Here is a 54878-nt window from a genome sequence, read left to right on the forward strand (position 1 = left end):
CGGGCTCGAAACGCCGAGCTCGGGCAGCATCCATTTCGCCGGCCGCGACATCACGTGGCTGCCGGCCAACCGGCGCGACTTCGGCATGGTGTTCCAGTCGCTCGCGCTGTTTCCGCACATGACGGTCGCGCAGAACGTCGCGTATCCGCTGAAGCTGCGCAAGGTCGCAAGAGAGAAGCAAACGCGCCGTGTCGCCGAACTGCTCGACCTGATCCAACTGCCGCACATGGCGAACCGGCCGGTCACGCAGTTGTCGGGCGGACAGCGTCAGCGCGTCGCGATCGCGCGCGCGATCGCTTCGGAGCCTCAACTGCTGCTGCTCGACGAACCGCTGTCCGCGCTCGACGCCAAGCTGCGCGAAGCGATGCAGGTCGAAATCCGCTTGCTGCAGCAACGCCTCGGCATCACGACGATCATGGTCACGCACGACCAGCGCGAAGCGATGACGATGGCCGACGAGATCGTCGTGATGGAGAAAGGCCGCATCGCGCAGGTCGGCAAGCCGCTCGACATCTACCGCGATCCCGTCAGCGAGTTCGTCGCCGACTTCATCGGGCTCGGCAATATCCTGCCGGTGCGGTACGACGGCGCGGGCGTCGTGAGCCTGCCGGGCGGACGGCGCATCGCGGTGACGCCGAACCCGGGCGCGCCGCTCGCCGATGCGCGGCAGCCGGTTGCGAGCGGCGACGCGATCCGCCTGTTGATCCGCCCCGAGGACATCTGCGTGAAGGCGGCCACGGAGACACCGGACGCGAACCGGCTGCCCGGCACCGTCACATTCATTCGCGACGTCGGCGCCTCGCTCGAAGCGACGATCGATTGCGCGGGCTTCACGCTGACCGCCGCGACCACGCCGCGCGAAACGCCCGGGCTCGCGCTCGGCATGCCGGTGCTCGCCGAGCTGCCGCCGCACGCCTGTAAGCTGATCGCAGCGCGCACCGCCTGATTCCCGAACCCATCCCACACGCTTCGCTTTGATAAAACCGCATGACGACAGAGGACCAGATGATGAACCAGCGCCCCGCTCTCCAATCGACCCGCCGCGTGTTCGCGACCCTCGCCGCGACGCTCGCAATCACCGCGCTCGGCGCGCTGCCATCGGCCGCGCATGCCGACGCGCTCGACGACATCGCGAAGTCCGGCACCGTGCGCATCGGCGTGTTCGAGGACTATCCGCCGTTCGGCTCGATCGGTGCGGACATGAAGCCGGTCGGCTACGACATCGACGTCGCCAATCTGATCGGCAAGGCGCTCAACGCGAAGGTCGAACTGGTACCGGTGACCGGCGACAACCGCATGGCCTTCCTCGCCGATCGCAAGGCCGACATGCTGCTGTCGGTCGGCCAGACGCCGGAGCGCGAAAAGGTGATCGATTTCTCGCAACCGTACGCGCCGTACTACCTCGCGGTGTTCGGCCCGAAGTCGCTGCCGGTGAAGAACGCCGCCGATCTCGGCGGCAAGTCGATCTCGGTCGCGCGCGGCACGCTCGAAGACCTGAGCGTCACGAAGATCGCGCCGCCGTCGGCGAACATCAAACGTTTCGACGATCCGAACGGCGCAATTTCGGCGTTTCTTTCTGGTCAGGTACAGTTGATGGTGGTCGGCAACGACGTCGGCGCGACGATTCTCGCGCGGCATCCGGCAAACGATCCGGAGCAGAAGTTCGCGCTGTTCAGCTCGCCCGATCACGTCGGTCTGAACAAGAACGAGCCGCGCCTGAAGGCGAAGGTCGACGAAACGATTGCCAAGGCCCGCAAGGACGGCACGATGAACGCGATCTCGCAGAAGTGGCTGCGCGCGCCGCTGCCAGCCGATCTCTGAACCCGTGGCGCGGTGCTGTGAAGTCCGCGCCGCAAACTGATCCTACGATGGGCACGAGGCCATGACTTACGCATTCGATTTCAGCGGCTTCGGCCTCTATGCGGGGATGCTCGCGCGCGGCGCCGCCGTGACGCTCGGTCTCACGGCCGTGTCGACCCTGGCGGGCGGGCTCGTCGGGATTGCCGGCGCGAGCATCGCGGCGGCCGGGCCGAAGTGGGCGCGCTGGCTGGTCGCGAGCTACGTCGAACTGATCCGCAACACGCCGTTTCTCGTGCAGTTGTTCTTCGTGTTCTTCGGCCTGCCGAGCCTTGGCATTCATATCGACGAGATCCAGGCCGCGATTCTGGCGATGAGCGTCAATCTCGGCGCGTACGCAACCGAGATCGTGCGCGCCGGCATCGATTCGATTTCGCGCGGCCAGGTGCAGGCCGCCGAGGCGCTCGGCCTGCATGGACGCCAGGTGTTTCGTTACGTCGTGCTGCCGCAGGCGCTCGCCAACGTGTTTCCCGCGCTGCTCGGCCAGGTGCTGATCGTGATGCTCGGCTCGGCCGTCGTGTCGCAGATCTCGGTGCCCGACCTGACCTATGCGGCGAACTTCATCCAGTCGCGCAACTTCCGTTCGTTCGAGAGCTACGTGATCATCACGGCGACCTATCTGCTGATGTCGATCGTGTTGCGGCAGTTGTTGAACCGCTTCGGCCGCGGGCTGTTCGCGGGCCGCGCCGCGCGTGGCGCCAACAGCAGCAGCAGCGGCAACGACGGCTCGCCGCGCAACTGGCGCGGCCGCCTGATGTGGCGCGGCGCGCGTACCCTGCCGACGGAGCGCTGATCATGGTCGAATTCACGCTGTGGGATATCGCCCGCAATCTGCTGCTCGCCGCGCGCTGGACGGTGCTGCTGTCGCTGATCGCGTTCGTCGGCGGCGGGGTCGTCGGGCTCGTGCTGCTCGCGATGCGCGTGTCACCGATCGCATGGCTGCGCCGCAGCGTCGTGCTGTACGTCGAGGTGTTTCAAGGCACGCCGCTCTTGATGCAGCTCTTTCTCGCGTTCTTCGGCTTGCCGCTCATCGGCATCGACGTGTCGCCGTGGGCCGCCGCGGCCGTCACGTTGACGCTCTATACGAGCGCTTATCTGGTCGACATCTGGCGCGGATGCGTCGAAGCGGTGCCGCGCGGTCAGTGGGCGGCGGGCGCGAGCCTCGGCATGACGTTCGGCCAGCAGTTGCGCTATATCGTGTGGCCGCAGGCACTGAAGATCGCGGTCGCGCCGACCGTCGGTTTTCTCGTGCAGGTGGTGAAGAGCACCGCGCTTGCGTCGATCATCGGCTTCATCGAACTGACGAAGACCGGCACGATGATCACGAATGCCGCGTTCCGGCCGTTTCCGATTTACGGCATGGTCGCGATGATTTACTTCGCGATGTGTTTTCCGCTGACCTGGTATGCGCGCGTGCTGGAGAAGCGGCAGAAGGTCGGGCAGCATCGGTGAGGTGAACGACTAGCCGCCGAAGGCCAAGGGTTGCCGCCACGCTCGTTACGCTGAATTCGCTGCTCGTGTGAGTTCAAAGCGAATCCTGTGGTTGGTGCGTTCCACGGTCAATTCGCGGTGCGCTCGGAGCGGCCCGTCAAACGCCTCGAACAGATTGTTGCCGCAGACGTCCTCAAGGTACGGCGCGACGCGAATGGCTGGCCGCGTCGCCGTCCAGGGCGAATCCGGCGTAAAGGTCCAGCGTCTTTCGCCCTTTTCGATCGCCACGCGCCCTGCTACCGGAAGTCCGTCGTCGCCCACGACCATAATCGCGCGCCGCAGCAACGCCCAATCCAGCGGCCTGGGAAACACCATCTCCAGAGGTTGATAACTCTGCGCCGCAGGAGGTAGAAGCGTCCAATCCGCGAGCGCAACGGGCTCCCGGACCGCCTGAGCGACAACGAAATGCTTGTAGAAATTCTGCCGAAGCGGACGACCGGATGAGTCGACCATTGCCGAGCCGATGGCCAACGCGTAGCGTTGCCCCAACCTCAGCGGCGGACCCAGTTCCCGATTGGGACCTACCCAGCGTTTCAGCCTGCCCGGATCCAGCAGAACCGTCAGGCATCGCATGCTCCTGTCCCAGAGCTCCACCGCAGGCCGATAGAGCACGTCGCGCGCAGGCCGTCCATCGGGGCCGATGAGACTGATCTGCGCCTCGGCACCGCCACGCCGCATCGGGCTGGAAAAGCAAACGTAGAAGCGAAGCAGGTTTTCCGGCAGCACATCGGCGGATGGAAAGACACCCGTCACCGAAGCCGGGTCGACCCCCAATGGGTTCGGTAGCGAGAATTCGAGTGTCAGCACGTCCGCATACCCGACCCGGCCGAGCGGCCGCGGATCGAAGCTTGCCCGATAGCGAACGCCCGGTTCGAACGGAAATCGCGGAACGAATCGCACCCCGGCCTCCAGAAGCTGATAGCGGCCGGCCACATCGGGAAGTTCGTCGCCGCCGCGCATGGCAGCATCGATGACGTTCACACGCAGCACGGATTGCAGCTGGCGGGCCGTTCCCTGGCGTTCGACGAGAAACTCAATGAGATCCGCATCGAGGTTGTACACGCCGACGCAAGCCGCCCCGCTCCGCTGTGTCTCGTGGTCGACCCGCAGTGTTGGCTGAAGTGTCATTGGCATCCTTACCCAGTCTCGTTGCGTGATCTGCCCACCGCTACGCGTGGTCGATCTCGTTGCGATGTTCGCGGTAGTGGAACGGATCGGGGCCATTCGGCCAGTTCATTTCCGCCATTCCCAATCTGCGGTCGAAGAAGTACGGAACCATCAGCGTGCCGATGTCCAGTCGCCAGGACGTCTTCGGATGCCGCCAGATGACGACTGCCCACCGTGGATCGAGAATCGCGATATGTTCCGCCCGGATTGGCAGATCGCGCTGCGTGCGCCCGAGGCCGCCCGGCCCAAAGTCGATGGGACCACCGGTCGGCCCGGGTTTCGCGGTCGTCAACTCCGCAGCCTCGATACGCGACGCGCTGCGTACATCGATGGTGACCAGCAAGTAATCCTTATGGTCTGTCGGATCCGTATAAGTCAGCATATCCAGCGGATTCGACCCATAGCCCAGCTCGCCGATCGTGTCCCCCCGCACATGGGCGCCATCCTTCAACTCTTCCAGTTGGAAGCGAACGAGCGGCGTGCAACCATACACGGCAAACAGGTATGGTTTTCCATCCATCTCCCGGATCAGTTGCCGCACGATCGGGGCGCGCGTTTCGAACTCCCCGTGCGTCGGGTGCCAGATTTCTACGGTGCTCGTCGACAGGCGGGAACTGAACGGGTACGGGATGCGATAGAGCGTCGATGCAAAGCGCTGATTCGAGATCCCTGTGACGAAAACCTCGCCGTTGTAGTACTTGACGTCCGTGATCGCATAGACCTGCTGGGGCTCGAACTCCAGCATCGCCCTCTGGTCCGGCTCGTTTGGAATTGCCATTTTCGAGTGCGCAATACCGTCCAGTTCGAGCAACTCGAGCTTGCCGTGATTGACCTTCACAATCGCAGCCATGGCACCTGGTCCGCTGCCGCGCTCGACCGACATGAAGATCTGTCGCGACGGCTGATGGATCGCCATATCGTTGATGACAATATTTCCGACCGTCGTGCCGAAGAGCGCAGCGAGCTTCTGATCTACGCCCAAAACCAGATCGCGGCCTTCGAAGTTGTGAAAATTTCCCATCTCCACGTCGAGCTGTGAGGTCACGTCCGAATCCTTCAGTGCGAACGCATGGACGGCCGCACCCGTGATATCGCCGACGAAGAGGACATTGTCGGGCCCGAACTCGAGGGCTCCCGCAGACCGAAGCGGTCCGCCCGGCCGCGGCAAGCCGCCCCTCTCCACGTCGGCCCTGGCCTTTTCGCCCCCGGCCAGCGCCGGGCGGGACAAGGCAAGCATGAGTGCCGAGGTCGAGCCCGCACGCAGAAATTCGCGCCGCGCACGAGCCTCTTCCGCCATACCGGATTTTGTCGTGTGGTCCATTGCGTTCCCTGGTTGTCGTTCGATGCTAGATGGTGGCGAATCCGCCACCGGCAGCCGTCAATCCACCGCTGACCTCAAGCGCATCGATCGCGCCATGCAGTTCCAGCGGATTGACGCCTTCGCCATGCGTGATCAGGCCGCCGGCGATTGCGATCTTGCGCGCCGATCCTCCGGGCTTGATGCTGAGCGCCGTCGCTGCAAGCCGGACAACGACGCCTTTGACCAGTGAGTCGCCCGTACCCCCCCACGTCTCGATGCCCCGGCGGACGGTGATTTCGCCGACAGGCTGGCTGATCTGAATGCCCACTGCGCCATCAGCATGCGTGACGACGCGCTCGAATTGCGCCGACCGCACGGTGCCCGTGTAGACATTGAAGCCGCGCGATCCCTGCCCGAACGTCTCGATCAACGCGTTGACTTCGAGCCGCTCGAGGGAGCCGAAATTGACGAAGCCGATGCCGCTCGGCCCGTGGGACGTGACCTTCCCGTCGACGATCCAGCGATCGACGGTTCCCCAGTTGTCGAGCACCATGTCATTCGAACCGTAGGTCGTCACCGGGCCGTGATTGTGCACACTGGCAACGAATGCGCCCGACACGACGAACACGCCGCCGGTGATGCGATCCGGCGTCCCGGGCGCGATGCCGCCATCGCTGTGGACGGCGCCTGTCTCCAGGCGATTCGCCACGACACGCCCGCCCGTCTCTCCGGCGCCACCAACGAAGATGCCGCTGCCGCGGACCGGCGCACCGGCACGGCCCGCCGAAAGCCCGGTGAGGTCCGCCGTGATGACCACGCCGCGGTCTTCGCTCTGATTCCAGAGCGTGAAGACGCCAGGAACGACTTCGACGCCGTATCCCTTCGGGCGCTCTTCATAGCCACGGGCGTCCGCGGCCCAAATGTCGATATCGTGTGCTTCGACATGGCCGCCAGCCACGCTGTCGCGGGCCAGCAGTTGCACGACGCCCGCAACACTCAAATGGCGCAGCACGAGCCGACCGAATCCGTCGACACGCGTGTCGTTGAAAATGGCGCGCCGATCGGGGTCCGTGGCAACCCGCAAGCCTTCGACCCGATTGTCGGCCGAAAGCTGGAGCCCGTCGCTGCCGGGCGCGAAGCGCAGGGCGGCATGTGCGTCGATGCCGGTCAGAGCCAGACCGGGCCGCAGGCGAAGGGCTGCGACCCCATCGATCTGCGCTGAAACGACGATATACAGAACCTGGTCGTCGTCGACTGCCGTCTGCAATTCGGCGAGCGTGGAGACGGTGCGCGTTTCGGTGTTCATGGTGAGTCGTTCCTCCATGATCTGATGCACGGTGCGCAGGCCGCTTAGACGAGCGCTACGGCCTCTTTGGCGCTGACCAGCTTGCCAAGCTTTCCATACTCGTGCAGATCGCCGCCAACCTCGATCCGGATCGACTGGTCGATGTCGCCCACGCGCACGGGTGAAAAACCGCTGACCGTAATGAGTCTTGCCACGACGTCGCCGGCTTGCGCATCGTCCGCGGCATAGAACAGCACGGCACGCTCCGGCGACCGATTTGCGCCGGCTTCCAGCGATTCGGCGCCCAGCGTGCCGAACGCCTTGACGAGACGCGCCCGATCCGGGAGCAGCCCGGAAATCAACACGCCAGAAGATTGCTCGTCAGGAATGATCTTCCTGTATCCGCCCTTACCGTCCGGGGCGATCGGGTTTGACGGGTCCACGATGATCTTCCCCGCCAGCGCCTCACGATGGGTGACGAGAAATTGCCTGATTGCGTCGAACTGGATCGCCAGCACAATGACGTCCGCCTTGGCAATTGCATCCTCGACTCTCGACGCTTCGGCATGGCGGCCGAGGTCCCGGGCCACCTCCTCTGCCTTATCCGGCGTCCTTGCCGCGACGATGATCGTCTCGCCGCCAGTTACCAGATTCTTCGCCAGCCGGGAACCTATGTTTCCAAGGCCGATAATTGCCGTGCTCATGACAGTTGCGCTCCTTTCTGTTTCCCGCCTGCGTAACCGCAACGGTGCATCGCGGCGGATGATGTAGTCAGTGACGCTTTGCATTCGTCTTCGCTGTCGAAAGCCTGTACGACGAGGACCGACCCGAACACTTCCGTCTGTGCGATCGACAGGGAATGGTCGTTGATCTCCAGAAGTGCCGAACGATAGAAGGCGCCCCGCGCGAGCGGCCCATCGTTGACGACGCCCGCAGGCAGACTAGCGACTTCGCAGAACACCTCGCACATTCGCGTGTTCGTCTGCGCGGTGAAGCCAGGCCGACCTCGCAAATTGAAAGCCATATCACACTCCCGTCCGGTTTCCCGTTTCGTTAAGAGCTACTGCTCAAACACTCGTGACACGCAATGTGTTCTGGATGGTAGCCAACCGTTCGGCTGACCGCTAACGGACATCGCGGAAATCGGATTTCCATTTCTGGAAAGCTCACGCGAGAGGCCGCGTGTGTATGCTCGAACTTGTGCCCCTGATGGGGACGAAGAAGCCCATGCTCGCGCCAACCGAAGTGCTGTCCTCGATACTCGAGAAGCCAACCGATATCGAGCGCGTCCGTGCGCTCGTCACACCTGACGTGACCTATGTTTCGCTCAACTACGAGAATCCCGTTCTGAAACGGATCATGCCGTGGACCGGTACGTATCGCGGTCCCGAGAGCATCGTGAAGACCTTTGTGGATGTCGGCCGTTACTGGGAGATTCAATCTTTCGAGCCGGAGGCGCTGTTCGGCACCGACGAATACGCCGCCATGTTCGGCCGTTTCACGTACCGATCGAGGGTATTCTCAAAGATCGTGACAACGCCGTTCGCAGTATTCGCCAAGGTCGAACATGGCCGCTGCACGTATCTCCAGTTCATGGAGGACACGTTCGCGACAGGCGGGTCGTTCCATAGCGGAGGAAGCTGGAGTTTTCAAGGCGATCCGAACGGCGAGCGAGTCGTGCTGCAGTCGCCACGGGCGGACGGCTGCCTTGCTGCCGCCCGGTTGCGGCGGTAATCTGCGTCAGACGATTGAGGCCGCAGATCGTCAGCAAGGTGCGGGGCGGACGGAGCGTAACGGTAATGAAAGATCTGAATACGCTGCTGATTTTTGCGAAGGTTGTCGAGGCGAGCAGTTTCTCGGAGGGCGCGAGGCGGCTGAAGATGCCCATTTCCTCAGTGAGCCGCCGTATTGCCGAACTCGAAAATCAGCTGGGTGTTCGTTTGCTCGATCGATCCACGCATCACCTGAGGCTCACAGACTTCGGCACCGAAGTATTCGAGCTCGCGAGACAGGCCACCGAGGTCAGCGAAGCCGTCGACAATGTCATTTCGAACCGCCTGCCCGAGGTGTCCGGCGCCGTACGGCTCTGTGCGCCGCCAAACCTCTCCGATTCGCTGATCGTACCTGTCGTCGGAGCCTTTCATCAGTCTTACCCGAACGTGGAGGTCAAGGCATTCATTACCGAACGCATCGTCGACCAGATAGCCGAGGACGTCGATATCGCGTTCAAGGTCGGAACCTGCACCGACGCGACGCTCGCAGCGCGCACGCTTCTGACCTACCGGCATCAGCTCGTTGCAAGTCCAAAGTACCTCGCCAGATGCCCGCCTCCGGAATCGCCGCTGGACCTTCCCGCGCACAGGCTTTTCGCGTTCTCTTTCTGGAAGCCGGACTATTGCTGGAGCTTCGTTCATGTCAACGGCCGGGATACCGAAACGGTTTCCTTCCAGCCGACAATTGCCATGAACGATTACTCCGGGCTCATTGTGGCGCTGCTCGAGGGCTGCGGCATTGGGGAACTGCCGCCCATCGTCCAGCCAGACCTCGTGCGCAGCGGGCAGCTCGTCGAGGTCTTGCCGGACTGGCATCTGCCGGTGTTCGATCTGACCATCGCCAACCTGCGCGACCGCTATCTGCCCCGGCAGGTCCGCATCTTCAGGGACTTTGCGTCGAAGATGGTGCCTGGGCTCTTTGGCACCTTACCGTCCTGAAAAGGCGAAAACAGGCGATACCACCGAACCCCGTTTCAACCATTCGAAGTCCGTCCGTCAGGAGCTCGAATGTTCCGCGCTTTACTCCGGAAAATCCGGAAACAACAGGGGTGCCATTTCAATCGCGAATTCCTTGAAGAGCCTGCACGGTTTCGAAATGTGCCGGTTGCCCAAGTACACGAGTGAGAGGTCGTATGTCGGGAGTCGCCACTGCGGCATCACCTCCACCAGCTTGCCCTCGCGGACAAGATCGGGCCGGACTACAGGGGGCAGTTCACCGATGCCGGCACCCGCCAGCAACATGGAAGCGAGGCCGGCAAAATCGTTCATCGCGAATAACGGCTGGAACGTGAGCGTCTGCTTTTCCCTTCCATTCTCGTGCACGAAGCACCAGCTGCAATCCGCCTTCCAGTGCGAAAACGCAAGGAGGCGATGCTCAAGCAGATCCTGCGGCTTTCGGATCGCCCCGCAGCGCTTAAGGCAGGCGGGCGTTGCCACGATGCGATGCCGATAGGCCAGAAGGCGCCGCGCGACCAGCGACGAATCGCGCAATGCACCAACCCGGAACACAAGGTCGACGCCGTCCGCGATATGTTCGACATAGCGCTCGGTAACGAGAATCTGAAAACGCACGTTCGGATAGCGCTTCTGGAATTCCAAGACGAGCGGCGTCAGCAAGGTGTCCGAAACGCTCGGCGGCGCCGAAAGGCGCAAGAGCCCTGACACGTCCGAGAGATGGCTGGAAGCGACTCTGTCGATGGCCTCACCCAGCTCGGCGCCTCGCACGGCTTGCTCATACACCTCCTTGCCGAGGTCGGTGAGGAAGAGATTACGCGTGGAGCGCTCCAGGAGCCGAACGCCCAGTGCCTTCTCGAACTCTGCGATGTGCCGGCTGACCGTAGAGACCGGCATGCCAAGCCGGCGTGCCGCCCCGGAAAAGCTGCCCGATTCGACCACCTTTGCGAATATCACCAGCGAGCTGAGGTTCGCCATCGCTTTTCCATCATTGGAAAACCATTGTGCGCCAATCGTCAGCGGCGTCGCAAGAACGGGCGCCAACCCAGAGTACGAGCGCGCACGTGACATGTCATGGCACGACGACCTTCCCGGAGCTGGAAAACAATTTTCTGCTTTTCCGTCTACCGGAAAATCGCGGCTCGTCTATGGTTTCGAATAGACACTCGCGAGCCGCAAAGGAGGCGTCGATGACGACCATGAAAGCAGCAGTGATCCACGAGCCGGGTGGTCCTGAGGTGCTCAGACTCGAACAACGTCCCATACCGACGCCGCAGCGCGGCGAGGTGCTGATCCGCGTGAAGGCGTTCGGACTCAACCGGTCCGAAATGTTTACGCGCCAGGGATTTTCCCAGAGCGTGAAGTTTCCGCGCGTGCTGGGAATCGAGGCGGTCGGCATCGTGGAAGACGCACCGGGAATGGAGTTCGCCAAGGGCGATACGGTTGCCACCGCGATGGGAGGCTTGGGGCGTGAGTTCGACGGCAGCTATGCGGAGTACACCTGCGTACCTGCCCGGCAGGTGCAAAAACTGGTCACTGGCTTGGCCTAGGAAACGCTCGGCGCAATGCCGGAAATGCTTCAGACCGCGTGGGGCTCGCTGTTCAAGGCCCTCGCGCTGCAAGAGCGGGACCGGCTGCTGATTCGGGGCGGAACGACATCGGTTGGACTTGCCGCCGCGGCAATTGCCAAAGCGCACGGTGCGTTTGTGATTTCGACGACCCGCAATCCGCAGAAAGGTGACGCGCTGCGTGCGAACGGCGCCGACCGTGTCGTAATAGACTCGGGCGCAATCGCGCAGGAGATCGGCGAAGTGTCGCCCGGCGGCGTGGATAAAGTGCTGGAACTCATCGGAACCACGACGCTGAAGGACTCGTTGCGCTGTGCAAAACAAGGCGGCGTGGTGTGCATGACTGGCATTGTTGGCAACCAGTGGTCGTTCGATACCTTCAGTCCGATGGAAGTGATACCGAGCACGGTGAGACTCACCATTTACGACGGCGGAGTCAATGAATTCATGGCGACGCCGTATGACGAATTATTGGCGCAGGTGAAGGCCGGAACACTTCGCGTCCCCGTTGGGAAGGTTTTCCGGCTCGACGAAATCGTGGAAGCACACCGGTGCATGGAAGAGAACAAGGCTGGAGGGAAGATCGTCGTGCTGCCATGAAGGCGGCCTCCAGGCGATTGCACCGACCGATGGAAGCCCCCATCTCACGTTTCGCGATGCACACCGACAATAGCTGGCCAGAAGGAAACCGCGCCCGCGGTGGCCTCCGAAGCACCTTCACTAATGGCCACGCGGCCGACCTGGCCCAGAGTGCAACGCGCCGCACAATTCCCTAATTTCCTTGTGCGGTGTGTCGACATGAAACGCCGCTATTTTTTGGCGGCTAGATGAACGTCGAGCTGGCCGCAACCCGGCTAGCCGGAGTCGTCACGGCGACCGCAAAGCGGAATTTCCGAAATGAACCCGAAGGGCCGTTGCACCCGGAAGCTGCCGTTGATTTTGTGCATGCTTGAAGGGCAGTTCCGGGTCGTCCTGAGCCACATATACATGCCCTCGCCCACTGCTTTCCGACGCCCTGCCGTCTCCCCTGCGCAACGAAACTCATCCGGCATCGGCAACCCACTGCCACGCCGATGATCTCCATTGGAAGTTTCGAGGTCAACTGACAGCCGTTTCGCTTTGTCTTGATAGAGTTACGCCTTCTAAAAGAACGACGGAGCAGTGTGTGAGCGTCGATGAATATTACAGACGGCTGAACCTGCCGTGCAATGCGTCACCGTCAGACATCAAGCGCGCATACCGGCGGCTAAGAGCTCAGTACCATCCGGACCGCAACAAGGGGCGCGAATCGATGGTCGAGCCGGTGTTCAAGCGCATTCAGGAAGCATTTGAAATCCTGACCGGTGAGCGCAGCTCGCCCGTGCGAAGCTCGATGGGGACGTCGGCTCAGGATCACGACAAGGAAGCTCGCTCTCGCGCGCGCCATAAGGCGCCGCCGATGCGTGGCGCGAACTGCCTGATCGAACTCTTCGTGCCGCTCGAAGCCGCTATCTATGGCGGCGAGATCGAAGCGAGCTACCCTGTGAAGGGTCCGTGTCAGCAATGTCAGGAAAGGGGCTCTCCGTGCATGAGCTGCCACGGCAGCGGCCTGTCGGCCGCCAGCTCGCGCTGCCCCGACTGCGACGGCACCGGGCGCCCGCCAAGCAGTGAGACGTGCCCGACATGTCTCGGCATGGGTAGCAGGACCTACCGGAAATCCGAGGTGGTGAAGGTTCCGCAGGGCGCCTGGGATGGCCAGCGTCTTGTCGTTGAAGGCAGTGGCCATCCCGGGACGAATGGTGGTCCGCCGGGCGACGCCATCTTCTCGGTCGTGATCGTGTGCGATACGGCCTTCCGTCGCAACGGGCTGAATCTCGCGTGCGATATCCATGTTGATTTCGTGACGGCCACGCTCGGCGGCAACTTCGCCGCACAGATCCTCGGCCACACCCTCCAGCTGGAGATTCCACCGAATGCGAACGCGGGCACCAAGATCCGCTTGCCTGGGCATGGACTCACGAACCATAGCGGCTCGCGCGGGGACTTGACGTTACATCTGGTTCTCGCGATGCCGTCCGCTGCGTCACATCTGAGCGACAACGAGCGACAAACGCTACGTGAGATGTTTGAGGATGCGGAGCGTCGAGCAATGCATGCAGTTCCAGCACTCTCGCAACACAAATCATAAAGCCGTGCTCTCGAGCAAACTGGCAACCCTGCGCTGCATGGGTTGCCACTTTTGCGCTCCGTTCCGCCGCACTCACCTCTCGATCACCGTCCCGCCTGAGTCGACTGCCGCAACTTCGCCACCTCCGCCGCCCCAACCGCCGGCGCGCCGTTGTTCCAGCCCGCGCGCACGAAGCTCAGCACGTCGGCGATCTGCTTATCGTCGAGCACCGCAGCGAAGCCGGGCATCGGGAACGGCGACGGCACGCCGTTGATCACGAGGTCGCCGGTGCCGTTCAGCGTCACGTTGATCAGCGACGATGCGTCCTTCGCAAGCACGTTCGGATTGCCGGCGAGCGGCGCGAGCATCGGCGCGAAGCCGCGTCCGTCGACACCGTGGCAATGCATGCAAAACGCGGTATAGACGCGCGCGCCGGCATCGTTCGCGGGGCGATCGAGCGACACCTTCGTCGCCTGCGGATCGTACGTATAGGCCGGCGCGCCGTTGCCGCCGACCGGCGGCAGCGACTTCAGATACGCCGACATCGCCGCGATGTCCTGGTCGCTCAGCGCTTGCGTGCTGTTGTTGATCACGCTCGTCATCGCGCCGAACGCCGACGCATGGCGATTCGCGCCGGTCTTCAGGAATGTGCGCAGATCCTCGTCGCTCCAGCGGCCGAGCCCGCTGTTGTGCTCGCCGGTCAGGTTCGACGCGAACCAGCCGTCGAGCAGCGCGCCGCTCACGAACGCGCTGCCGCTTTCGTCGAGCGCGCTTTCCTGGAACGCAACGCCGCGCGGCGTGTGACACGACCCGCAATGTCCGAGCCCTTGCACCAGATACGCGCCCCGATTCCACGCGACGTCCTTGCCCGGCTTGTCGCGATACGCGCCCTTCTGCAGAAACGCCATGTTCCAGAACATCAGCGGCCAGCGCATGTTCAGCGGCCACTTGATGTCGGACTCCCGATTCGCCTGCTGCACCGGTGCGACGCCGTGCATGAAGAACGCGTACAGCGCCTTCACGTCGTCGTCGTTGACCTTCGCGTAGGACGGGTACGGCATCGCCGGATACAGGTTGTGCCCGTCTTTCGCGACACCCTCGCGCAGCGCTCGCGCGAAGTCCGCTTCCGTGTAGCCGCCGATGCCGGTCTGCGCATCGGGCGTGATGTTGGTCACGTAGATGCGGCCCATCGGCGTGTTCATCGGCAGACCGCCGGCAAACGGCTTGCCTTTCGGCGCGGTGTGGCAAGCCGCGCAGTCGCCGAGTTGAGCGAGATAGGCGCCGCGTTGCACGAGCGCTTGATCGGCTGCGCCGGCACCCGCCGGAGTCGCGGCATCAGCAGGCGCTTGCGCGAGAATCGGCAAGGCGACGCACAGCGCCGCGCCAAGACCCTTCAGCATGTTTTTCATGTCGGGCTCCTTGCGCGTTACGCGCTGTGCAGTTGACGGCCAACCGGCAATTGCCGCAGCCGCGTGCCGGTCGCCGCATAGATCGCATTGGTCAGCGCGGGGGCGAGCGCCGCGGTGCCGGGTTCGCCGATGCCGCCGGGCGCCTCGCCGCTCTTCACGAGATGCACGTCGATCGGCGGTGTCTCGTTGATGCGCAAAATCCGGTAGTCGGTGAAGTTGTTCTGCTCGACGCGGCCGTCCTTGATCGTGATCTCGCTGTACAGCGCCGCCGTGATGCCGAAGATGATGCCGCCCTGCACCTGCGCCTCGATCGTGTTCGGATTCACGTACATCCCGCAATCGACCGCGCAGTTTACGCGCTTGACCGTCACCTCGCCCTGCTCGACCGCGACCTCGACGACGATCGCGAAGAAGCTGCCGAACGCGTGCATCACCGAGACGCCGCGCCCTTGCCCCTTCGGCAGCGCGCTGCCCCAGTTGCCGGCCTGCGCGGCCACGTTCAGCACGTTCAGCGCGCGCGGCGATTTGCCGAGCAGATTGCGCCGGTACTGCACCGGATCGATCTTCGCGTGCGCGGCGAGCTCGTCGATGAAGCTCTCGACGACGAACGTGCCGCGCGTCGGCCCGACGCCGCGCCAGAACGCGGTGGGCACCGCGTGCGGTTCCACGCGCACGTAATCGACCAGCTGGTTCGGCAGGTCGTAGGGCAGATCGGCGGCGACTTCCACCGCGTCGGGATCGAGCCCGTTCTTGAACGCGGGTGGCGCAAAGCGCGCCATGATCGACGAACCGGCAATGCGATGCTGCCACGCGATCGGTTTGCCATTCGCGTCGAGCCCGGCCGAGATCGTGTCGTAGTAGTACGGCCGGTACATGTCGTGCTGGATGTCTTCCTCGCGCGTCCACAGCACCTTGACCGGCGCCGACACCTGCTTGCCGACCTTCACGGCCTGCGTGACCATGTCGGTTTCGAGCCGCCGCCCGAAGCCGCCGCCGAGCAGATGGTTGTGCACGATGATCTTGTCGGCAGGCAAGCCCGTGACCGCGGCCGCCGCATCGACGACGCGCGTCGGCACCTGCGAGCCGAGCCAGATTTCGCACGCGTCGCCGCGCACGTGGACCGTGGCGTTGACCGGCTCCATCGTCGCGTGCGCGAGGAACGGCTGCTGGTAGACCGCGTCGACGCGCGACTTCGCATCGCCGAACGCGCGGCCGACGTCGCCGTCCTTGCGCGCCACCGCGCCGCCGTGTTGCGAGGCCGCCGCGAGATCGTCGACGATGCGCTTCATCGATACCTGCGCGCCCGCGCCTTCGTTCCACTTGATATCGAGCGCCTGCAAACCGCGCTTCGCGGCCCAGGTATGGTCACCGATCACCGCGACCGCGTTGTCGAGCTTGATGACTTCGCGCACGCCGGGAATCTGCTTCGCATGCGCAGCGTCGACGCTCGCGAGCGTGCCGCCGAACACCGGGCAGTTCGCGATCGCCGCGTAGACCATGCCGGGCAAGCGCACGTCGAGGCCGAACTGCGCGGTGCCGTCGACTTTCTCCGGCGAATCGAGACGCTTCGCCGGCGTGCCGATCAGCTTGAAATCCTTCGGGTCTTTCAACGCCACGTTCTGCGGCGCGGGCAGCGCCGACGCCGCCTGCGCGAGCTGACCATAGCTCGCGCTGCGATTGCTGGCCGCGTGGACCACCTGCCCGCCTTGCGCATGGCAACTGGCCGGATCGACCTGCCACTGCTGCGCGGCCGCGTTGATCAGCATCACGCGCGCAGTCGCGCCGGCGCGGCGCATCGGCTCCCACGCGAAGCGGATCGACGTCGAGCCGCCGGTCAACTGCCCGCCGAGCAGCGGGTCCATGAAGAGCTTTTCGTTGGGCGGCGCGTGATCGAGGGTGACCGAGTCGAGTGGGACTTCGAGTTCTTCGGCGATCAGCATCGGAATCGACGTATAGACGCCCTGACCCATCTCGACCTTCGGTATCACGAGCGTGACCTTGCCGGCGGTGTCGATCTGGATGAACGCGTTCGGCGCGAACACGCCGCTTTGCGGCGCCTCGTTCGCATCGCCGCCGATCACGCTCTTGCCCGCCTTCTGATCCTGGCTCGCGGCCGGCATGCTGAAGCCGAGCAGCAGACCGCCGCCAGCCGCGGCGCCGACCGTCGCGCCGAATTTGAGGAACGTGCGCCGCGAGATGCCGTGCGTATGCCGCGTGTTGGTGTCGGTCGGCTGCGCGCCGTTCTGCGCATCGAGCAATCCCTGGGACATGTCAGGCCCCCTTCGCAGCTTGCTTGATCGCCGCGCGCACGCGGTGATAGGTGCCGCAGCGGCAGATGTTGCCCGCCATCGCGGCGTCGATGTCCGCGTCGCTCGGATTGGGATTGTGCGCCAGCAGCGACGCCGCCGACATCACCTGCCCGGACTGACAGTAGCCGCACTGCACGACGTCGAGTTCACGCCAGGCCTGCTGCACTTTCTGGCCCGTGGGGGTGGCGCCGACCGCTTCGATCGTGACGATCTTGCGGTCGCCGACCGCCGCCGCCGGGAACACGCACGAACGCACCGCGACGCCATCGAGATGCACGGTGCATGCGCCGCATTGCGCGATGCCGCAGCCGAACTTGGTGCCGGTCAGCCCGACGAGATCGCGCAGCACCCACAGCAGGGGCATGTCGGGCGGGGCATCGACGGTATGGGTTTCGCCGTTGATATTGAGCGTTGTCATGAGCGGCTCCGGTGGGGATGTTGTCGTGGTCACGCGGTTTAGATCGCGACACCGCACCAGAGCGCGAACATGCGCGGTTTTGTTCGGCATGTCGCGCTAATCCGCGATGAAAAGCGGCCTGTGATCGAGCGGGTGTCGACAGAAAACCGGCCGATTGTAGTCGTGTCGAAAGAAGTGCGCTTTGGCGGTGCCAGGCGGCACCTCGCATGCTATGCGGGGTGGATCGCATGTACCGACTGGGGCGATGCGTTACCATCGATGGATCGATCCGTCGCGCGACCCGCTGCATCGCACCGAGTGGTGTTGCGACGCGCGATTCCGTCGTGTCACCTCAGCCGCTGGAGCCGCCGATGAACGACCCGCAATGCATTCAATTCCTCACGGATGTTCGCCGACCATTGCTTGCGCTGCACAAGGCGATTCTCGATCACGAACGCGCCGTATACGAAAAGGAGTTCGGCCCGGTGACGCCGGCGGCATTCCTGCAGGTGCTGATCAACGGTTCGGGGTTTCGCTGGCTGACACCGCTTTCAACGGTGATCGCGAGCGTCGATGAGACTCTCGACGACGCGGAGGCCGAGGCTGGCGACCGTCTCGCGACGGCCGAGGCCGTGATCGGACTGTTCTCGCCCGAGCAACCGAACAACCACTTCCTGCCGCGTTATCTGCCCCTGTTGCAGGCCGATCCGGCGATCCTGCATTACCACGGCGAGGTATCGCGTTTGCTGCGCAGCGTGCAAACGACCTAACGGCGATTCGCGCGGAGCACGGCGGCGGCGCGTGCGCAGCTCGCCGGCTCCTGCATTTCCTCACCGTTGATAAGCGGCCGCACGTCGGTGCGGCATCGTCGATGGCCGGTACTTTTGCGTAAATTGAGCGAAATGCTCTGACGTGAAGGTACTTTGGCAACGATTTATCGACCGCCTGGAAGGCGCGGCCGAGCAGATTACCTGGGTTAGCTGAATAAATTCAAGGTGAGCTTTTGCGGGAACGCCGAAGCTCAACTGCGCCCCTGCGGCAGGTAACGCAGCGGATCGACCGGCTTGCCGTCGTGCCGCACTTCGAACCCGACCGACACACGCGAGTTGTTCTCGTCGCCCATCTCCGCGATCTGCTGCCCCTTGCGGACGATGTCGCCAATCTTCACCAGCAGCTTGCGGTTGTGCGAATACGCGGTCAGAAAATCCTTGTTGTGTTCGACGATGATCAGGCTGCCGTAGCTGTTCAGTCCGGTGCCCGCGTACATCACCTTGCCGTCGGCGGCGGCTCGCACCGGATCGCCCGCTTTACCGCCGATCTCGATGCCGCGTGTTTCGCCCGGCTGAAACGCTTCGACGACGCTGCCCGCGGCAGGCCATGCGAGCGTCACGCTGCTCGCATGCCGGCGGGTTTCCCGCGTGACCTGGCGGACTTCCGCGGCATCCGGAGCGGGTGCGGCGGACTGTGTCGAAGCCTGTGCCGACGTTGGCGCTGTCGCTTCTGAATACGTTGGCGCTGTCGCTTGTGAATCACTCGGCGCCGCGGATCGCGCCGCCGCCTTCGCGGCGGCCGCCGCATTGGCCGCCTTCACCGCGCGCACCGTCTCCGGCGACGCGACGTGCAGCACCTGCCCCGGCTTCAGCCGCGCCGACGCCTTCAGCCCGTTCCATGCCTGCAATTGCTTGACGCTGATGTGGTGACGCTGCGCGACCCGCGCGAGCGTGTCGCCGCGCCTGACCCGATACAAGAGCGGCGGCGACTTTTTCAGCGACGTGTTATCGCTGGCATCGATCGACAGCGGCGCGGCTGCCGCCGCATCGCCAGACGCGGCTCCCGTCGCATTCGCCGCCAGCACGCCGGACGCTGCGTTGGTGCTGTTTGCCACATCGTTCTGCGCGTTCGGCTGCCCGACGTTCGCGCAACCGCTGACAGCCAGCGCGACCCATGCGCCGGCGAGACCGGCCAAGATCGTTCTGTCGAAACGCTTTCTCATTCTGTCCGACTCCTGCTGTATAGATGCGCAAGCCGGATACGCCGATGCCGCTGACAAGGCGCGCGAGCTTCGGCCGCGCGGCCTTCCCGACGACACGGCGAAGCTGCCTCGAAGGGCGCTCACCCCGTGCCTGCTTGCCGATCAAATTTCTGGCGGAATTCTAAAGTGCCGTTTAATAAAAACGCGCCGCGCCACACACTCTGATACAGACGTTACGAGCCGTATTTCCGCGTTACGACGGCACGTATTTGGGCACATCAACGACGCACACATCGCCGCTTCGCCGCGGCGCGTTCAGACTCGTTGACCTTCGGCTTATCGGCAGATGAGGGGGAAACTTGAATAGTCATCGGTCGAGGCGGAGAGCACAAAAAGCCAGCCTTCGAAATTCGAAGGCTGGCCGATCCGCGTTCGACGAGCAGCGAACTAGAACTTATGCCGGATCGCCGCGCGCACGACGACCTGCTTCGACGTCGACGACGGCGACTGCGTGCCGGGGATGAATGCGAAGTCGAGGATCGACAGCGTGGAATCGCCGGCGACCTGTTGATAGGCGCCCTGCAGATAGAGGTCGGTGCGCTTGGACAGGTTGTAGTCGGCCATCAGCCCGAACGTGTGGATGCGCGGCTTCACGCCGCCGTTCGATGCGTCGTAGGTTTCCATCGTGTACACGTACTGCGCGCCGACGAACAGCACCGGCGAAATCTGGTACTTGCCGTTGATCTCGAAGTTCTGATACTTGAGCGAGTTCAGTAGCACGCCCGGCGGCGTGACGGGCACGAGCGGCACTAACGGCTCGATGCCGAGATAACCGTTTGCGGTCGGCTCCAGATAGTTCGAGTTGCTGTAGACGAAGCCCGCCGTCGCCGGTCCGAACGTATAGGTGATGCCGCCGCCGAACACGCGCATGCGCGTCGCGACGAAGCCGGCGTCGTTCGTGGCGACCGCGCCGTTCGCACTGCCGCCAGGATTGTTGGCCTGCAGATAGGCCGCCGCGACCAGCAGCCCGCCATATGTGTACTGGCCGCCGAAACTGTACGCGCGATTGTTGGCGAAGCTCGTGTCGTTGCTGAAGCTGTACGTGCCGCCGAACTGGAAGCCCGAGATCGACGGGCTCGTGTACTTGACGGTGTTGTTCAGGCGGAACGTGTTGTCGGTGTTGTCGTTGTCGTACGGATGCGAGAACAGCTGACCGCCCCAATTGCCGTTGGCCGTGGTCTGCGCCAGATAATCGACGACCGAATCGTATTGTCGGCCAAACGTTAGGGTGCCGTACGCCTGCGAGCTGAGTCCGACGAAAGCCTGGCGGCCGAACAGGCGGCCGCCCTGCCCGAGCCGCCCGGAATTCAGATCGAAACCATTCTCGAGCTGGAAGATCGCCTTCAGTCCGCCCCCCAGATCCTCGGCGCCCTTCAGGCCCCAGCGGCTCCCCTGTGCAAGGCCGCTGGCGAGTTCATAAACATGGCCGTGGCCGACATTGTTCGTGTAGTTGATGCCTTCGTCGATCACGCCATACAGCGTGACGCTAGTCTGCGCGACGGCAGGCACGGCAAGAACGGAAGACGCAGCAACGGAGACAGCCAGCGCGAACACTTGCTTGTTCATGATGATCTCCCTGCACCTCGAGTGATAGGACAACTCGATCCGGCCGCTTTGTTCTCTTTGCTTTTTATTCTCATCACTTTCCCAGCAGTTCTGAGGACTGCTCCAATGGCTGCGCTTTCCAGAAATCCTCACACGACATCGTCCGGCCGTCCATGAGTGGATGCGCCAAGCAGCGGGAATGTTGCTAATTCTCCACTGCGCGTTATTTCCTCTTTTTTCGTAAGGTCGGTTCAGGTAAACGGCAGCCGTGGCTGCCGGTCTCGCTGCTTGATTGTCATGAAAAGAAATATAATCCCCTGCCTCTGCTGCCATGCAACGGAACTCGATGCCGCAGCGAAGGTCATCTTTACAGCCCGCTGACCCGCCGCCTAGAAAATGCGGCCGAAGTCGGCGACGCGGACCACAGGCGACGCCAACCCGGATCGCCTTCCCGCCGCAGCACCCAATCCCATATTACAAAGCCTTGTGAGACGCCCGCCGCGCTGGATCAGCGCGCCGTCGCACGGGGCTGCTTTTGACTCGAGCAATGCCTGACAAGCCCTCCTCCCGCCTGATCGAACTGGACTTTTTCCGCGGACTGGTTCTGCTGATCATCGTGGTCGATCACATCGGCGGCAGCATTCTGTCGCGCGTGACGCTGCATGCGTACGCGCTGTGCGATGCCGCCGAAGTGTTCGTGTTCCTCGGCGGCTTCGCGACCGCCACCGCCTATGCGACGCTCGCCGAGCGGCGCAACGAGACGATCGCGCGCGGCCGCTTCGTGCGCCGCTCGTTCGAGATCTATCGCGCGTTTCTCGTCACCGCCGGGCTGATGCTGCTGGTCAGCGCGGTGCTCACCGCATTCAGCATCGACGGGCCGAATCTCGCCACGACCGATCTCGACGACCTGATCGACACGCCGCTCGCCGCACTGCGCGACATCATGCTGCTGCGCCGCCAGCCGTACCTCGCGTCGGTGCTGCCGATGTACGCTTTCTTCGCGCTGCTGGTCCCCGCAATCCTGCCGCTCGCGCGCAGCAAGCCGTGGCTGCTGGTCGCCGGCAGCGTCGCGCTGTGGGCCGGCGCGCCGGCGATCAACAAGTACCTGCCCGCCGCGCCCGACATGCACTGGGACTTCAACCCGTTCGCGTGGCAACTGTTGTTCGTGCTCGGCGTGCTCGCGCGCTGCCAGCCGGTGTATCAGCGAACCCGCGCGCATCGATCCGGCTGGCTCGTCAGCGTGCTGGCGTTCGCGGTGGTCGTGGGCGCCGCCTACTACAAGCTGGTTTTGCTGCACGCGCCCCTTCCCGGAAGCCTCAAGCAGAATCTGTCCTATCTGCGCGCGGGCAACTTCCTCGCGATCGCGTGGCTCGTCGCCAATCTGATCGAGCTCGGCTGGGCGAAGAAGGTCGCGGGGCGGCTGCCGTGGGTCGGCTTGATCGGCCGGCAGGGCTTGCTGTGCTTCATTGCCGGCGCGGTGATTTCGCTGGTGATCGACTCGGTGCTCTACGCGGCGACCGATGGTTACCTGAACTATCCGCTCGGACTGCTCGCCGATGCGGCCGCGGTCGGCGCGCTGTTTGCCGTCGCGCTGGGCGTGGAGCCGCTGAAGCGCTTCGTCGCGCGGTTCGTTGACGGGCGGCTGCGGACCTCGGGCTGAAGAACCTTGCGCGCATCAAGCGCCGTTCGCCTGTCCGCCACTTCCCATCTCAAATCTGGCGCCAATGCTGATAGGATGACGGCCGCGCGCGAATCCCGCGCCAGCCGGCCATCCTCACTGACATGCGTCGATTCCTCTGTTTCGCCCTCGCACTGCTTGCCTCCGCCGTCGGCGCGCCCGCGTTCGCGAGCACGGTCGCGAGCCGCAGTTTCCATTCCGATGCGCTCGGCCGCGACTGGAACTACACGATCTACCTGCCGGCCGGCTATCGCGCGGACGGTCCGCGCCTGCCGGTGCTCTACCTGCTGCACGGCAATAACGGCGACGCCAACGACTGGCTCGCGCAAGGTCATCTGCAGAGTGCCGCCGACACGCTGATCGAGCGCAAGGAGATTGCACCGGTCGTGATCGTGATGCCGCAAGGCGGCACGGACTGGTACGTCGACCGCAAGGAAAAGATGGAGAGCGCGTTCTTCGGCGATCTGCTGCCCGAGATCGAAACGCACTACGCGGTCGCGACGCAGCGCGGCGGCCGGATGATCGGCGGTGTATCGATGGGCGGCTTCGGCGCGCTGCGCTACGCGCTGACGCAGCCCGAGATGTTTTGCGGCGCGCTGCTGCTGAGTCCCGCGATCTACGCGAACGAGCCGCCGCGCGCGTCGGCGGCGCGGCGGGTCGGCGTGTTCGGCGAGCATCAGTTCGATCCGCGCATCTGGCACGAGCTCAACTATCCGGCGCAGTGGGACCGCTATATGAGCCAGCCGTATCGCCTGCCGATGTTCATCGCATCCGGCGACGACGACCTCGACATCCAGGCCGACGCGTCGCTGCTGTACACGCGTTTGCGGCTTGCGGGCAATCCGGCGGCGCTGCGGATCATCGACGGCGGCCACACGTGGGACGTGTGGAGCGCGCTATTGCCAGCCGCGCTCAAATACACGCTCGGCTGCGTGAAGTCGCCGGCGCCGGCGCTGGAGCATCCGTCCAATCAACGGCCTTGAGCCGGCGCTATTCCACGAGATCGGTCCACAGCACCATCAGCACCGTCATCAGCGCCGGGCCGATGAAAATTCCCAGCAGCCCGAACGTCTCGGCGCCGCCGAGAATGCCGAACAGCACGAGCAGAAACGGCAGGCGCGTCGAGTTGCCGATCAGCACCGGCCGTACGAAGTGCTCGGCGACGAACACGACGACGGAGCCGAATATCAGCAGCCCGGCTGCCGCGACCATCGAGCCCTGCACGAGCAGCCACAGCGCCGCGAGACCGAACACGATCGGCGCGCAGAACGGCAGCATCGCGGCGATCGCCGTGACGAAGCCGAGCAGCGCCGCATGCGGCACGCCGGTCACGAAGTACGCGACGCCAAGCAGCAGGCCCTCGCCGACGCCGACCACGATCAAGCCCGACACGGTGGCGCGCACAGCGGTCCCCATATGCGCGACGAGGTCCGCCCCGCTATCGCCGAAACCGCGTCGCGCGGCCTTCAGCAACGAGCCGGACAGACGCGGCCCCGCCTGAAAAATCACGAACAGCGTGACCAGCATGAACGCGAACACCATCGCCGCATGCGCGGCGCGGGCGCCGAAATGCCGGCCGAGCGTCATCACCGTTTCGCTGTGCAAGCCTTTCATCGCCGCCGAGTCGCGCAGCGGCTGAGCGAGATTGGCCTGCCACCACGAACTGATCTGCTGCACGCCGAACGGCAGACGGTTGATGAAGTCCGGCAGCGGGATGCCGTTCTCCTGCGCGCTGCGGACCCACTCGTTCAGTTCATGCGCCTCGCGCAGCGCCTGCGCGATGCCGAGCCCGACCGGCAGCAGCACGAGCACGGCAATCGCCAGCGTGAAGACGGTCGCGAGCAGGGTCGTGCGCCCCCTGAACCAGCGGCTCCCCGCCACCTTGTGCAGCAGCGGCCACAGTGCAATCGCGACGACCGCCGCCCACGCCACCACCACGATGAAGTCGCGCACCACCCACAATGCGAGCAGCACGAGCCCGATATAGAGCACGACCGACGCGGCCCTCTGCTTTTTCTGGCGCTCGACGGCGACGGACGGCGTTTCGGGAGAGTTGGGCGGGACGGCGGGAGGGCGTGGAATCATGTGAACTCTGGTGTTTTTTGAACAGTGTGCGCACGAGCCGACCTGAAAAATTCAAACCGGCTACACTGACGGCTCAGTTCGCCGCCCGACACTCAACATCTTAAAGGAAGCGTTGCCGCCCTTTTCCCGGCCGCCCTCCTCGTCGCGCCATAGGCAACACAGCGTTGCAAAAATGTGCAATATTAAAAAATCACATAAAAATGCTTGCAACGCCCGTCATTTCAGCAAGTCGCAAATGTCAAGTGTGATTATTGCTAATTCCGGAACGGTGTTTCAACGATGACACAATGGCTATCCGGCGCGCACGGGACTAAATTCGGCACTCCACAATACGGAGCCGATGATGACCCTGGAGTCCATCCCCCTCGACGGTAGCAATGGCGTACGCATCGAAATTCTCGAGAGCTCCGACACGACGCTGGTGATCCGCTGGGTCGAGCCGGGCCGCTGCCACTACGGTGAGCAGCGCTGGCGCCGCCGCTCGGCGCATTCGTCCGGCACGTGCGCGGTGTCGCGCCGCAAGATCCGCCGCGGTGACCCGGTGTTCAAGCCGGCCGAGCGCCCGGCGCCATCGAATGCGTCCGCGATGATCTGCGCGGAAATTCTCGAACCGCTGCTCGAAGCGGCCTGACGCACGGAACGTTCCCGAGTACGCGGCCGCAGCGCGAGTTTCATCCCCGTTGCCGTCGCGGTCTGTCTCCCTACCGCCCATGCGCCCCTAACGACCGGGTGCCCGGCCGCCGCGGCATCGCATGATCCGCCGCCGCGCTGCCCGCGCTCACGGTTGCCGCCCCGCGCCTCGTGCGTTAAGGTGGATTCGTTGCGCCCGCCCGACCGCCGGCTCGCTGTCCGGCGCCGGCTGCGCGCCTTCCACCACCGCGCCGCGCCCGCCGCGACGCCGTTTGAGGGCCGATCATGGCAGAAGACACGCCGCAAACCCGCGCGGCCACCGCCGCTTCCACGCCTCCCGCTTCCTCCGCTCCACCCGCTTCGCTGATCCCGCCGCAGCAGTTCTCGCTTGACGTGCTGCTCGAAAAGTATGCGAAAGGCGACGAGCAATCCGCCGACGACGTGTATCGCCGCGTCGCGCGCGGCGTCGCCGAGGCCGAGCCGCCCGAGTTGCGAGCGTCGGTCGAGGAACAGTTCGTCGACAATATGCGCCACGGCGCGCTCGGCGCGGGCCGCATCATGAGCGCGGCGGGCAGCGGCATCGCCGCGACGCTGATCAACTGCTTCGTGCAGCCGGTCGGCGATTCGATTCAGGGCGTCGATGAACAGGGTTTGCCGGGCATCTACGTCGCGCTGCTGCAGGCGGCCGAAACGATGCGCCGCGGCGGCGGCGTCGGCTACAACTTCTCCGCGATCCGGCCGAAGGGCGCGCGGGTTCACACGACCAGCTCGGCCGCCTCGGGTCCGTGCAGCTACATGGACGTGTTCGACGCATCGTGCCGCACCGTCGAAAGCGCGGGTTCGCGGCGCGGCGCGCAGATGGCGGTGCTCGACTGCAACCATCCGGACCTGCTCGAATTCATCGAGGCCAAGCATTCGAAGGGGCGCTGGAACAACTTCAACGTGTCGGTCGGCGTCACCGACGAATTCATGCGCGCGGTCGAGAACGACGAGCCGTGGCAACTGGTCCATCGCGCCGAGCCGTCGCCGGCGCTGCGCGCGGCCGGCGACGTGCGGCAGCGCGATGACGGCCTGTGGGTCTATAGCGAACGTCCAGCGCGCGCGATCTGGGACCGCATCATGCGCTCGACGTACGACGTCGCCGAGCCCGGCATCGTGTTCATCTCGCGGATGAACGAGGACAACAATCTGCGCGCGGTCGAAACGATCCGCGCGACCAATCCGTGCGGCGAGCAGCCGCTGCCCGCCTACGGCTGCTGCAACCTCGGACCGCTCAATCTGACGCGCTTCGTCGTCGATCCGTTCGCTCAGATGCAGGGGCGCCAGCCGTCGTTCGACTGGGACGGCCTCGCACGCCGCACCCGCACGCAGGTGCGCTTTCTCGACGACGTGCTCGACGTCACGCTGTGGCCGCTGCCCGAGCAATACGCCGAATCGCGCGCGAAGCGGCGCATCGGCGTCGGCTTCACCGGCCTCGGCGATACGCTGGTGATGATGGGCCTGCGCTACAACTCGCAGGAAGGCCGCGATTTCGCGGTACGCATCGCGCGGTTGATGCGCGACGAAGCGTATCGCGCGTCGGTCGAACTCGCGAAGGAGCGCGGCGCGTTCGAGCTGTTCGACGCCGCGCGCTATCTGGAAGCCGGCACCTTCGCATCGCGTCTGCCCGACGACATCAAGCAGGCGATCCGCCGCGACGGCATCCGCAACAGCCACCTGCTGTCGATCGCGCCGACCGGCACCGTGAGCCTCGCGTTCGCGGACAACGCGTCAAACGGCATCGAGCCGGCGTTCTCGTGGACCTACACGCGCATGAAGGTGATGGCCGACGGCGGCCGCGAATCGTTCGACGTCGAGGACTACGCATACCGGCTTTATCGCGAGCTCGGCGGCGATGTGACCAGCCTGCCCGACTATTTCGTCAGCGCGCTGCAGATGTCCGCGCGCGACCATCTCGACATGATGGCGGCCGTGCAGCCGTACATCGACACATCGATCTCGAAGACCGTCAACGTGCCCGCCGACTATCCGTTCGACGCGTTCGAAAGCCTCTACTTCGATGCATGGAAAAGCGGGCTGAAGGGCCTTGCCACCTATCGCCCGAACGACACGCTCGGCGCGGTGCTGAGCGTGTCGTCCGCGCAGGCCGACGACACGCTCGCCGAGATGGATCAGGACCCGCTGCGTATCGCGATCGATCATCGGCCGAGGGGCGAATTGCCGGCGATCATCGAGAAGGTCGAGTATCTGACGCAGGCCGGCAAGAAGTCGCTGTATGTCGCGGTGTCGTTCATCGAGGTGACGGGGCGGCTCGGCGGCGAGGACGTGACGATCGAGCGGCCGATCGAGTTCTTCATTCCGGTCGGTCAGCGCGACGAGTCGCAACAATGGATCACCGCGACGATGCGTTCGCTGTCGCTGGCCGCGCGCGGCGGCTTCGTCGCGCGCAATCTGCAGGATATGCGCAAGGTGTCGTGGGATCGCGGCCAGGTGCGGCTTGGCGACGTGCAGCGGCTCGACGGTCATCGCGCGCCGCGCTGGCACGATTCCGAAGTGGCGGCGCTCGCGTTCGCGATCCAGCAGATCCTGTATCGGCGCGGCTTTCTCGACGCCGAGGGCAATCAGGTCGCATCGCGGATGCTTGCGCGTTTGCCGCGCGGACAAATGAAAACAGACTTGGCGCTGTCCGCCGATTTCGGCCTGCGTCCGAATCCAGCGGATAGCGCCGACGCGTTGCTGCAGCCGAACGGCACGCAAGGGCTGCACACGATGCTCGGACGCAAATGCGCTTCGTGTGGCGCGAATGCGGTGATTCGCAAGGATGGCTGCGATTTTTGTACCGCGTGCGGGGAGGTGGGGGCGTGCGGATAGTGTGAGGTTGGGAGCGAGCGGCGTGGATGTGAGTACCCCATAAGGTCGCAAAGCGACCGTGGCAACTAATCTAGGCCGCGGGGTCCGAAAAGGTCGCAGTCAGCCGCCGCGTCGGCCCCGGCTAAAACGATGCGACTGCTGTCCCCCTCGCCGAGATGAATGCAGGTTTTTGGCTCGACGACGTGCAGGATAGTTGAAAGGTGGCTGTGACTCGACGCGCACCGAGTTTGAGACCCAGAATCAATGTGTCAGGACAAGTCAAGTCAGATTCATTTTGTAACACGATGCTTTCGACATGCCAGTCATGGAAGTAATCATACGCGTGAAGCGTTGCGTCAATATCTGTCACAGTTTGCCTCACTAAGGGAGAATTGATGCGGGCCAACCTTGATCGCGCACGTTGCCATCCCAGTTATGTGCATGCGGATTTGGCTGCCCGTGGTGGCAATCAAAGTCTATGTCAACCGCTGCCGAGCCATTAGAACCAAACATGCGCCATTGCTTCTTCATGCCGGGGCCGCTTTCAATCCAAGAGTTCGGATTACCGGTCATGTTAGGAATGCCAGCAACTTCAAATGTATCGCCATCGGTGGAATGCGGCTGAAAGTGCAACGGCTGGGTATCGCCGAGCAGCACTGATGCGGCTCTATCGCGAGTTCTGGCTGCGCGCGCAGCGTTCAGCCGGGTTTGCCAGGTGGCTGGATCGGTTTCGCCACCACCTGCGCTGCCTGATTGCAATGCCCTACAATCCCACCGACTTCTTCTATAACGATTGGCTTGCCGAAAGAGTGAGTTCTCTCAGGGTCATTTCGGTTTTATAAAGTACTAAAAGCGCCCGCACACACAGTCGCCGAGCGGTTTCATCTGCACGCCGAACACGGGCGCGAAATGACCGACGAGAATGCCAGCCGCAAGTCCGATCAGGACCTGCACGTAGAGATGGTTGAGCACGCGCAAGATGGTGTCTCCTCCGCTCGCTGCTGCCAGATGTCGAGCCGGCGCCACTGCCGCATGAGCTGCCGGTCACGGGGGCATTGTTGGCCGCTTCTCCGTGCCGGCATGCGCCGGGAAGGTGGGGACCGCGGCGGGCGAGCCGTGCGGCTCGCCGCGGCGGCCAAGTCGCCCGTGTCAGGCGCTTTCGAACAGACGCGTCAGGACGAACTCGCGATGACCGAGCGCTTCGGCTGCGGTGAAACGGCCGTTGATCGTCGCCATCATGCATTGGAGCAGTTTGTCGCCGCTCTGGTCGAGGTTCTGCTCACGCTGCAGAATGCCGGTCACATCCACGTCGATATGCTCGCCCATCGTGCGGACCGTGCGCGGATTCGCGCAGATCTTGATGACCGGCACGATCGGATTGCCGATCACGTTGCCTTGTCCCGTCGGGAAGAAATGCACGACGAAGCCCGATGCCGCGCACAAGGTCACCATCTCGGCCGCGGCCGATGACGAATCCATGAACCACAGTCCCGAATGCGTCGGCTCCTCGGCTTTGTCCAGCACGCCATCGACCATGCACTTCTTGCCGATCTTCTGGATGTTGCCGAGCGCCTTTTCCTCGATCGTCGTCAGGCCGCCCGCGATATTGCCCTTGGTCGGCTGCGACTCGGACAGGTCATCGGTTTTCCAGCGGTTGATCATGTCCTGGTAGCGGTCGAACATGAACTGGAAGCGCTCGCGCACGCCGTCGTTCGCGCAGCGCGCAGCGACGATCTGCTCGCCGCCCGTGAGCTCCGAGGTCTCGCCGAACACGAGCGTGGTGCCGAGGCCGTAGAGTTTGTCGAACGCGTTGCCGACGGTCGGGTTCGAGCCACAGCCCGACGTGGTGTCCGACTCGCCGCACTTGGTCGACACCCATAACTCCGAGATCGGGCACGCCTCGCGATCGAGCGACGTCGCGTATTGCACCATTTCCTTCGCGGCCTTCGACGCGCGCATGATCGTGTCGTGATCGCCATGCAGTTCGATGCCGAAGCCCATCACCGGCTTGCCGGTTTTCGCAATACCGTCGACGACACGCTTGGTCCACCCCTCCTCGATCCCGATCACGACCACCGCCGCGACGTTCGGATTGCTGCCCGCGCCGATCAGCGTGCGGAAATGCAGTTCGAGGTCGGCGCCGAATTGAAGCCGCCCATACGGATGCGGCAGCGCCATGGTCCCCTTGATGTTGTGTTCGACCGCCTGTGCCGCGGCATTGGACAGATCGTCGACCGGCAGGATGATCACGTGGTTGCGTACGCCCACGCGGCCGTTGTCGCGACGATAGCCGCGGAAAGTGGTATCCAGGTCAGTCACGCTCATGGTGTCTCTCTCGTTCGGGTTGATGCCAGTGAGGGGCGGCGCTGCTTACCAGCGCTTCGTCTTGATGTTGTGCACGTGCGCGTGCTCGCCGGCCTTGATCGGCGCGACCACCTTGCCGATGTCGACGCCGTACTTGAACACCGTGTCGCCGACGGCCATGTCCTTCAGCGCGACCTTGTGACCGATCGGAATGTCCTGCTTCGCCGGCACGGTGACGATTGCGTCCTCGTCCATGATCCATGCGTTGAGCTGCATGCCCGCCTTGATGCCCTCGACCACCGCCACGCCGACGGTGTCTTTCGCCTCGTGCAGCACGATGTGGATCGTTCTGCGTGGCGCCGACGCGCCCGCTGCGGTGTCGTTGATGTCTGCCGTGGGATTGCTCATGAGCGTCTCCATTCGTAGTTTGAATGCGGTGAGGGTGCCGCCGGGGCAGCGCAGCCAGGTGCGCCGCGGTGAATCGATATTGGGCGTTCACTTACTCAATGTCAACTAGGTCATATATATGTATTAGAGGACTGAATGAAGACCCGTGCCGCTGTCGCGAATCGCCGACAACATACGATTCATCCAGATGTATTAGATGACCTGGCCGTTTAGAATCAGGCCAGGTTCAACGCAGGCGAGCTACGACTCGCGTATCCCAGAGGTTTTCATGAGCACGCTCGCGATCAACGCGCCCGCAGTGGGCGCCACACGGTACAAGGAGGTCAAGAGCGCGATTCTCGCGGCGCTCGCGGCCGGCGAATGGAAAGGCGGCGAATGCATTCCTTCGGAAAAGCGCCTCGCCGAACGCTTCGGCGTGTCGATCGGCACGCTGCGCAAAGCCATCGACGAACTGTGCGCCGAGAACATTCTGATCCGTCATCAGGGGCTCGGCACCTTCGTGGCGATGCATCAGCGCGACCGGCACTTCTTCCGCTTCTTTCGCATCGTGCGGCGCGACGGCGACAAGGCCTACCCGGTCGTCACGCTGATCGGGTTCAAGAAGGCGCGAGCGTCGCGCGAGGCGGCCGCCGCGCTCGATATCGAGACCGGCGCGCGCGTGCTGCAGTTCGTCAACGGGCTCGCGCTGCACGGCAAGACCGTGCTGATCGAACATATCACCGTGCCCGAAGCGCTGTTTCCCGGCTTGACCGAAAGCAAGCTGCGCAACCGGCCGAACACGCTGTACAACTTCTATCAGGACGGTTTCGGCATCAACGTGGTCGAGACCGATGAGCGTGTGAGCGTTGCGCTCGCCAATGAGCTCGAAAGCGCGCAGCTTGGCGTCGATGTCGGCGCGCCGCTGCTCGAGATTCGGCGCATCGCATACTCGTATCACCGCAGCGCGGTGGAACTGCGCATTTCGCGGCTCAATACCGAGGAGTACGAGTACATCGGCACGCGCGCGGCGCGCGACGATCAGAAATAGCGGACCACCGTCACTCGCCAGGCACATCTGCGCAAAAACGACAGGCCAATCGTCTTTCATTTTCGGCCGGCGCCAACCTGTCTAAAATAGCCGCACTTCCGATTCCGAGAACCTCATGCTGGATACCCTCACGGGCGGCGCCGCGCCCATCAACGACGACTCCGGAATGTTCGAACTCGCGCCGGTGTCGCTGTGGCTCGAAGATTTCAGCGGCGTGCGCGCGTTGTTCGATGAATGGCGAGCCGCGGGCGTGACCGATCTGCGCGCCCATTTCGCCGCAGACCCGCGCCACGTTGCCGAATGCGCTCACCGCATCCGCGTGATCAAGGTCAATCGGCAGACGCTCACGCAATTCGAGGCCGCCGATTTCGACACGCTGACGAGCAACCTCGCGTCGGTGTTCCGCGACGACATGCTGAAAACGCACCTCGAGGAGCTGTGCCAGCTCTGGGCCGGCCAGTCGAGCTTCACGAGCCACACGGTCAACTACACGCTCGGCGGACGGCGCCTCGACGTGCTGCTCAAGGGTGCGGTGCTACCCGGTCACGAGCAACGCTGGGACCGCGTGCTGGTGTCGACCGAAGACATCACCGAGCTCGAAGGCGCGCGGCGCCGTGTCGCGGAGGCGGAAGAATACGCGCGCGGGCTCTTCGAACATTCGCCGGTATCGCTGTGGGTCGAAGATTTCAGCGCGGTCAAACGCCTGCTCGACGGCGCGCGCGCGGCCGGCATCAACGATTTCCGGGTGTTTACCGACGTCCATCCCGAGTTCGTCGAACGCTGCATGGCGGAAATCCATGTGCTCGACGTCAACCACCACACGCTCGGTATGTTCGGCGCGAAGGACAAGAAGACGCTGATGGCGCGCCTCGCCGACGTGTTCCGCGATGAGATGCGCCCGCATTTCCGCGAGCAGTTGATCGACCTGTGGGACAACAAGCTGTTCCAGCAGCGCGAGGTGCTCAACTATTCACTCGACGGCAACGAGGTTCACGTACACCTGCAATTCTCGGTGCTGCCCGGCCACGAGCGGGACTGGGATCTCGTGCTCGTCGCGCTGACCGATATCACCGCGCGCAAGAAGGCCGAGGCCTACCTGGAATTCCTCGGCAAGCACGACGTGCTGACCAAGCTGCGCAACCGCTCGTTCTACGTCGACGAACTGAACCGGCTGGAACGCAAGGGACCGTGGCCCGTCACGATCATCATGGCCGACCTGAACGGCCTGAAGCGCGTGAACGATCAGCTCGGCCACGCGGCCGGCGACGCGCTGCTGCGGCGGGCCGGCGAAGTGCTCGCGAAGGCGATGGAGTCGCCGTTCCACGCGGCTCGGATCGGTGGCGACGAGTTCGCGATCCTGATGCCCGATACCGACGAGCGCGGTGGCGCGGCGATGATCGACGCGATTCGCCAGCTGGTCGAGATGAACAACCAGTTCTATCCGGGCTCGCCGCTGAGCTTCTCGATGGGCGCGGCGACCTGCCAGCGCGGCGATCGGCTGGAAGCGGGCGTGCAGCGCGCCGATCTGCTGATGTATGAGGAAAAGCGCGCGCACTACGACGCGCAGCCGGGCGTGGAGGCGGCGGCGAAGTAACGGCCGAGGGCGTCTGGCGTTCGCCACGCCGGCGCAACGCTCGTCGCTCGAGCTCACTCAGCCCGGCAGCTTGGCTGCCAGCACATCCAGCCGGACGATGCTCGGCGGCGACGCGAACAGCTCGGCCGCCTTCTCCATCAACGCGGCCGCGACCTTGCCGTTCAGATGCGCGTCGCGGCCGGCTTCGTCGTCGAACGCATCGAAAATGGCGTAGATCGACGGACCGAGCTTCAGACCGAACCACGCTGCGGTGGCCGGTTCCTGCTCGACGAGCGGCAGGCCGCCGAGCAGAAACGCCTCGACTTCCTTTTCCTTGCCGGGCTTGGCTTCCAGACGGACATACAAAGCGAGCTTGACCATGATGCGACTCCTGGTGAGGTCGGCAGCGAACGATCCTTTCAAAGCGCTTTGAAAAGTATAGGCGGCGGCGTCTGACGCGGCGCCGGACCTACCCCGCGAGCAGGTCACGCGCCCGGAAAGCGCAGCTCGAAACGCACCACGCCCGGCAGCGGACACACCACGCGCGCGCTGCCGCCATGCAGATGCATGATCGCCTTCACGATCGCGAGCCCGAGTCCGTTCGATTCCGTGAACGCGCTGCGCGCCGCGTCGCCGCGATAGAAGCGATCGAACAGCCGGTCGAGTTGCGCGGCCGGAATCGGCTCGCCCTCGTTCTCGACCGTCACCAGCGCGCCCGCCTGGTCCTGCTCGCCGCGCAGGCGCACGATCGTGTCGCCCGCGCCGTAACGCACCGCGTTGACGACCAGATTGTTGATCGCGCGGCGGCACAGCATCGGATTGGCCGACGCGATGCCTGCCGCGTCGACTTCGAAACGCATGCCGCGTTCGTCGGCCAGGCCTTCGAAATAGTCGGCGATTCTGACGAGCTCGCCATGCAGATCGACCGGCTGCCGCTCGATCGACAACGCCGCATGATCCGCATGCGCGAGAAACAGAATGTTCTCCGCGATATGGCTCAGGCGATTCAGCTCCTCCAGATTCGATTCGAGCAGTTGCTGATACTCGTCGGCTTCGCGCGGCTGCGCGAGCGCCACCTGGGTCTGGCCGACCAGCGCGCCGACCGGTGTGCGAATCTCGTGTGCGAGATCGGCGGAAAACTGCTGCAGGCGTTGATAGCCGTCGGCGAGACGATCGAGCATCGCGTTGAACGCGTACGTGAGTTGACGCAGTTCCACCGGCGCCGCTCGATCGTCGAGCCGCACCGCCAGATTCGTCGGGCTGATTTGCGCGGCGCGGGTGGCGATCTCGCGCACCGGTCGCAGCGCGCGGCGCAGCACGCAGTAAGCGAGCAGCGTCGCGGCCAGCATGCCGGTCAGCGTCGCCAGCACGATGCGGTTGCGGTACTCGGCCAGCATGCGCATTTCATGTGTCATCGGATGGCCGGCGATCACCTCGACTTCGGTGCCATCCTCGCGTGCTGTCGCGGTCGCGATCGCCCAATGCACCGGCACGCCGTCGGGAAGGTGCGTCCGACGAACGTCGGTGGCGCGCGGCGGATCACCTGCCGGGGCGAGCGGCAAATCAGGCACCGCGAGCCCGCCCGGATTCACGTCGACGAACGGCGCTTCGCCCGGCCGCCGGAAGATCAGCACGTCCTCCTCCGCGCCGAGCATCGTCTCGAACAACAGCGGACGCTTCTTTAGTTCGCTGACCGAGTAAAGGTCGTGCACGATGCGGCTGAAATGCTCGACGCGGCCGCTCAGCACGACATCGGCGCGGCGTTGCAGCGCAACTTCGGCGGAATGATAGAAATACGCGCCGAGCGAACCGATCACCGCGCAGGCGATCAGCGCGAACAGCAACGTGGTGCGCGCGATCAGCGAGCGTTCGGTCCAGAGTCTCATGCGCCGTCGCCAAACGTGTAGCCGATGCTGCGCACCGTGTGAATCAGCTTCTTCTCGAACGGGTGATCGACCTTCGCGCGCAGGCGCTTGATCGCCACGTCGACCACGTTGGTGTCGCTATCGAAATTCATGTCCCACACTTCCGACGCGATCTGCGAACGCGACAGCGCTTCGCCCTCGCGGCGCACCAGTAGATGCAGCAGCATGAACTCCTTGTTGGTCAGCGGAATGTCGACGCCCTCGCGCGTGACCCGGCGGCGCAATACGTCGAGCTTCAAGTCGGCGACTTCGAACACGTCGCTTTCGCGGATCACGCCACGGCGCAACAGCGTGCGAATGCGCAGCACCAACTCGGTAAACGAGAACGGCTTGACCAGATAGTCGTCGGCGCCGAGTTCCAGACCGCGAATGCGGTCGCTGACCTGATCGCGCGCGGTCAGGAAAATCACCCGCAAATCGCGTCGCGCGCGCAACGCCCGCATGATTTCCCAACCGTCGATGCCGGGCAGCATCACGTCGAGCACCACGAGTTCGTAGTCGTGCCCGAGCGCCAGGTGAAGGCCGTCCGTGCCGGTGCGCGCGAGGTCGACCGCGTGGCCGTTCTCGCGCAGGCCCTTCTTCAGATAGTCGCCGGTTTTCGGATCGTCTTCGATAACCAGAATGCTCATGTTGCTCGCCGCTCCTGCGCACGACTCGACCCGCAAGGCCGGGCTCGCGCGCGCAATAAACGCCTGACGGGAGCGCTCGAAAAAACCTGCGACGCTCCCCGGCGGCCATTCTACGTGGCCGCCGTCGGCCATTGATGACGTTTTTGTCATCCTCCCGTCACCTTGATGAGCCGATGTGGCGGCTAGTCTGAAAGCACCATCCACCACGCTGCATCCCTTTCCTGGAGTTGCCTGATGAAGACACGCATGAACACTGTCCGCGCACGCACGCTGCGCGCCCTCGCCGTCCCCGCACTCGCCGCCGCGCTGTTCGCTACGACGTTCGCGGCTTTGGCCCAGACTGCCGTGCCGACCGGCGTACGCGGCACGGTCACGTCGCTGTCGGGCGATCTGCTCAAAGTCCACACGCGCGACGGCCAGGACGTCGACGTGAAGCTCGCCGCCGACACGCCGATTCGCGGCGTCACGCTCGCGAACGTCACCGACATCAAGCCGGACAGCTATGTCGGCACCGCCGCGATTCCGCAGTCCGACGGCACGCTGAAAGCGCTCGAAGTGCATGTGTTCCCGCCGAGCATGCGCGGCTCGGGCGAAGGTCATCGACCGTGGGATCTCGGCGCGAACAGCACGATGACGAACGGCACGGTCGGCTCGCTGGTGGTCAGCAACGGCCGCACGATCACCGTCAAGTACAAGGACGGCGAGAAGAAGATCGTGATTCCGCAGGATGTGCCCATCGTCAGTCTGGAGCCTGGCAGCCGCGCGCTGCTGACGCCCGGCGCGAAGGTCGTGCTGTTTGCGCACAAGGAGGCGGACGGCTCGATGGCGGCGAATTTCATTTCGGCCGGTGAGCATGGCGTGACGCCGCCGATGTAACGCGGCACTGCTTTCGTCTTCCTCCCTCTCGTCTTTGAAGCCAATGCCCGACTCGCAAGCAGCTCTGATCGTTCATCCTCTCTTCGTTCGCGTGACGCACTGGATCAACGCGTTCGCGATGGTCTGCATGGTGATGAGCGGATGGGCAATCTATAACGCGTCGCCGATCTTTCCGTTCCGGTTTCCCGTATGGGCGACGGTCGGCGGATGGCTCGGCGGCTCGATCGCATGGCACTTCGCGGCGATGTGGCTGCTGTGCGTGAACGGGCTGCTCTATTTCGCGTACGGCGTCGCGAGCGGCCATTTGCGTCGCAAGCTGCTGCCGGTGCGTGCCCGCGACGTGGCGCGCGATGCGGCGCTCGCGTTGCGCTTCAGACTGCCGCACGAGACCGGCCGGTACAACGCCGTGCAGCGCGCGCTGTATCTGCTGGTGCTGCTGCTCGGGGTGCTGCTCGTCGCATCGGGACTGTCGATCTGGAAGCCGGTGCAGTTCTCGTGGCTGACCGCGCTGTTCGGCGGCTTCGATTTTGCGCGGCGCGTGCATTTCGTCGCGATGGCCGGCGTGGTCGGCTTCGTCGTCGTGCATCTGCTGCTGGTGCTGCTGGTGCCGCGCACGTTGCCGCCGATGTTCACTGGACGCGCCCGGCACCGCACGCATCGCATCAATCAAGCCCCACAGAGGACTCGCGCATGAGCGCCCCGCAACGAACCGACACGGCGAACGATACCCACGCCAATACAGACGGCGCGCGCCGCTCATGCATCGTGCTTGCCGAGCACCGGCCGCAAATCGAGCAATTGCAACGCCGCTTATTTCTGCGCTCCTCGCTATCCATTGGCGCGCTCGCGATGCTGTCCGGCTGCAATCTGCAGGACAATGATTCAGTGGACAAAGTGCTGTGGGCGATGTCGCGCTGGAACGATCGCGTGCAGGCGTGGCTCTTCAATCGCAACAAGCTAGCGCCGACCTATGCCGCGCGCGATATCACCGATCCGTTTTCCGTTCAACGCGTTCTATCCCGAGTTCGATGCACCCGATATCGACGGCTCGAGCTTTCGGCTCGAAATGTCGGGGCTCGTCGCGGACAAGCGCAGCTGGAGTCTCGAGCAGTTGCGCAAATTGCCGCAAGTTTCGCAGATCACTCGTCACGTGTGCATCGAGGGATGGAGCGCGATCGGACAATGGAGCGGCGTACCGTTTCGCACGTTTCTCCAACTGATCGGCGCCGATCTGAGCGCGCGCTACGTGGGCTTCAAATGCGCGGACCGCTATTACTCGAGCCTCGACATGGCGACCGCGCTCCATCCGCAAACACAATTGACGCTCGATTTCCGCAACGCGCCGCTGCCGGCCAAATACGGTTATCCGCTGAAGCTGCGCGTGCCGACCAAGCTCGGCTTCAAGAACCCGAAGCATATCGCCGCGATCTTCGTGACCAACACGAACCCCGGCGGCTACTGGGAAGATCAGGGCTACAACTGGTTCAGCGGACTCTAGACCGCGGTCACATAACGCGGCACCGGCTTGTGCGCGCGCGGCAGCGGCGCATCGTGAGCGGCGCGCATGCGCTTGACCTCGTCGCCGGGACTCAGGCCGAATAGCCGCTTGAACTCGCGGCTGAACTGCGACGCGCTTTCGTACCCGACCCGCGCGGCGGCTGCGCCGGCATTCAAGCCATCCTGCACCATCAACAGACGCGCGTGATGCAGACGCGTGGTCTTCACGTACTGCATCGGCGACGTCGCGGTGACAGCCTTGAACTGCGCATGAAACACCGCGAGACTCATACCGGCCTCGGCTGCGAGCGTATCGACATCGAGCGAGCCGTGGTAGTCCGCATGAATGCGCCGCAGCGCCTTGGCGATGCGGCCAAAGTGATTCTGGTGCGTGAGCGCCGCGCGAATCGCGCCGCCCTGCTCGCCGGTCAACACGCGATAACAGATTTCCCGCACGATTCCAGGGGCGAGGATGCGCGCATCGAGCGGCGCTGCGAGTGCTTCCATCAGACGCTTCACTGCGCCGCTCAGCGCGGGATCGAGCGGCGTCGAGTAGATGCCGGCCGGTTCGTGCTGCGCGATACCCTGAGTCTCGTTGAGCGCCATCAGCAACTCGGCGACCATCGTCAGATCGACGCGCACGGAAATGCCGAGAAAAGGCTCCTGTTCGCTTGCTTCGGTCTCGCATTCGAACGGCAACGGCACCGACAACACCAGGTACTGCTGCGCGTCGTACTGGAACACCTGATCGCCGATAAAGCCGCGCTTGCGTCCCTGGCAAACGATCACGATGCTCGGCTCGTACATCACCGGCCTGCGCGCCATCGGCTGATTCGCGCGCAGCAGGTCGACGCCTTCGAGGCTCGAACGCGTGATGCCGGGATTCGGCGCGAGCAGGTTGAACAGTTCGAGCACGCGGCACTGCGCCGCATCGTTCGTGACGTAATCGACAGCTTGAGTGGACATGACGATATGGTGACAGCCAGGAGAATAATGCCTGGAATTTAGCACCAAACAGTGTATCGCGCTGCTCCTCCAGAGTTTTAGGCAAACCTTCAAGACAATCAGGTATTCCCCGGCGGGTGCCGGACTCCTAAGATGGGAACCCTGCCGGATCGCCCTTTTCGCCGCGCGCAGCGTGCGCGGTAATTGGCCACCATCAGTCTGCTGGACGCTGATGTTGGCCACCTACGCACGCGCCCCGACTCCGGTTCATGCTGCGGCCCGCCGCATCCGCAACCCAGTGTTGCGCATCGCCGGCGCGTCGCATGTTGCGCCATCACCCTCTTTGCTGGAGTTTACCCATGAGCACGACGTATGCCTATGCAGCGACCGACGCCACCACGCCGCTCGCCCCATTTGAATTCCAGCGCCGCGCACCCCGCGCCCATGACGTGCAGATGGAAGTGCTGTACTGCGGCGTGTGCCATTCCGACCTGCATCAGGCGCGCAACGAATGGAAGAACACCATCTACCCGGTTGTGCCGGGCCACGAAATCGTGGGCCGCGTGACCGCGGTCGGTCCGAACGTAACGAAGTACAAGGTCGGAGAACTGGTCGCGGTCGGCTGTCTGGTCGATTCGTGCCGCACCTGTTCGAGCTGCGCGGAAGGTCTCGAGCAGTATTGCGAGAACGGCTGGGTGGGCACGTACAACGGTGTCGATCGCGTCGACGGACAGATCACGTACGGTGGCTATTCGACGCAACTGGTCGTCGACGAAGCTTTCACGCTGCGCGTGCCGCAGAATCTCGACCCCGCGGGTGTCGCGCCGCTGCTGTGCGCGGGCATCACCACGTATTCGCCGCTGCGCACGTGGGGCGTGGGCCCGGGCAAGAAGGTCGGGATTGTCGGCCTCGGCGGACTCGGCCATATGGGTGTGAAGCTGGCTCGGGCGATGGGTGCGCATGTCGTGCTGTTTACGACGTCGCCGTCGAAGATCGAGGATGCGAAGCGGCTTGGCGCGCATGAAGTTGTTGTTTCGAAGAATCCGCAGGAGATGGAAGCGCATGTGAATAGCTTCGATTTCATTCTCAATACGGTGGCGGCGCAGCATGATCTGAATCCGTTTTTGAATCTGCTGAAGCGGGATGCGACGATGACCTTGGTCGGTGCGCCGGAGCACGATCATCCGTCGCCGCAGGTGTTCAATCTGATCTTCAAGAGGCGGCGCCTTGCTGGTTCGCTGATTGGCGGTATTGCCGAAACGCAGGAAATGCTCGATTTCTGCGGGGAGCATGGCATTACTTCGGATATTGAAATGATTCCGATGCAGAAGATCAATGAGGCTTATGAGCGGATTCTCAAGAGCGATGTGAAGTACAGGTTTGTGATTGATATGGATTCGTTGCGGAAGTAATAGCTGCTTGTTTGCCGCGCAGCGGGTGGCTGTTTTTGCGCCTGCGGCGCGGGGTTCTGTTTTGTTGTTGTGTTTTCTTTGCCTTCGCGCTTTTTCTTTGTTCTTAGGGTGTTGGCCTTTCCTTGATTTCTTGTCGGTCTATTAGCGTTGCCCCTGTGCGGGGCGGCACCTACTTTCTTTGCTGCTGCAAAGAAAGTAGGCAAAGAAGACAGCTCAAACCGCTAACTCTTAAGCGGGTCCCTCGGTGCGCGTGAGGTAGTGGTGCATCTGGAATCTGTCACCTCGCACATTCCGCGTTAGTGACAAGGCTGTCATACCTCCGGCGGCGCTGCGCGCGCCGAAGCACTGTTCTCAAACCATTGGTCGGTTCGGCGTGTCGCCGAGGCGTAGCCGATGGCCCCACAACACAAAAAACACGCTGGTTTCCCCTGCATACCGGTCCGCGACGCACGTAGTGCGGAGTGGGATGGATGACGGCTTTGTCACTGCCGTCGAATGTGCGGGGGCACGGATTCCAGATGCACCACTGCCGCTTGTGGGGCACGGTGCCCGCTTAAGAATTAGCGGTTTGAGCTGTCTTCTTTGCCTACTTTCTTTGCAGCAGCAAAGAAAGTAGGTGCCGCCCCGCACAGGGGCAACGCTAATAGACCGACAACAAATCAAGGAAAGGCCAACACCACAGGAACAAAGACCAAACACCCGCCGCAGGCAAAAAAGAGAAACCTCATTTGGAGCATCCCAGTGATCGACAGAATAACTGCAATGCGCACATTCATCCGAATCGTGGACACCAACAGCTTCACCCGCGCAGCGGAATCACTGAACATTCCCCGCGCAACGGCGACGACGATCGTCCAGAACCTGGAAGCCCTGCTAGGCACAGCGCTTCTGGTCCGCACGACGCGCCGCCTGAGCATCACACCAGAAGGCGCCGCCTATTACGAACGCTGCGCGCAAATACTGGCCGACATCGACGAAATGGAAGCCAGCATCCGCAACTCGACCGACAACCTGACCGGCCGCCTGCGCATAGAAATGCCGAGCGCAGTAGCAAGCGCAATCGTGCTTCCATCGCTAGACGAGTTCCACGCCCTCTACCCGAACCTCGATCTCGCGATCGGCGTCAGCAACCGCACCGTCGATATGGTTTCCGAAGCAATCGACTGCAGCATCCAGCTCGGTGAATTGCCCGATTCCAATCTCGTCGCGCGCCAACTCGGCACGCTCGATCAGGTCACCTGCGCGAGTCCAGCCTATCTGGCCCGCCACGGCACGCCAGCCGATCTCGACGAGCTGCGCGCGCACGTCGCGGTCAACTGCGTGTCGCCGCATAGCGGCCGCGAATGCGACTTCGATTTCGAAGTGGACGGCGAAGCGCGCAAGGTCAAGCTCAACGGCTTCGTGCAGGTCAGCGACGAACAGGCGTACCTCACCTGCGGACTGCAAGGCCTCGGCATGATCCAGCCCGCGCGCATCGCCGCACAGCCTTACCTCGACTCGGGCTTGCTGCATGAAGTGCTGCCGCAATGGAAACCCGTGCCGATGCCGGTCTCGGTCGCGTACGTGAAAAACCGCCGCGTGTCGCCGCGCGTGCGCGCGTTCGTCGATTGGCTTGCCGAGCTGTTCGAGAAGGCCGGCCACGTCGAGCAGGATCTGTCGCGCGTGCGGCAGTTGCTGCGCGGCCTGCATCCCGCATAAAGCGGGTGCGGGCGCGCGGCGCTCGCGCGTTGATTAGTCCATCGGCCGCACCGGCACCGGCCGCGTCAACAGATCGACATAGAAATTGAAAAACGCCGGATTATCAAAACGTTTGACGATCGTCATCTTCTGCAAACCCGGCGGCGGCGAACTCGAGTAGCCCGTTGCCTTGCCATCGTTGGCACCGAAGCTCGTATCCACATCCACCCATTCCTCGACGGTCTGCGTCGCGAACGACGGATGCATCAGATACGCGAGCGTCAGCGTGTCCCAGATGTTCGTCGTGTAGTTCGGATTGGTCTCGAAGCCGTTCTTGCCGTCGTAGCCGTAACCGTTCAGCGTCCTGAACAGTTGCGTGATGATGGTCTGCTTCGCCGGATCGTGTGCAATGCGGTCGTAAAGCGCCTTGTCCATTTGCACGGTATTCGTTACGTCGAGCGGAATCACCGTCTGTTTGATCGGCAGATGCAGCACTGTTTTCGCCGCTTCGGGATCGAACCACCAGTTGAATTCGGCAGTGGGCGTGGTATTGCCCGGCACGTCGATCGCGCCGCCCATGTAGATGATCTGCTTGATCAGCGGCACGATTTCGGGGTGCTCGCGGGTGGCCGACGCGATGTTGGTCAGCGGGCCGATTGCGAGGATCGTCACCTCGCCCGGATAGCGCTTCACCGATTCGACGATGAAGTCGGTCGCGCTCTGGCTTCGCACCTTGGTGTGCGTCGCGAAGCCATCCGGCGGCGCGACGAGCTCGCTTGCCGATTTCGGCTCGGGCTTGCTCCATGCGCCAATGTAACCGTCCCCGCCGGGGAATTCTTTCAGTTCCCGCTGGATCGTCGTGAAGTCGTGCGACAGCGCGTAATTCGCGCCCGCATACACGCCGACCTGTTGTTCGACGCCGAGCCGCTCGACCGATTTCAACGCATCGGCAACACCCTGCTTGAGCCACTGATTGCCGGACACCACGGTAATGCCGAGCACTTTCAGCGAACCCTGCGCCTGCAATTGCGCGGCCATCACGCCGAGTTGCCCGTCGTCGCCGAGCGTGTTGTAGTCGCTGTCGATGATCACCTTCGGCGGATCGCTTCGGGCATTGACACCGGTGCTGGCGTAAGCCGTGAGATCGAGTGTGATTGCCACGCTTGCCGCCCAGATCAATGCCACGAGAATTCGCCTCATCGATGCCTCCTTTGAAATGCCGCTGAATGACGCGGACAAGGAAACCATCATAGGCGCAAGCCATGTGAATGACGAACAATCAACGCACAACGACAGCGCAAGCAAAAGCGGCTCGCGACGCCACTGCAACGTCGCGAGCCGCCTCGAATAGCGCGCCGTCAAAGGCGCATTACTGCGCTTCCTCCGCCCACACGGCGTTCTCGCGCGTCATCAGCGAGGTCGATGCCGCCGGTCCGAACGTGCCCGCCGAATACGAGCGCGGCCGCTCGCCCGACTTCGCCCAGCCGTCGAGAATCGGCTCGGCCCACGCCCATGCCGCTTCGAGTTCGTCGCGGCGCATGAAGTGTGTCAGCCGTCCGCGGATCACGTCGATCAGCAGCCGCTCATAGGCTTCCGCGCGACGCTCGGTGAACGCCTGCTGCAGGTCCAGGTTCAGATTCACCGGCAGCATATGCATGCCGCTGCCGGGTTCTTTCGCGAGCACCTGCAGCTGAATCGACTCTTCCGGCTGCAACTGGATCACCAGCCGGTTGCCGTAGGTGCGTCCATTGCTCGGAATGATCGAGAACGGCAGCTCGGAGAATTCGATGACGATCTCCGACAGCTTCTTCTGCATCCGCTTGCCGGTGCGCAGGAAGAACGGCACGTTGGCCCAGCGCCAGTTGTTGATCCGCGCGCGCAATGCGACGAAGGTCTCGGCGCGGCTGCCCGCCGGCACGTTTTCTTCTTCGAGGTAGCCCTTGACCGCCTCGCCATCGACCGCGCCCGCCGTGTACTGGCCGCGCACCGTGTCGCGGGCGATGTCCTCGGGCGTCATCGGCCGCAGCGAGCGCAGCACCTTCAGCTTTTCGTCGCGCACCGCGTCGGGATCGAGCGACACCGGCGGCTCCATCGCGACGATGCACAGCAGTTGCAGCAGGTGGTTCTGCACCATGTCGCGCAGCGCGCCGGTCTTGTCGTAGAACCCCGCGCGAGTGCCCACGCCGACCGTTTCGGCCACCGTGATCTGCACGCTCTTGATGTACGGCGCCTGCCACAGCGGCCCGAAAATCGGATTGCCGAAGCGCAGCACCATCAGGTTCTGCACGGTTTCCTTGCCGAGGTAGTGGTCGATCCGGTAGATCTGCGATTCTTCGAAATGCTTGCCGACCGCGTTGTTGATCTCCTGCGCGGACGCGAGATCGTGGCCGAGCGGCTTTTCGAGCACCACGCGCGAATGGGCGTCGACAAGCCCGGCCGCCGACAGGTTGTCGCAGATATTGGTGAACAGATCCGGCGACGTCGCCAGGTAGAACACGCGGTTCACGCCGTCGCGCGATGCTTCTTTCAGGCGTTGGTAGTCCTCGGGCGAATCGACGTCCATCCGCACGTATTCGAAAATCGCGAGAAATTTGTCCCACGCGGATGCATCGAACGCCTTCTTGTCGATGAAGGGCTTAGCCTTCTGCTCCATGAATTCGCTGATGTATTCCTCGCGCGACCAGGGCTTGCGCCCGATTGTCAGAATGCGGGTGTCCGGCGGCAGGTTGCAGTGCAGATGCGCCATGTACAGCGCGGGCAGCAGCTTGCGGAACGACAGGTCGCCGGTGCCGCCGAAGATGATCATGTCGAGCGGCAGGTCGGGTGTGGCAGGAGCTTGTTGGGTCTTCATGGCACGGTCGCAGCGTCTAGGGGGAAGGCGTCGATCAGGAATCGGCGGCGGGCGGACGGGCTATGGCTCACGTCCGGTATGGCGCTTTTTCCGGCAAACTTCTATGGTGCAACGTTTTGAGATAGTTTGCACGGCAACATCTGCCGCAGGTTAGCGCAAGTTGCCAAGCTTGCGCGCCACGCGGTTGTTTTTTCGGGATATTTTGCGTGATTTTGGCGGGTGGACTGCCGACGGTCAGCCGCGCGCCAGCGCGTCTCGCGCGACCCGGCACGCGGCCAGATCCCACGCCGCGCAGCCGACGCTCTTGAACACCACCGGTCCCGCCGGCACCGGCTGCGGCTTACCGAGCACCGCGGCGATCCCGCCCACCCGCGCCCAGTCGACGCCCGCCTGGATGAAATCGCCGGCCTCGTGCTTCGCGCCGGCCTCGTCGTCGACGAACAGCGCGCTGCCCGCGATCGTCGTCGCGCCGATCTCGACCATCTGCGGCGTGAAAGCGCCGACCCCGATCACGAGCCGCTCGGCGCGCGCCGTCTCGTCGTAGACCGGCTGTTTGCTCGTCGTCAACGCGATCACGACCTCGACCGAAGCCGGAATCGTCGCGCCGGTTTCGGTGAGCGGCCGCAACTCGCGCACCTTGCCGCGCTGCGCCGCGCAGAACGCTTCGGCGCGCGCGGGCGCGCTGCCCTTGACCCACACGCACGCGTCGGGAAACAGTTCGCCGATCGCTTCCAGATGATTGAGCGCCTGCGTGCCGGTGCCGATCAGCAGGAATTCGCGCGGCGTGCGCGCGGCGAACGTCGCGATGCCGAGCATCGACATCGCCGCGGTCCGGCGGCCGGTCACGGTCGGACCGTCGAGGACGAACAGCGTCTCGCCGGTATCGGCATCGAAGGCCATCACCTGGCCGTGGATCGTCGGCAGATGGCGAGCGCCGTTGCTCGCGCACACGTTGACGAGCTTGTGGATCGCCAGATCGGGCGCGGTGGCGGGCATCGACAGCATGATGCCGCCGGCGTTCAGCGGCACGACGAGCCGCTCGGGGCTCACGATGCGTCGTTGCGCGTAGTCGATGCTTGCGCGCCGCAATGCGTCGACAAGCGCCGCATAAGGCATCAGCCGCGCGGTGGCGGCGGCGTCGAAGATCTGCGTGGTCGGGCGGGTCATGGGCGGGACGGTCCAATGCTGGATGGAGTGGGCATGGCGTCACCGTAACCGAGCGCAAGAAAATTGACTAGTCGTGTGGGCGGCTACTTCCCGCCGTTACCGTCGCGGTTCTGGTCGCCGTTCTTGCCGTTGCCGTTACCGTTGCCGTTGCCGAACATCGCCCGACACGCCGGGCTCAGTTCGTCGAGGTGCCGCTTCATGCAGGCGATGATCTTCGCCCGGTGCGGAATCTCCGCGGCGCAGAAATGGAACGCATCGTGACGGCAAGCATGGGCCTGTTCTTCGCGGGTCGCGGCCTGCGCGGCGCTGGCAGCGTCGAGCACGACGAGGCTGGCAGCAAGCAGGCGGAAGGCTCGATTCATGGGAGATCCGATAGGTCGCACGTCGAAGATGCTGCCTCAGCAGGAAGCAGACCCGAATCGCGAAGGCCGCGTCATGCCCAGCGCGCCAGCTAGCTCGTGCAGCGGCCGAGCGTCATCCCCCGCCCCGCATAGAAACGCGACATCGTCGCGAACGGCAGGTACACGTCGGACTGATGCGGCGCGACGCCCGACGGGTTATGGAACCACACGCCGTCGCGATCCCGGCCGTGCAGCAGGATCAGATGACCGCCCCGCTGCTGGTTCGGCCGCTCCGGGTAGCGGATCTCGGGGCTCACCGACACGATCGCGAGCGTATCGGCGTCGAGCCGCGCCACGATCTCCTCGAGCGACGCCTGCGGCAGCACGTCGATATCGAGGCCGAAGGCCGGGCCTGCCCAGTCGGCGAACGGCCGGTAGATCAGCCCGTCGACACCGCCATCGTCGCGCAGCCGATACACGCCGTGCCGCAGCGCGTCGTCGAGCAATGCGGCGCGCGGCGCGTGATCGATGCCCCAGTAGTCGAGCGCCGATTCCAGGCACGTCAGCCCGCACAGGCGTTGCGCCCAGAATCGATAGTGCTCGGGGTCGGCGAAACCGCTGCGCTGCCAGTGCGGGTCGTCACACGGATCGCGCTGCTGTTCGACGATGTCGCGCACCCATTCGGGGCTGCCCCATTGCGTGTAGTACGGAACATCGGCGTGGCGGAGAACGGGTTCGGTCATCGCGGGTATCGGTCGGGTTGAGTCGTACTGGGTCGGGTTGCGTTGCGCACAATCACAGCATGCTGCGCGGCCGCTTCATCGTGCCGTCGAAGAAACGCTGCAAACGGAACGCCGACAGATCGAGCGACGCGTTGCCGCCATCGTTGAGTTCAGCGAGCAGCTTGCCGACGATCGGCCCCATCGCGAACCCATGTCCGCAAAAACCGGTCGCGATCGTCAGGCCAGCGACCTGCGGCGGCGCATCGATCACAGGAATTCCATCGGGCAACACGTCGATCAGCCCGGCCCACGCCTCGACCACCTGGGCGTCGCGCAACGCCGGAAACAGCGCGCGCAGCTTGTTCAACGCGCGCGGCGCGTGGCTCGGGTTAGGCTGCGGATGCGGGTCGCGCGGATAGAGCACACGTTCGGCGTCGGGCACGCCACCCGGCAGACGTTCGCGCAGATCGCGCAGACAGGCGCCGTTCAGATGGAAGCTGAACTTCTCGCGCTGCGTCCACAGTTCCGGCAGGAACCATTTGAGCGCGCGGAAATGGCCGAGCGTCATGTCGACGTCGACCTGCATGTCGTCGGCGAGGTTGATCGCGCCGTTCGCGCGTTGCCGGATGCCGAGGCCGTGCCCCCAGAACGTCGACGCGGTGATCGGCGGCAGCGGATTGGTACGCATGCAAGTACCGCGCACCGCCTGCTGAGGCAGTTCGAGACCGAGCGTCCTGAGGAGCCGCCAACTGCTCGCGCCGGCCGCGCAGATCAAACGCGAGGTACGAATCGTGCCGCGCTCCGTGACCACGCCGGCGATCGCGCCACCCGCGCGTTCGACGCCGACCACGCCGCAGCCCTCGAAAAACAGCGCGCCGGCTTCGGCCGCGCGCGCCGCGAACGCCGCGGCCGCACGGCGCGGTTCGGCCTGACCGTCGCTTGGCGTGTATAGGCCGCCTAGCGCGGGCCCCTGCATGCCGGTGACGACGGCGTCGATCTGCCCGCGGTCGAGCGTGCGGGTGTCGAGGCCATACTGACGCGCGACTTCGAGCCATTGCTGGAACGAAGTCCAGTCTTCGTCATTGGTCGCGACATACAGGCAACCGCCCTGGCGCCATTCGAGATCGAAATTCAGCTCACGCTCGAGTTCTTTCCACAATGGAATGCACGCCATCATCAGCGGCACCTCGGCGGCTTCGCGGCCCTGCTGGCGCACGAAGCCCCACGCGCGCGACGACTGCTGCCCGGCGATCCGCGACTTGTCGAGCACCACCGCCGACAGGCCGCGCCGCGCCAGGTAATAAGCGGCCGCGCAGCCCATGATGCCGGCACCCGCGATCACGACGTCGGCGCGGCTGGGAAACGGTTGGTCGGCGGGCGTGAAGGTCGAGTGCAGCGGGTAAGTCGTGGTCATTGGTTGGGCGGGTTGGAGACGTGGGCGTCATCTTCGCAGTGGCGGCCATTGTCCGCAATGCCGCGAGAGTTCGGCACCGCTGCTGGTCGCAGCCGGCACGACGCGCCGGCTCCTGCCGGATTCCGCGATCATCCGTCACACGGATATTCGTCGATTATCTGTGACGCAAATATTTGACAAATATTCGTGTAACGCATAAATTGCGTTTATTCGTCTCGCAAATAATCCGCCATGCTCCATCTGATCACCACGTCGGACCAGCTCGCGCAGTTGCTGGCGGCCAGCCGCCGCCAAGCCGGCTTCACGCAGACCGAGGCGGCCGCGCGCGTCGGCGTGAGCCAAAGCCGCATTTCCGCGCTCGAAACCGATGCGAGCGGGCTCACGCTTACGCAGCTGCTCGCGCTGTGCGGCGCCTACGGCCTGCAATTGCAGTTGCGCGACAAAAATCAGCCGAGCGCCGAGCCGGCACCGAACGTCGAGTGGTGAGATGACCCGGCAAACTGCCTCGAAGGCATTGTCGGTCTGGGCCAACGGCGAGCGCGTCGGCGTCTGGCGCCTGCGCGCGCGTGGCCCGATGGAGTTCGCCTACGACGCCGCCTGGATCGCGTCGCCCGCGGGTCGTCCGTTGTCGCTGTCGCTGCCGTTCACGCCCGGCAACATGACGCACAAAGGGCCGCGGGTCCTCAACTACTTCGACAACCTGCTGCCCGACAGCGACGCTATCCGCAAACGCATCGCGCAGCGCTACCGGACCGAAACGCTCGACGCGTTCGACCTGCTGCGGGCCATCGGCCGCGACTGCGTCGGCGCGGTCCAGCTGCTCGGCGAAGACGACGCGCCGGCCGGGGTTCAGCGCATCGAAGGCACGCCGCTCTCCGACGACGACATCAAGGCGCTGCTCGCGCAAACGGTCGGCAAACCGACGCTCGGCGCGCCCGACGAACCCGACGACTTCCGCATCTCGCTCGCCGGCGCGCAGGAGAAAACCGCGCTGCTGTGGCACGACGGCCAATGGCAGCGGCCGCACGGCGCGACGCCGACCACACATATCTTCAAGCTGCCGTTGGGGTTAGTCGGCAACCGGCTCGCCGATCTGAGCACGTCGGTCGAAAACGAGTGGCTGTGCATGCGGATTCTGCGCGAGTTCGGCCTGCCGGTCGCGAACACCGAGGTGCTCAGCTTCGGCCAGCAGCGCGTGCTCGCCGTCGAACGCTTCGACCGGCAGATGCATTCGAGCGGCAGCTGGCTATTGCGTTTGCCGCAGGAAGATTTCTGCCAGGTGTACGGCGTGCCGTCGCATCGCAAGTACGAGAACGAGGGCGGCCCCGGCGTGCTCGATCTCGCGCGGATTCTGCAGCAGTCGGTCGATGCGCGGCAGGACCTCGAGACCCTGCTCGCGAGCCAGATACTGTTCTGGATGCTGGCCGCGCCGGACGGCCACGCGAAGAACTTCAGCATCCGTCTGCTCGCGGGTGGCCAGTACCGTCTGACGCCGCTTTACGACGTGATGTCGATCTGGCCGGTCGAAGGCAATGGCCCGAACCAGTGGTCGTGGTACAAGGCGCGGCTTGCGATGGGTCTGTGGTCGCGCAGCAAGCACGATGCGTTTCGCGACGTGCAGCGGCGTCATTTCAACGCGATGGCGTTGAAGTGTTCGTACGGCGCCAACGCCGAGCCGCTGATCCAGCGTCTGATCGAGCAGACGCCCGGCGTGATCGAGCGGGTGTCGGCGGCGTTGCCCGAGCGCTTTCCGGGCAAGGTCGCCGAGCGGATTTTCAAGGGACTTCAAAACTCGGCGGCCCGGCTCGACACGATGCCGGCGAGTTGAACGCTTGCGGCCAGAAGCCTGAACCGTTGGCTTGCGCACAACTCATTCGTGGATTCCCTACGGTTTCGTCATCGTTTCACCGGTAGAATACTTTTTGATGCTCAATGCATCAAAAGTCACCCGCGCGACGGCTGCGTCGCTTGCATTAGCGGCCTCGGCGACGGTCTGACAAAATCATAAACAGTGAATTTTTTTACGGTACATTTGCTGTCCCCGCGTGGCCGATTCATGCGCATTGCATGCGCACGGTCGGCTTGCGCCTGTCGACCGCGTACCACCTGTACCTTTTAACTCGCGGATTTTCACGCAGTATGGCCAACGAAACACACTCACCGGACTCCATCGCGGTTGCCGAGCGCGTGCGCGAGTTGATGAGCCGGCATGGAATCGGCAAGCGCCAGCAAACCACGGAGCTATGCCGCATCCTCGATCTGAGTTTTTCTCAGGGGCACCGCAAACTGCGCGGCAATAGTCCATGGACGCTGTCGCAGATCAAGAAAGTCGCCGAGGTATTCGACGAACCGGCGGCGCAGCTGTTCGGCGCGCAGTCGCTCGATCCGGGCGTGGTCGGCGCGATCGCCCAGGAGGCGGTGTTCTGCATCGGCGCGACCGAAATCGCCTGTACCGCGTGGGTCGGCGCCGCGCTCGAACCGGGTAGCCGTCCGGAGTTCGTCGCCTATTCGCGGCTCGGTCAATGGCGTGTCTCGCGACATGATGGCGCGCTGTATCAGAGCGCCTATGAAGTCCACAAGATCGAGATCTATCCGCGCCGCGCCGAAACCGACAAGCCTTCCATCGCGGTCGTCGACGACGATTGCGCGAGCGCCGATAACCTGCGCGACTATCTGGAGCGCAGCGGCTTCACGGCGGTCGCGATCTATGGGCTCGCGGCCTTCAGCGAGCAGTTGCAAACGCAGGTGTTCGATGGCGTAATCATCGACTGGCTGTTCGGCTCGCAGACCTCGGCGGCCGCGATTCGCGCGGTGCGCGCGTCGGAGAACCCGGACGCGCCGATCTTCGTGCTGACCGGCGAGCTGCTGACCGGCAAGGCCAGCGAATCGGAGATCAGCGAGGTGATCCGAGATTACGACGTCGCGTGCTACGAGAAGCCCGCGCGCATGGCGATCCTCGTCGCCGATCTGTCGAAGCGGCTGAATCGCCCCTGAACCGCTGGCGCCGATGCGCGCCCCGGGCGCGGCGCCGCCCTCACGCCTGATGCCGCGCCGCCAGCGCGCGCTGCAGCGCGTGCTTCAGATCCTCGTAATGGACCGGCTTTAACAGCGCCTCGAACACCGACGGCGCGCCAGTCACCCCACCTTCATCATCCCGCACGACCTCCGGCGCGTACGCGCTGACCACGATCACCGGCACGCCCGCCGACGGTCCACCGCGCACCGCGAAGTCTTCGAGAAAGGTGTAGCCGTCGCGCCCCGGCATATGCAGATCGAGCAGCACCACTTCGCACCGGTGTGTATCGAGCCACGCGAGCGCGTCGTTCGCGTTGCCGAGTGCGAGCGAGTCGTAGCCCATGTGCGCGACCATTTCGCTGAGTGACTCGCGGATCAGGCTGTTATCGTCGATGATCAGCACGCACGGTTGCGCGCCGTCCGGCTCGGCTTGCGCCGCGACGTGGGCCGGCTCGAGGGTGGCGACCGGCTCGACCGGAATCGTCACGGTGAAGCGGGTGCCCTCGCCGACCGTGCTCGCGACATCCACCGTGCCGCCGAACAGCTTGACGAGCCCTTGCACGATCGTGAGCCCCATGCCGGCGCCTTCGAAACGGCGCGAGCGCTTCGCGTCGAGCTGAGTGAACTCCTCGAAGATCAGCGGGATCTGCTCGGACGGCACGCCCGGTCCCGTATCGCTGACGACGAAAACCAGTAGCGCCGGCTGCTGGCGCAGCTCGACGCGCACCGTGCCGGTCTCGGTGTAGCGGATCGCGTTGGTGACGAGGTTGTTGACGATCTGCCGGATGCGGTGCGGGTCCGACTCGACGAGCCCGCTGGCGCCGCTCGCCTCGCTTTCGAGCTTCAGGCCGCGCACCTTGGCGGACATCGTGTGTTCATCGACGATCGACGCCAGCAGCTCGCGCGGCTCGAAATGCTGGTGCCGCAGTTCTAGCTTGCCGGCGCCGAGGCGCGCGTAGTCGGTCAGGTCCTTCATCTGCGCTTCGAGATGGCGCGCCGCCGTTTCGAGCCGCTGGATCACCTTGCGGTCGGCCTCCGTGTGATAGTGGAAGCCGAGCAGTTCCACCGACGACACGATCGCATGCAACGGCGTGCGCAGCTCATGGCTGATCATGCCGAGAAACGCATCCTTCGCGAGGCTCGCCTCGCGCGCCGCGCGGCTTGCCTGATGCTCGGCTTCCAGCGCCGCGCGCTGCTGGCGCATGAGCCGCGTGCGGCGCCGGCCGTTGAGCACGAGCAGCAGCGTCGCCGCCGCCGACAGCAACAGCAGCACCAGACCACCCGCGAAAAGGAGGCGGCGTTTGTCGATGAAATCGCGGTTCATCGCTTCGCGGTCGGCGACATCGGCGAAACGGCGCGACAGCGCAAGATCGTTGACCTCACTCCAGTGCTGGCGCAGCTGCGCGTCGATCCGCGCGGCACGGGTGCGGTCGCGCGGCAGTACGTCGATCTCGGGCTGGATGTCGTCGAGCACATTCTCGAGCGTCCTGATTTCGTCGATCTGCCGTTGCAACAGAGCGAGCTGCGCGGAGAGCCGCTGCGTCGAGCCGGCCATCACGCGCAGCTTCGATTGCAGCAGCTGGAAGCGCAGCAGCAACCGCTGATAGTCGTCGTCGGCGCCGGACTGATACAGCAGCAGCTGGTTCTCGAAGCGAGCGTAGGCGATCTGCAGTTGTGCGGCGTCCCAGTAGAAACCGTCGTAGGTGCCGGTCAACTGCTCGGTCGCGCGCGGGTTCAACAGGTTCGCATACAGCAGGTAGCCGATCGCGCCGACGGGCGCGGCGAGCGCCATCAGCCAGATCAGCACGTACATCGCGCGCCGCCACGGACGACGCGCTATTTGACGATGAGGGCCTTGATCTGCCATACGAATTTCGAGTCGCCGACCGCGCCAGTCAGTTCATCCGGAAAAGCATCGCGCGGATAAATCAGAAACAGCGGCCCGAAGTCGCTGAGTTTCAGGCGCTGGCCGTTCATGCTGTACGCGACGATCACGCCGTAGCGTTCGCAGTCCGCGACCGGCACGGTGTAGGTGTAATCGTCGTACGTGTGAAGCTCGATTTCGCTGCCGCGCGCGCCGACGGCCTTCAGGATGTCGGCGAGCCTGGGACCGGCGAACGTCGAGCGCGGTGTCCAGGTGGTCGAAGTCGTGATCGTATGCACGGGCAGCGCGAGCAGTTGAGCCTCGTCGAAGTGATAGGTGCGATGCGCGGCGTCGTTGGTGTTGGCGATCTTGCCCTCGACGTCGAGCGCCAGCGCCGGCGACTGCCGCACGCCCGGCTGCGCATGCGCGCCATAGACGGTAAGCCCGACGATCAGTCCCGCGAGCCCCGCCAGCCAGCGCATCCGCGAGGGCACACCGGTTTCGCCGGCTGCATTGCGCAGCGTTGCAATCAGGTTGGCCATTTGCTTTTTTTATCCGTTTTAGTTGATTCGCCGGACCGTGGGCGGCGCCACGGTCAGCCGATCTTATGCCACGCGAAGTGTTGCGCCATACCGTGCAGTCAAACGCGTGCCACCCCCGACACGCGACCTTTGACCCGCATGCATAATATCGCCAAAATGCGCTGACACAAAAACCCGATAGTCATGAACAAGCCGGTCTTGCCCCTGACGTACG

At 64.0% G+C, this 54878-nt stretch carries 54 protein-coding genes and 1 pseudogene (1 of these 55 running past the window's edge); 27 read left to right on the plus strand and 28 right to left on the minus strand.

Going from position 1 to position 54878, the window contains the following annotated elements:
• The 4 genes from AB4Y34_RS26190 to AB4Y34_RS26205 all read left to right on the plus strand — a co-directional run.
• Positions 1-946: ABC transporter ATP-binding protein (locus tag AB4Y34_RS26190; RefSeq protein WP_368717660.1), on the plus strand; the 946-nt coding region annotated here is incomplete at its 5' end.
• A gap of 62 nt (positions 947-1008) precedes the next feature.
• Positions 1009-1821 carry a transporter substrate-binding domain-containing protein gene (locus AB4Y34_RS26195; RefSeq protein WP_176123209.1) on the plus strand — a complete coding sequence of 271 codons (813 nt, stop codon included), beginning with the start codon at positions 1009-1011 and terminating at the stop codon, positions 1819-1821.
• Between the two features lie 61 nt (positions 1822-1882).
• Positions 1883-2650 carry an amino acid ABC transporter permease gene (locus AB4Y34_RS26200; protein ID WP_368717661.1) on the plus strand — a complete coding sequence of 256 codons (768 nt, stop codon included), beginning with the start codon at positions 1883-1885 and terminating at the stop codon, positions 2648-2650.
• Positions 2651-2652: 2 nt separating this feature from the next.
• Positions 2653-3309 (plus strand): amino acid ABC transporter permease, encoded by a 657-nt coding sequence (locus AB4Y34_RS26205; RefSeq protein WP_176384570.1) that lies wholly within the window; start codon positions 2653-2655, stop codon positions 3307-3309.
• Between the two features lie 45 nt (positions 3310-3354).
• On the opposite strand, the gene AB4Y34_RS26210 is transcribed toward AB4Y34_RS26205, so the two are convergent.
• The 5 genes from AB4Y34_RS26210 to AB4Y34_RS26230 are packed head-to-tail and all read right to left on the minus strand — an operon-like array spanning position 3355 to position 8070.
• Positions 3355-4476: a hypothetical protein gene (locus tag AB4Y34_RS26210; protein ID WP_368717662.1), complete on the minus strand. Its 1122-nt coding sequence runs from the start codon at positions 4474-4476 to the stop codon at positions 3355-3357.
• Between the two features lie 40 nt (positions 4477-4516).
• Positions 4517-5836 (minus strand): hypothetical protein, encoded by a 1320-nt coding sequence (locus AB4Y34_RS26215; RefSeq protein WP_368717663.1) that lies wholly within the window; start codon positions 5834-5836, stop codon positions 4517-4519.
• Positions 5837-5861: 25 nt separating this feature from the next.
• Positions 5862-7121, minus strand: a complete 1260-nt coding sequence (locus AB4Y34_RS26220) for a hypothetical protein (RefSeq protein WP_368717664.1) — start codon at positions 7119-7121, stop codon at positions 5862-5864.
• A gap of 44 nt (positions 7122-7165) precedes the next feature.
• The gene (locus tag AB4Y34_RS26225) at positions 7166-7804 is read right to left on the minus strand and encodes an NADPH-dependent F420 reductase (RefSeq protein ID WP_368717665.1); all 639 of its coding nucleotides are present in this window, start codon (positions 7802-7804) and stop codon (positions 7166-7168) included.
• A complete protein-coding gene (locus tag AB4Y34_RS26230; protein ID WP_368717666.1) occupies positions 7801-8070 on the minus strand; it encodes an aldehyde dehydrogenase family protein in 270 nt (89 codons plus the stop codon). Before AB4Y34_RS26230 ends, AB4Y34_RS26225 begins: the two co-directional genes overlap by 4 nt.
• A gap of 257 nt (positions 8071-8327) precedes the next feature.
• Here AB4Y34_RS26230 and AB4Y34_RS26235 point away from each other — a divergent pair, with 257 nt between their 5' ends.
• Both AB4Y34_RS26235 and AB4Y34_RS26240 read left to right on the plus strand, forming a co-directional pair.
• The gene (locus AB4Y34_RS26235; protein ID WP_368717667.1) at positions 8328-8834 is read left to right on the plus strand and encodes a nuclear transport factor 2 family protein; all 507 of its coding nucleotides are present in this window, start codon (positions 8328-8330) and stop codon (positions 8832-8834) included.
• A 65-nt stretch (positions 8835-8899) separates the two neighbouring features.
• Positions 8900-9811 (plus strand): LysR family transcriptional regulator, encoded by a 912-nt coding sequence (locus AB4Y34_RS26240; protein ID WP_368717668.1) that lies wholly within the window; start codon positions 8900-8902, stop codon positions 9809-9811.
• Positions 9812-9892: 81 nt separating this feature from the next.
• On the opposite strand, the gene AB4Y34_RS26245 is transcribed toward AB4Y34_RS26240, so the two are convergent.
• Positions 9893-10804 carry a LysR family transcriptional regulator gene (locus tag AB4Y34_RS26245; protein WP_368717669.1) on the minus strand — a complete coding sequence of 304 codons (912 nt, stop codon included), beginning with the start codon at positions 10802-10804 and terminating at the stop codon, positions 9893-9895.
• A 212-nt stretch (positions 10805-11016) separates the two neighbouring features.
• Here AB4Y34_RS26245 and AB4Y34_RS26250 point away from each other — a divergent pair, with 212 nt between their 5' ends.
• The 3 genes from AB4Y34_RS26250 to AB4Y34_RS26260 all read left to right on the plus strand — a co-directional run bounded on the left by AB4Y34_RS26250 (position 11017) and on the right by AB4Y34_RS26260 (position 13561).
• Entirely contained in the window at positions 11017-11376 is a 360-nt protein-coding gene (locus AB4Y34_RS26250; protein WP_368717670.1) for an alcohol dehydrogenase catalytic domain-containing protein, read from the plus strand.
• A gap of 15 nt (positions 11377-11391) precedes the next feature.
• Positions 11392-11994, plus strand: coding sequence for a zinc-binding dehydrogenase (locus tag AB4Y34_RS26255; protein ID WP_368717671.1), 603 nt, complete (start codon positions 11392-11394; stop codon positions 11992-11994).
• 565 nt (positions 11995-12559) lie between these two features.
• Positions 12560-13561 carry a DnaJ C-terminal domain-containing protein gene (locus tag AB4Y34_RS26260; protein WP_368717672.1) on the plus strand — a complete coding sequence of 334 codons (1002 nt, stop codon included), beginning with the start codon at positions 12560-12562 and terminating at the stop codon, positions 13559-13561.
• Positions 13562-13644: 83 nt separating this feature from the next.
• Here AB4Y34_RS26260 and AB4Y34_RS26265 read toward each other — a convergent pair whose 3' ends face one another.
• Genes AB4Y34_RS26265 through AB4Y34_RS26275 form a run of 3 tightly spaced genes read right to left on the minus strand, consistent with a single transcriptional unit; the run spans position 13645 to position 17676 of the window.
• The gene (locus AB4Y34_RS26265) at positions 13645-14949 is read right to left on the minus strand and encodes a cytochrome c (RefSeq protein ID WP_368717673.1); all 1305 of its coding nucleotides are present in this window, start codon (positions 14947-14949) and stop codon (positions 13645-13647) included.
• A gap of 17 nt (positions 14950-14966) precedes the next feature.
• Positions 14967-17219, minus strand: a complete 2253-nt coding sequence (locus tag AB4Y34_RS26270; protein WP_368717674.1) for a molybdopterin cofactor-binding domain-containing protein — start codon at positions 17217-17219, stop codon at positions 14967-14969.
• A gap of 1 nt (position 17220) precedes the next feature.
• Complete coding sequence (locus tag AB4Y34_RS26275; protein ID WP_176384588.1) at positions 17221-17676, minus strand: (2Fe-2S)-binding protein; 456 nt, start codon at positions 17674-17676, stop codon at positions 17221-17223.
• 350 nt (positions 17677-18026) lie between these two features.
• On the opposite strand from AB4Y34_RS26275, the gene AB4Y34_RS26280 reads away from it, so the two are divergent.
• On the plus strand, positions 18027-18425 hold the full coding sequence (locus tag AB4Y34_RS26280) for a hypothetical protein (protein WP_176384589.1): 399 nt from the start codon (positions 18027-18029) through the stop codon (positions 18423-18425).
• Between the two features lie 251 nt (positions 18426-18676).
• On the opposite strand, the gene AB4Y34_RS26285 is transcribed toward AB4Y34_RS26280, so the two are convergent.
• Together AB4Y34_RS26285 and AB4Y34_RS26290 are read right to left on the minus strand one after the other, a co-directional pair.
• Positions 18677-19648, minus strand: coding sequence for a peptidoglycan DD-metalloendopeptidase family protein (locus AB4Y34_RS26285; protein WP_368717675.1), 972 nt, complete (start codon positions 19646-19648; stop codon positions 18677-18679).
• A 426-nt stretch (positions 19649-20074) separates the two neighbouring features.
• Positions 20075-21253: a porin gene (locus AB4Y34_RS26290; RefSeq protein WP_176368831.1), complete on the minus strand. Its 1179-nt coding sequence runs from the start codon at positions 21251-21253 to the stop codon at positions 20075-20077.
• A gap of 526 nt (positions 21254-21779) precedes the next feature.
• On the opposite strand from AB4Y34_RS26290, the gene AB4Y34_RS26295 reads away from it, so the two are divergent.
• Both AB4Y34_RS26295 and AB4Y34_RS26300 read left to right on the plus strand, forming a co-directional pair.
• Positions 21780-22892 (plus strand): OpgC domain-containing protein, encoded by a 1113-nt coding sequence (locus AB4Y34_RS26295; RefSeq protein ID WP_176384591.1) that lies wholly within the window; start codon positions 21780-21782, stop codon positions 22890-22892.
• Between the two features lie 122 nt (positions 22893-23014).
• Complete coding sequence (locus AB4Y34_RS26300; protein WP_176384592.1) at positions 23015-23893, plus strand: alpha/beta hydrolase family protein; 879 nt, start codon at positions 23015-23017, stop codon at positions 23891-23893.
• Between the two features lie 7 nt (positions 23894-23900).
• Here the strand turns inward: AB4Y34_RS26300 and AB4Y34_RS26305 are convergent, their stop codons facing one another.
• Complete coding sequence (locus AB4Y34_RS26305) at positions 23901-24995, minus strand: AI-2E family transporter (protein WP_368717676.1); 1095 nt, start codon at positions 24993-24995, stop codon at positions 23901-23903.
• A 343-nt stretch (positions 24996-25338) separates the two neighbouring features.
• On the opposite strand from AB4Y34_RS26305, the gene AB4Y34_RS26310 reads away from it, so the two are divergent.
• Positions 25339-25626, plus strand: coding sequence for a DUF3331 domain-containing protein (locus AB4Y34_RS26310; RefSeq protein ID WP_013091570.1), 288 nt, complete (start codon positions 25339-25341; stop codon positions 25624-25626).
• A 284-nt stretch (positions 25627-25910) separates the two neighbouring features.
• Positions 25911-28496, plus strand: coding sequence for an adenosylcobalamin-dependent ribonucleoside-diphosphate reductase (locus tag AB4Y34_RS26315; RefSeq protein WP_368717677.1), 2586 nt, complete (start codon positions 25911-25913; stop codon positions 28494-28496).
• Between the two features lie 360 nt (positions 28497-28856).
• Here the strand turns inward: AB4Y34_RS26315 and AB4Y34_RS26320 are convergent, their stop codons facing one another.
• Positions 28857-29132 carry a hypothetical protein gene (locus AB4Y34_RS26320; protein WP_368717678.1) on the minus strand — a complete coding sequence of 92 codons (276 nt, stop codon included), beginning with the start codon at positions 29130-29132 and terminating at the stop codon, positions 28857-28859.
• Positions 29133-29134: 2 nt separating this feature from the next.
• On the opposite strand from AB4Y34_RS26320, the gene AB4Y34_RS26325 reads away from it, so the two are divergent.
• Positions 29135-29317: a hypothetical protein gene (locus AB4Y34_RS26325; protein WP_176384528.1), complete on the plus strand. Its 183-nt coding sequence runs from the start codon at positions 29135-29137 to the stop codon at positions 29315-29317.
• A 4-nt stretch (positions 29318-29321) separates the two neighbouring features.
• On the opposite strand, the gene AB4Y34_RS26330 is transcribed toward AB4Y34_RS26325, so the two are convergent.
• The 3 genes from AB4Y34_RS26330 to AB4Y34_RS26340 all read right to left on the minus strand — a co-directional run bounded on the left by AB4Y34_RS26330 (position 29322) and on the right by AB4Y34_RS26340 (position 31187).
• Positions 29322-29453 carry a hypothetical protein gene (locus tag AB4Y34_RS26330; RefSeq protein WP_368717737.1) on the minus strand — a complete coding sequence of 44 codons (132 nt, stop codon included), beginning with the start codon at positions 29451-29453 and terminating at the stop codon, positions 29322-29324.
• Between the two features lie 171 nt (positions 29454-29624).
• Positions 29625-30800, minus strand: coding sequence for a UxaA family hydrolase (locus AB4Y34_RS26335; RefSeq protein WP_176384595.1), 1176 nt, complete (start codon positions 30798-30800; stop codon positions 29625-29627).
• Between the two features lie 45 nt (positions 30801-30845).
• Complete coding sequence (locus AB4Y34_RS26340) at positions 30846-31187, minus strand: UxaA family hydrolase (protein WP_368717679.1); 342 nt, start codon at positions 31185-31187, stop codon at positions 30846-30848.
• Between the two features lie 268 nt (positions 31188-31455).
• On the opposite strand from AB4Y34_RS26340, the gene AB4Y34_RS26345 reads away from it, so the two are divergent.
• Together AB4Y34_RS26345 and AB4Y34_RS26350 are read left to right on the plus strand one after the other, a co-directional pair.
• Positions 31456-32214 (plus strand): GntR family transcriptional regulator, encoded by a 759-nt coding sequence (locus AB4Y34_RS26345; RefSeq protein WP_176384596.1) that lies wholly within the window; start codon positions 31456-31458, stop codon positions 32212-32214.
• Positions 32215-32329: 115 nt separating this feature from the next.
• Positions 32330-33808, plus strand: a complete 1479-nt coding sequence (locus AB4Y34_RS26350) for a diguanylate cyclase (RefSeq protein ID WP_368717680.1) — start codon at positions 32330-32332, stop codon at positions 33806-33808.
• Positions 33809-33865: 57 nt separating this feature from the next.
• On the opposite strand, the gene AB4Y34_RS26355 is transcribed toward AB4Y34_RS26350, so the two are convergent.
• The 3 genes from AB4Y34_RS26355 to AB4Y34_RS26365 all read right to left on the minus strand — a co-directional run bounded on the left by AB4Y34_RS26355 (position 33866) and on the right by AB4Y34_RS26365 (position 36341).
• The gene (locus tag AB4Y34_RS26355) at positions 33866-34168 is read right to left on the minus strand and encodes a putative quinol monooxygenase (protein WP_176384599.1); all 303 of its coding nucleotides are present in this window, start codon (positions 34166-34168) and stop codon (positions 33866-33868) included.
• A gap of 104 nt (positions 34169-34272) precedes the next feature.
• Positions 34273-35673, minus strand: a complete 1401-nt coding sequence (locus AB4Y34_RS26360; protein WP_176384601.1) for a heavy metal sensor histidine kinase — start codon at positions 35671-35673, stop codon at positions 34273-34275.
• A complete protein-coding gene (locus AB4Y34_RS26365; RefSeq protein ID WP_368717681.1) occupies positions 35670-36341 on the minus strand; it encodes a heavy metal response regulator transcription factor in 672 nt (223 codons plus the stop codon). The genes AB4Y34_RS26360 and AB4Y34_RS26365 overlap by 4 nt, the downstream gene beginning before the upstream one ends.
• Before the next feature lie 234 nt (positions 36342-36575).
• Here AB4Y34_RS26365 and AB4Y34_RS26370 point away from each other — a divergent pair, with 234 nt between their 5' ends.
• The 3 genes and pseudogenes from AB4Y34_RS26370 to AB4Y34_RS26380 all read left to right on the plus strand — a co-directional run bounded on the left by AB4Y34_RS26370 (position 36576) and on the right by AB4Y34_RS26380 (position 38715).
• A complete protein-coding gene (locus tag AB4Y34_RS26370; RefSeq protein WP_368717682.1) occupies positions 36576-37217 on the plus strand; it encodes a hypothetical protein in 642 nt (213 codons plus the stop codon).
• Positions 37218-37260: 43 nt separating this feature from the next.
• Positions 37261-37911, plus strand: a complete 651-nt coding sequence (locus AB4Y34_RS26375; RefSeq protein WP_368717683.1) for a cytochrome b/b6 domain-containing protein — start codon at positions 37261-37263, stop codon at positions 37909-37911.
• Positions 37908-38715, plus strand: a pseudogene (locus AB4Y34_RS26380) (molybdopterin-dependent oxidoreductase). The gene AB4Y34_RS26375 and the pseudogene AB4Y34_RS26380 overlap by 4 nt, the downstream one beginning before the upstream one ends.
• On the opposite strand, the gene AB4Y34_RS26385 reads toward AB4Y34_RS26380, so the two are convergent.
• A complete protein-coding gene (locus AB4Y34_RS26385) occupies positions 38712-39680 on the minus strand; it encodes an AraC family transcriptional regulator N-terminal domain-containing protein (protein WP_368717684.1) in 969 nt (322 codons plus the stop codon). The pseudogene AB4Y34_RS26380 and the gene AB4Y34_RS26385 sit on opposite strands and share 4 nt — an antisense overlap.
• Positions 39681-40018: 338 nt before the next feature.
• On the opposite strand from AB4Y34_RS26385, the gene AB4Y34_RS26390 reads away from it, so the two are divergent.
• Together AB4Y34_RS26390 and AB4Y34_RS26395 are read left to right on the plus strand one after the other, a co-directional pair.
• Positions 40019-41071, plus strand: coding sequence for an NAD(P)-dependent alcohol dehydrogenase (locus AB4Y34_RS26390; RefSeq protein ID WP_176384612.1), 1053 nt, complete (start codon positions 40019-40021; stop codon positions 41069-41071).
• A 741-nt stretch (positions 41072-41812) separates the two neighbouring features.
• Positions 41813-42769, plus strand: coding sequence for a LysR family transcriptional regulator (locus AB4Y34_RS26395; RefSeq protein ID WP_026228225.1), 957 nt, complete (start codon positions 41813-41815; stop codon positions 42767-42769).
• Between the two features lie 33 nt (positions 42770-42802).
• Here AB4Y34_RS26395 and AB4Y34_RS26400 read toward each other — a convergent pair whose 3' ends face one another.
• The gene (locus AB4Y34_RS26400) at positions 42803-43948 is read right to left on the minus strand and encodes a nucleoside hydrolase (protein WP_176384614.1); all 1146 of its coding nucleotides are present in this window, start codon (positions 43946-43948) and stop codon (positions 42803-42805) included.
• Between AB4Y34_RS26400 and AB4Y34_RS26405 the strand changes: the two genes are divergently transcribed.
• Positions 43899-44099, plus strand: coding sequence for a hypothetical protein (locus tag AB4Y34_RS26405; RefSeq protein ID WP_221314121.1), 201 nt, complete (start codon positions 43899-43901; stop codon positions 44097-44099). The two genes, AB4Y34_RS26400 and AB4Y34_RS26405, sit on opposite strands and share 50 nt — an antisense overlap.
• Positions 44100-44117: 18 nt before the next feature.
• Here AB4Y34_RS26405 and zwf read toward each other — a convergent pair whose 3' ends face one another.
• The 5 genes from zwf to AB4Y34_RS26430 form a co-directional block, all read right to left on the minus strand.
• Positions 44118-45599 carry a glucose-6-phosphate dehydrogenase gene (gene zwf, locus AB4Y34_RS26410; protein WP_176384615.1) on the minus strand — a complete coding sequence of 494 codons (1482 nt, stop codon included), beginning with the start codon at positions 45597-45599 and terminating at the stop codon, positions 44118-44120.
• Positions 45600-45833: 234 nt separating this feature from the next.
• Entirely contained in the window at positions 45834-46766 is a 933-nt protein-coding gene (gene lhpI / locus AB4Y34_RS26415) for a bifunctional Delta(1)-pyrroline-2-carboxylate/Delta(1)-piperideine-2-carboxylate reductase (RefSeq protein WP_368717685.1), read from the minus strand.
• 83 nt (positions 46767-46849) lie between these two features.
• Positions 46850-47128, minus strand: a complete 279-nt coding sequence (locus tag AB4Y34_RS26420; RefSeq protein ID WP_176123124.1) for a hypothetical protein — start codon at positions 47126-47128, stop codon at positions 46850-46852.
• Positions 47129-47217: 89 nt separating this feature from the next.
• Complete coding sequence (locus AB4Y34_RS26425) at positions 47218-47850, minus strand: C39 family peptidase (RefSeq protein ID WP_368717686.1); 633 nt, start codon at positions 47848-47850, stop codon at positions 47218-47220.
• 52 nt (positions 47851-47902) lie between these two features.
• Entirely contained in the window at positions 47903-49243 is a 1341-nt protein-coding gene (locus AB4Y34_RS26430; protein WP_176105735.1) for an FAD-binding oxidoreductase, read from the minus strand.
• A gap of 231 nt (positions 49244-49474) precedes the next feature.
• Between AB4Y34_RS26430 and AB4Y34_RS26435 the strand changes: the two genes are divergently transcribed.
• From AB4Y34_RS26435 to AB4Y34_RS26445, 3 genes are all read left to right on the plus strand, one after another.
• A complete protein-coding gene (locus AB4Y34_RS26435; RefSeq protein WP_018433135.1) occupies positions 49475-49729 on the plus strand; it encodes a helix-turn-helix domain-containing protein in 255 nt (84 codons plus the stop codon).
• A 1-nt stretch (position 49730) separates the two neighbouring features.
• Positions 49731-51071 (plus strand): type II toxin-antitoxin system HipA family toxin, encoded by a 1341-nt coding sequence (locus AB4Y34_RS26440; RefSeq protein ID WP_368717687.1) that lies wholly within the window; start codon positions 49731-49733, stop codon positions 51069-51071.
• A gap of 311 nt (positions 51072-51382) precedes the next feature.
• On the plus strand, positions 51383-52237 hold the full coding sequence (locus AB4Y34_RS26445) for a helix-turn-helix domain-containing protein (RefSeq protein ID WP_176382828.1): 855 nt from the start codon (positions 51383-51385) through the stop codon (positions 52235-52237).
• Between the two features lie 40 nt (positions 52238-52277).
• On the opposite strand, the gene AB4Y34_RS26450 is transcribed toward AB4Y34_RS26445, so the two are convergent.
• Positions 52278-54125, minus strand: a complete 1848-nt coding sequence (locus AB4Y34_RS26450; RefSeq protein WP_368717688.1) for a hybrid sensor histidine kinase/response regulator — start codon at positions 54123-54125, stop codon at positions 52278-52280.
• On the minus strand, positions 54095-54664 hold the full coding sequence (locus tag AB4Y34_RS26455) for a molybdopterin-dependent oxidoreductase (protein ID WP_368717689.1): 570 nt from the start codon (positions 54662-54664) through the stop codon (positions 54095-54097). Before AB4Y34_RS26455 ends, AB4Y34_RS26450 begins: the two co-directional genes overlap by 31 nt.
• 183 nt (positions 54665-54847) lie before the next feature.
• Here AB4Y34_RS26455 and AB4Y34_RS26460 point away from each other — a divergent pair, with 183 nt between their 5' ends.
• Positions 54848-54878 carry the start of a phosphoribosyltransferase family protein gene (locus AB4Y34_RS26460; protein ID WP_368717690.1) on the plus strand. The gene runs 917 nt beyond the window's last position, so the window shows 31 of its 948 coding nt (coding positions 1-31); the start codon lies at positions 54848-54850; its stop codon lies beyond the right edge, outside the window.

Source organism: Paraburkholderia sp. BR10954 (assembly GCF_040965775.1).
GTDB lineage: Bacteria > Pseudomonadota > Gammaproteobacteria > Burkholderiales > Burkholderiaceae > Paraburkholderia > Paraburkholderia youngii.

Excerpts from the sequence above, each read along its gene's own strand:
- AB4Y34_RS26195 (WP_176123209.1), top strand. The coding sequence starts at position 1,009 with ATGAACCAGCGCCCCGCTCTCCAATCGACCCGCCGCGTGTTCGCGACC.
- AB4Y34_RS26200 (WP_368717661.1), top strand. The coding sequence starts at position 1,883 with ATGACTTACGCATTCGATTTCAGCGGCTTCGGCCTCTATGCGGGGATG.
- AB4Y34_RS26205 (WP_176384570.1), top strand. The coding sequence starts at position 2,653 with ATGGTCGAATTCACGCTGTGGGATATCGCCCGCAATCTGCTGCTCGCC.
- AB4Y34_RS26210 (WP_368717662.1), bottom strand. The coding sequence starts at position 4,476 with ATGACACTTCAGCCAACACTGCGGGTCGACCACGAGACACAGCGGAGC.
- AB4Y34_RS26215 (WP_368717663.1), bottom strand. The coding sequence starts at position 5,836 with ATGGACCACACGACAAAATCCGGTATGGCGGAAGAGGCTCGTGCGCGG.
- AB4Y34_RS26220 (WP_368717664.1), bottom strand. The coding sequence starts at position 7,121 with ATGAACACCGAAACGCGCACCGTCTCCACGCTCGCCGAATTGCAGACG.
- AB4Y34_RS26225 (WP_368717665.1), bottom strand. The coding sequence starts at position 7,804 with ATGAGCACGGCAATTATCGGCCTTGGAAACATAGGTTCCCGGCTGGCG.
- AB4Y34_RS26230 (WP_368717666.1), bottom strand. The coding sequence starts at position 8,070 with ATGTGCGAGGTGTTCTGCGAAGTCGCTAGTCTGCCTGCGGGCGTCGTC.
- AB4Y34_RS26235 (WP_368717667.1), top strand. The coding sequence starts at position 8,328 with ATGCTCGCGCCAACCGAAGTGCTGTCCTCGATACTCGAGAAGCCAACC.
- AB4Y34_RS26240 (WP_368717668.1), top strand. The coding sequence starts at position 8,900 with ATGAAAGATCTGAATACGCTGCTGATTTTTGCGAAGGTTGTCGAGGCG.
- AB4Y34_RS26245 (WP_368717669.1), bottom strand. The coding sequence starts at position 10,804 with ATGGCGAACCTCAGCTCGCTGGTGATATTCGCAAAGGTGGTCGAATCG.
- AB4Y34_RS26250 (WP_368717670.1), top strand. The coding sequence starts at position 11,017 with ATGACGACCATGAAAGCAGCAGTGATCCACGAGCCGGGTGGTCCTGAG.
- AB4Y34_RS26255 (WP_368717671.1), top strand. The coding sequence starts at position 11,392 with ATGCCGGAAATGCTTCAGACCGCGTGGGGCTCGCTGTTCAAGGCCCTC.
- AB4Y34_RS26265 (WP_368717673.1), bottom strand. The coding sequence starts at position 14,949 with ATGAAAAACATGCTGAAGGGTCTTGGCGCGGCGCTGTGCGTCGCCTTG.
- AB4Y34_RS26270 (WP_368717674.1), bottom strand. The coding sequence starts at position 17,219 with ATGTCCCAGGGATTGCTCGATGCGCAGAACGGCGCGCAGCCGACCGAC.
- AB4Y34_RS26275 (WP_176384588.1), bottom strand. The coding sequence starts at position 17,676 with ATGACAACGCTCAATATCAACGGCGAAACCCATACCGTCGATGCCCCG.
- AB4Y34_RS26280 (WP_176384589.1), top strand. The coding sequence starts at position 18,027 with ATGAACGACCCGCAATGCATTCAATTCCTCACGGATGTTCGCCGACCA.
- AB4Y34_RS26285 (WP_368717675.1), bottom strand. The coding sequence starts at position 19,648 with ATGAGAAAGCGTTTCGACAGAACGATCTTGGCCGGTCTCGCCGGCGCA.
- AB4Y34_RS26290 (WP_176368831.1), bottom strand. The coding sequence starts at position 21,253 with ATGAACAAGCAAGTGTTCGCGCTGGCTGTCTCCGTTGCTGCGTCTTCC.
- AB4Y34_RS26295 (WP_176384591.1), top strand. The coding sequence starts at position 21,780 with ATGCCTGACAAGCCCTCCTCCCGCCTGATCGAACTGGACTTTTTCCGC.
- AB4Y34_RS26300 (WP_176384592.1), top strand. The coding sequence starts at position 23,015 with ATGCGTCGATTCCTCTGTTTCGCCCTCGCACTGCTTGCCTCCGCCGTC.
- AB4Y34_RS26305 (WP_368717676.1), bottom strand. The coding sequence starts at position 24,995 with ATGATTCCACGCCCTCCCGCCGTCCCGCCCAACTCTCCCGAAACGCCG.
- AB4Y34_RS26310 (WP_013091570.1), top strand. The coding sequence starts at position 25,339 with ATGACCCTGGAGTCCATCCCCCTCGACGGTAGCAATGGCGTACGCATC.
- AB4Y34_RS26315 (WP_368717677.1), top strand. The coding sequence starts at position 25,911 with ATGGCAGAAGACACGCCGCAAACCCGCGCGGCCACCGCCGCTTCCACG.
- AB4Y34_RS26325 (WP_176384528.1), top strand. The coding sequence starts at position 29,135 with ATGCGGCTCTATCGCGAGTTCTGGCTGCGCGCGCAGCGTTCAGCCGGG.
- AB4Y34_RS26335 (WP_176384595.1), bottom strand. The coding sequence starts at position 30,800 with ATGAGCGTGACTGACCTGGATACCACTTTCCGCGGCTATCGTCGCGAC.
- AB4Y34_RS26340 (WP_368717679.1), bottom strand. The coding sequence starts at position 31,187 with ATGAGCAATCCCACGGCAGACATCAACGACACCGCAGCGGGCGCGTCG.
- AB4Y34_RS26345 (WP_176384596.1), top strand. The coding sequence starts at position 31,456 with ATGAGCACGCTCGCGATCAACGCGCCCGCAGTGGGCGCCACACGGTAC.
- AB4Y34_RS26350 (WP_368717680.1), top strand. The coding sequence starts at position 32,330 with ATGCTGGATACCCTCACGGGCGGCGCCGCGCCCATCAACGACGACTCC.
- AB4Y34_RS26355 (WP_176384599.1), bottom strand. The coding sequence starts at position 34,168 with ATGGTCAAGCTCGCTTTGTATGTCCGTCTGGAAGCCAAGCCCGGCAAG.
- AB4Y34_RS26360 (WP_176384601.1), bottom strand. The coding sequence starts at position 35,673 with ATGAGACTCTGGACCGAACGCTCGCTGATCGCGCGCACCACGTTGCTG.
- AB4Y34_RS26365 (WP_368717681.1), bottom strand. The coding sequence starts at position 36,341 with ATGAGCATTCTGGTTATCGAAGACGATCCGAAAACCGGCGACTATCTG.
- AB4Y34_RS26370 (WP_368717682.1), top strand. The coding sequence starts at position 36,576 with ATGAAGACACGCATGAACACTGTCCGCGCACGCACGCTGCGCGCCCTC.
- AB4Y34_RS26375 (WP_368717683.1), top strand. The coding sequence starts at position 37,261 with ATGCCCGACTCGCAAGCAGCTCTGATCGTTCATCCTCTCTTCGTTCGC.
- AB4Y34_RS26385 (WP_368717684.1), bottom strand. The coding sequence starts at position 39,680 with ATGTCCACTCAAGCTGTCGATTACGTCACGAACGATGCGGCGCAGTGC.
- AB4Y34_RS26390 (WP_176384612.1), top strand. The coding sequence starts at position 40,019 with ATGAGCACGACGTATGCCTATGCAGCGACCGACGCCACCACGCCGCTC.
- AB4Y34_RS26400 (WP_176384614.1), bottom strand. The coding sequence starts at position 43,948 with ATGAGGCGAATTCTCGTGGCATTGATCTGGGCGGCAAGCGTGGCAATC.
- zwf (WP_176384615.1), bottom strand. The coding sequence starts at position 45,599 with ATGAAGACCCAACAAGCTCCTGCCACACCCGACCTGCCGCTCGACATG.
- lhpI (WP_368717685.1), bottom strand. The coding sequence starts at position 46,766 with ATGACCCGCCCGACCACGCAGATCTTCGACGCCGCCGCCACCGCGCGG.
- AB4Y34_RS26420 (WP_176123124.1), bottom strand. The coding sequence starts at position 47,128 with ATGAATCGAGCCTTCCGCCTGCTTGCTGCCAGCCTCGTCGTGCTCGAC.
- AB4Y34_RS26425 (WP_368717686.1), bottom strand. The coding sequence starts at position 47,850 with ATGACCGAACCCGTTCTCCGCCACGCCGATGTTCCGTACTACACGCAA.
- AB4Y34_RS26430 (WP_176105735.1), bottom strand. The coding sequence starts at position 49,243 with ATGACCACGACTTACCCGCTGCACTCGACCTTCACGCCCGCCGACCAA.
- AB4Y34_RS26435 (WP_018433135.1), top strand. The coding sequence starts at position 49,475 with ATGCTCCATCTGATCACCACGTCGGACCAGCTCGCGCAGTTGCTGGCG.
- AB4Y34_RS26440 (WP_368717687.1), top strand. The coding sequence starts at position 49,731 with ATGACCCGGCAAACTGCCTCGAAGGCATTGTCGGTCTGGGCCAACGGC.
- AB4Y34_RS26445 (WP_176382828.1), top strand. The coding sequence starts at position 51,383 with ATGGCCAACGAAACACACTCACCGGACTCCATCGCGGTTGCCGAGCGC.
- AB4Y34_RS26450 (WP_368717688.1), bottom strand. The coding sequence starts at position 54,125 with ATGGCAGATCAAGGCCCTCATCGTCAAATAGCGCGTCGTCCGTGGCGG.
- AB4Y34_RS26455 (WP_368717689.1), bottom strand. The coding sequence starts at position 54,664 with ATGGCCAACCTGATTGCAACGCTGCGCAATGCAGCCGGCGAAACCGGT.